Here is a 57,671-nt window from a genome sequence, read left to right as displayed (position 1 = left end):
GCGGTGACTTCGTCGATGGCTTCGTCGCGGGCAACCGCCGGCTCGAGGCTCTCGCGCGGTTTGACTGCCAGGCCGATGTTGCTGGCCCGCGCGCCGATATAGCGGGTGAGCGCCGTGATGGGCACAACCGCCTTGGGCCGCTCACCGCCACTCAGGAAGCTGCTGTTGTCCTTGTACACGCCGATGACTTCGAACGGCACGTTGTTGAGCAGAATCTGCCGGCCGATCGGATCGCCATCGCCAAAGAGGCGCTCCTTCATGAGCGTGGAGATCACCGTGACGCGCGCCGCCGATCGGACTTCGGCCGCCGTGAAGGCCCGCCCGGGATAGACCGCCGGCGCGCTGATCGACGTCCACTCGGCGGAGTATCCCTCGACCGGAGCCTGCGACAGCTCGCGATCGCGGAACTTCACCTTGGCCCCCCAGTCCAACCGCTCGCCCACGGCCTCGACGCTCTGCAACTGCCGCAGCATGTCGATTTCACGCGACCGCAGCGGTGGATTGCGCAACCACGTGCAGGTGCCATCGCTGCCGTCGCAGTTCTCGAAGCTGATAGGATAGCGCGTGACGAAAAACGTGGTGGGGCCGGTACTCGCGAAGTCCTTCGCCACCGACTCGTTGATGCCGTGTACCGCTGCGGATATCGCGACCACGACGAAGACGCCGACGGCGATGCCGAGGATGGTGAGCCCCGCGCGCACCTTGTTGGCGCGGACGGCATCGAGCGCGATGACCACCCCTTCGGCGACCGCCGAGAGTCGTGTACGGAACGCCGACATGCGCTACTCCTGCCGCAGGGCGGTGATGGGATCGAGCCGCGCGGCGCGGCTCGCCGGATACACGCCGGAGATGATGCCGACCCCAGCGCCGAGGGTGACACCCACCAGGATGGACCATGGGGCGACGCTGGCGGGCAACGGGGAGACCGCCGCAATCAGCTTCGCCAAGCCGATCCCGAGCCCCACGCCGACCGCGGAGCCCACCGTGCCCAGCGTGGACGCTTCGATCAGGAACTGGGCCAGGATGTCGCGCCGCTTGGCGCCCAGCGCCTTGCGGATCCCGATCTCACGGGTGCGTTCGGACACCGCCACCAGCATGATGTTCATGATGACGATCGCCCCGACGACGAGGCCGATCGCCGGCAGTGCGATCCCCGCCAGCACGAGGTACTGCTTCATCTTGTTCCAGAACTCCAGCGCCGAATCGGCGGTCTGCAGCGAGAAGTCATCCTTCTGCGCCGGGCGCAGCTTGTGCTGCGCGCGCATCGCCGCCCGCACGATCTCCATCGTTTCCTTCATGGCCGCGTCGCTCGGCGATTGAATGGCGACCGCGTCCACGATGTTGGGCCGCGAGTTCAGCAGCCGGCGAACGGGCGCATGCCAGGGCGCGACAAGGAAATTGTCGAACGACACCCCGAAGGCAGAGCCCTGCGACTCGGCGATCCCGACCACGCGGTAGGGCACCCCGCCCAGCTTCAGTTCGCGATTCAGCGGATCAACGCCGGGAAACAGCCGCTCCGCCGCATCCTGACCGATCACGACCGTCTTCTCGCCGCGTGCCAGCTCCTGCGCCGTGAGCGGCCGGCCACGGGCAATGCCCAGCTTCTTGATCTCGAAATAGTCGCCGTCAACCGCGTAGACCTGCACCGAGCGCGGCTTGCCACTGGTGGGCGTGGTGGCCCGCACGTTGTCCTCGCTGCTCAGATACCAGCGCACGCCATCGGGGAGAACGCGCGTGACGGGCGGGACATCGGTGATGTCGAGGCGCGGGCGCTTGCGGTACTCCTCCCACGTGGCGTCGTCGATATCGCCGATGTTGATGTTCGGCCGGCTGCGCAGCTCGAAGGTGTTGACGGCGATCAGTTTGCCGATGAGGTCGTCCTGCATGTAGCGACCCATCCCTTCGACGATCGACACCACCGAGATGAGAAACATGACCCCGATGCAGACGCCCAGGAGCGTGAACGCGCTCTTGAGCTTCTGCGTGCGGATGGTGCGCAGGGCGAGGATGACGGCTTCGAAAAAGTGCATGGCGACCCTACGCGCCCACGTGCCGATCGTTTCACCCACTGAGATGTCATGAACTGCTCACACAGGGCACACGGGGACTGACGTGCGCACAGGGAGAGCAAAGAAAAGGGTCACGGCTGTTCACCGTGACCCCGTCTGTCCCCATGTACTCTGTGTGAGCTTTTCGGCCGAGAACTTAGTGCGCCGCGTGTGTCAGACCCACACGCTCGATGAACTGCTCGCGCTTTTCGTCACTCGCGATCACGCCGTCACGCAGCACCACCACGCGGCGGGCGTGGGCGGCGATGTCGGGCTCGTGGGTCACCATCACGACCGTCTGGCCCTGCGTGGCGAGCTCCTCGAAGACCTTCATGATTTCTTCCGAGGTCTGCGAGTCGAGGTTACCGGTCGGTTCGTCCGCGAGGAGCATGGACGGCCGGTTCACCAGGGCGCGGGCGATCGCCACGCGCTGACGCTGACCGCCGGAGAGTTCGTTCGGGCGGTGATGCACGCGCTGGCCGAGCTGCACGCGCTCGAGCGCTTCCATCGCCCGTGCCTTGCGCTCTTCGGCCGAGACCCCGGCGTACACGAGCGGCAGTTCGACGTTCTGGAGCGCCGTGGCGCGGGGCAGGAGGTTGAACGTCTGGAAGACGAACCCGATCTCCTTGTTGCGAACACGGGCGAGCTGATCGTCGGACATGGCCGAGACGAGCATGCCGTTGAGCCAGTACTCGCCCTCGTTCGGTGTATCGAGGCAGCCCATGAGATTCATGAGCGTGGACTTGCCCGAGCCCGACGGGCCCATGATGGCGACGTACTCGTTCCGACGGATGGCGAGATCGACCCCCCGCAGGGCGCGGACGATTTCACCGCCCATGTCGTACTGCCGCTTGAGCTGGCGGGTCACGATCACCCAATCCGAAGACGGGGTGGCGCCGTGCGTGGCCGTGACGGCCATGCGCTCGCCGGTGGTGCTCAGGCCGATCTCGTCGGTGGTGCTCACTTCTTCGCTCCCGTGGCCGCCTTCTTCTCCTCGGGCTTGCTGGGCTTGATGAGGGCCCCGTCCTTGAGTTCGCGGATGGCCTGGTACGTGCCCGCCACGATCTGCTCGCCCGCCTTGAGACCGGAAAGTACCTCGAAGTGGCGCTCGCCGGTGATCCCCACCTTTACGGGGCGGAAGGTCACCTTGTTGTCCGTCCCCACGATGAAGACGCCTTCCACATCGCGCTTGCCGACTTCCTTGGCCGGCTGCTTGCCCACCGTGACCGCCGAATCCCCGTTCGGGAGCGACTCGTTCTCGCGCACCGACAAGGCAATGATCGGGATGCTCAGCACGTTCTTGCGCTGCGCGGTGATGATCTTGGCCGTGGCCGAGAAGTCCGGGCGGGTATCCACCGGCGGGTTGAGCAGCTGAACGCGCACTTCGTAGTCGATCGCCTGGTCACCGGTGTTGGTGGCGGCCGCCTTGGCAACGGAGCTGTTCGAGATCTCGACGACCTTGCCGAGGAACGTCGTATCGGGAAAGGCGTCGATCTGGATGACGGCCGAGTCGCCCACGCTGATGCGAGCCACGTCGGTCTCGTCGACCTTCACCTTCGTCTCGAGGATGCTCATGTCGGAGATGGTGAGCAGCGTGGCGGCATCCTTGTTCAGGGTGCCCATGATCGCCGTTTCACCCTCTTCGACATTCAGCCGCGTGACCTTGCCGCTCATCGGCGCCGTGATGGTGGTGCGGCCGAGGTTCTGACGCGCATCGCGCACCGAGGCCACCGACTGCTCCACGGCGTAGTTCGCCGCTTCGGCAAGCGCCTTGTTGACCTCCGTCTGCGTGCGGAGCTGCTCGAGCTGCTCCTCACTGACCATGCCGGGCTGCGTCTGCTTGAGTTGCATCTGCCGCTCGTAGTTGCGCTGGGCCTGGATGAGGTTCGCCTTGGCCTGAGCGGCCTGTGCGCGGGCCGACGCGAGCTGCGCTTCGGCCCGCTGCATGGCCGCGGTCGCGGCCTCGGGGTCGATCTGGAGCAGGAACTGCCCCTTCTTGACCATGTCGCCTTCGCGCACTGCGAGACGCACGATCTTGCCGGTCAGGTCCGACGACACGTTGACCTTGATGCGCGGCTGAATCTGCCCGCTGGCCTGCACGGAGGAGACGAGATCGCGGGCTTCCACGGCCTCCACGCGCACCTCCACGGGCTTCGTGCCCTGCTTCTTGGCGGCCACGACGCCGAGGGCGCCGAGTCCGGCGACGGCGACGATGCCAATGCCCCACTTCACGGAAGTCTTCATGATGGTGCTCGGTTAGCGGAGGGGACGCCCGACGGCGTTTTCGAGCGCGGCAAAGGCGCGCTGGACGTCGTACACGGCGGTGATACGGTCGGTCTCGGCGCGTTCATAGTCACCACGCGCCTGCACGAGATCGACGATGCTGATCGCGCCCACGCGGTAGCGCTCCTGCGCCAGCTGCAGCGCCGTGCGCGCGGTGCGCACGTTCTGCTCCTGGAGGACCACCGTCTGCTGCGCGGTATTGAGGGAGAGGTACGCCGCCGTGACATCGGCGGTGACGCGCAGTTCCTGCGTGCGGAGGTCGTTCTGCACGTTCTTGCGCTGCACGCTCGCCGCTTCGATCTGCTGTTCGCGACGGAACCCGTTGAAGATCGGGAGCGAGAAGCTGGCGTTGAGGCTGTACGGGTTGCGCGTCATGCCGAACGGATACTTGGCCTGCGAGTCCTTGATGGACTGCTCGTTCGCCGCGGTCCAGGCGATCGCGTTGCACGCCGCGAGGTTGTTGGCCAGGTTGAGCGCCGCGCGCACCTCTTCGCCGCGAATGCATGACGCCTTCTGCGCCGCGAGCGAGGCCTGCCCACTCGTGATCAGCTGATTGGTGTTCGTGTAGCGATTGGCAAAGGCCGACAGGCTGGCGCTGAGCGACATCGACGGCAGGTACGCGCGCTTGGCCGAGGAGAGGGACTTGCTCGCGGCCTGCTCGCGCGCCGACAGCGCGGCCAGCTGCGGGTTGGACTTCTTGGCCTGGTCGAGCACCTGCGAGAGATCCACCGTGGGCGTGGCGGGCAGATTCGCGTCGAGCTTGATGTCGAGCACCGGCGCAATGCCGATCTGCTGGAAGAGCCGCACGATTTCGATCTGTGCCTGATTCTTGGCGTTCAGTGACGCCACGCGCTGCTGACCATCGGCCACTTCGGCGCGCTGCACATCGAGCTGCGTGCCGGAGCCCACCTGCAGGCGGGCGCGGGCCAGCTGGAGCTGCGCGGTGGTGGTCGCGAGGAGCGTGTCCTGCAGCGAGGCGCGCGCCTGCGCCTGCAGCGCGGTGAGATACTGCGTGGTCACCGTATTGCGCAGGTTCTGCTCGGCCACCGTGATGTCGGCTTCGGTGGCGTCGCGGCTGGCCTTCACGGCCGCGAGATCCTGCAGGAAGCCCGGCGTGAGGCTCAGCGACACGCTGGCGTTGGCGTCGGTGGAGAGCTGGTCGTTCGTGGACCCGAAGCCCTGACCGGCGAAGAACTGCTGACGGCCTTCACGATAGCCGGCGCCGAACCCCGTGCTGACGGTGGGAATGAGCTGGCCATTCGCGGCGCGCACGTTGGCGGCCGCCGTGCGACGGGCATTGAGTGAGGTCTGAAGCCCCGGGTTGTTGCGCCGGGCCAGCGTAATGGCGTCGGCAAGCGTCAGCACGTTGCCCGCGGCGGGTGCGGCCTGCGCCACCGCCTGGGTGGGGCGCAGGCCCCCGGTCACCGTGGCGAGCGCGAGCGCGAATCCGAGAGCAGTCGCGGAAAGTCTCATGGGACGAAGCGAAAGGAAGAAGAGTCGTTACAGCGGGGCGTACGCGGGCCCCCGCGGAATGGTTTCAGTGCGTCCGGACCGGCACGGTCAACGGGGCACATCATCACGCAGCGCATCGAGGTTGCGCGCGGGAATGCTGAGGCGGAGCAGATGCCCCTCCACATCGGTCCATACCAACCGGACCTCACCATCGTTGGTGACGCAGCGCCACCGCCGGGCGGGGATGCGCACCCCGGCAATGGCGACGATGTCGCCATCGGCTTCGGGCACGATCCGCACCACGCCCTGCGCATTGGCGATCGGGGTGAGGCTGGGGAGGGTCACGCCGGTCGTCGTGGTTGCCGCGGCGCCGCGCACCAGCAGGGCATGCTGCACGATGCCGTCCTCTTCAACGACGACCGCGCCCGGGCGCAGCATGTACTCGCGCGCGGCTTCACCGGTGAGGCTCCGCGCCAACGTTGCAAAGCGCCCGCGCACGCGCTGGCCACCGAGGCGCAGCGTGAGCTCGGCGCCCCGTCGCTCTTCCACGGAGTACCGCACCGGCGTGCCCGCGCTGTCAGCGTCGAGGCGCATCGCGCTCCGCCGGTCGCTGACGGCCGATTCCGCACGGACCTCGAGGGTCGCGCCGTCCGCGGCCGTGACCTGCTGAATCGAAAACTGTTCGCGTCCGGCGCGCTGGCCGTTGAGGGTGATCGTGAAGCTGCCCTCGTCCAAACGGACCGGCGCCTTGGCGGCGGGCGACTGGGCGGCGCCCGGCACGGCGACGAGCGCCAGCCAGGTGGCGGCCCACGTGGCCCGCGCGCGGAGGGCGGCAGGCCATCGGCGGAGCGCCGCGTACGCAGGCACGCAAAAGCGAAGGGCGGGCGACATCCCTGCAAGATAACCGGGACGGGTAAGGACCCGTCGCCTCCCGCCCGGCTTCGGGGTATTGTGGGCCATGGCTTCGCCCACCCCTCCCGGATCCTCCTCCACGACGGCCGATCGCTGGCCGGCGCTCTGGGTCTTGGCGGCGGCGTCGGCGCTCCTGGCCCTGGCGTGGTGGCAGCAGGCGCCGGGGTGGCCCCGGCTCGTGGTCTGCGGCGGGGCCACGCTCGCGGCGGCGGCGCTGTTGCCGGGGGTGCGGCGGCCCCGGGGGCTGGCCATGGTCTCTGTGGTCGCCCTCACGATCGGGGTGCTGGTCGGTGCCGCCGATACGGCCACGCTCTCCTCCATGCGGCGCGACTGGCCACGCTGGTCGGCCACCGAGCGCGAAACGCGGGCCGAGCAGGTCTCGGCCAGCGTGCGGGAGGTGGCGGAAGCGCTCCGGGAGGCGGTCCGCCAGCGCGCTACGGAGGCGAGCTTCGTCGCGGACGTCATGGAGGGGCGCACGCCGGCGATCGCCGCGCCGCTGCCCACCGATGTGGAGTCGGCGCTCTTGGTGTTTCGCGGTGGACGGCTGGTGGCCCGTGCCGGACAGCTGCACACGCCGGTGTCGGCCACCGGAGGCTCCGGCGTCGCCCTGATCGACGGGGTGTTTCACACCTCGGTGATCGCGCGGGCGCTCTCGCCCGATGGGCAGATCGAGATTGTCGCCGCCGCCTTGCTGACGTCGGCGCCACCGGCGGATCGCTTCACGCGCCCGCTGCTGCGCACGCTGCCGGGGCGCATCGACGCCGCGCACACGATCATCGAATCACCTGACAGCACGCGGGTGGAACCCGGTTCGACCGTGATGGTGGTGCAGATCGGGCCCACGCGCCTCGCGCGGGTCCGGGCGACCACATACACCGAAGGCGAGACACGCCTCGCCACCGAGCAGCGGGCGCGCTCACGGACCGCGGTGGCGCTGTTCGTCGCGCTCGTCGCCATGCTGGCGATCGCGTGGCGCCGCCCATCGGGAACGCTCGAGCGCTTTGCCAGTACGAGCCTCGCGCTCGCCACCGTGGCGATGTCGCCGTTGCCCGGACTGTCGAATCTGTCGTCGCTGTTCGATCCGGCGAACTTCTTTGCGCCGATGGGCGGGCCGCTTACGTCCACGGCGGCCGCGCTGCTGCTGTCGGCGTCGCTGGTGCTCGCGGTGCTGCTGTTCGTGCTGCGGGCGACGCGCCAGCGCCCCTCGCGTCGCGTGGCCATTCTGCTGCTGGTGATTGCGGCCGGTGGCGGGCCCTTCCTGCTGCGCGATCTGGCGCGCGGCATCGGGTTGCCGGCCGCGGGTCCGAGCGTGGGGCTCTGGTCGGCGTGGCAGCTGGCGCTCGCCCTCGTCGGTGCGGTGGTGCTGCTGGCCGGCGCCGCGGCGGGGCAGGTGGCGCTCGGGACTCGGCGCGGATTGCCGGCGGTGCTCGCGCCCATGCTGGCGGTGATCGCAGCGATGATGGCCCCGGTCCTCATCGAAGCCTCGGGGTCGTGGCCCGGGTGGTATCCGATTCCGTGGATCTGTGCCATCGCGGCCTTCGCGCTCACCCGACGTGGCCTCGCGCAGGTGGTGGCTGCGGCCGTCGTGGCGGGGAGTGGCGCGGTCACGTTGACGTGGGGCGCCACCGTGCGGGCGCGTGTCGCGCTCGTGGAGCATGATCTGGCACGTCTGTCGGCGGTGGACGAGAACGCGCTGCGGCTGCTCGAACGGTTCGCGATGTCGGTGCGTGACGAACCACTGCGTGGCACCGGCGCCGATGTCCTGCTGCGCCGCTATGCCGGGAGCGAACTCGCGGCCGCGGGATATCCCGCGCGCCTCGCGCGGTGGTTGCCGGCCAACACGGATACCGCTTCCACAGTGCTCGAGTTGGCGCCGGTGAGTGATCCGGCGGGCGCGCAGGCCACGGTGGCCATGCTCGCGCGACTCAGTCGCGCGATCGAGATCCGCACGGTCACCGATGGCCCGACGCGCCTGCTCCTCGCGGGGGTGCCACTCACCGACAGCAGTGTGCTGACGGTGGCGGTGCCGCCACGCACTGCGCTCCTGCCTGCGGATGCCTTTGCGGCGTTCACCGGTGTGACCGGGACGCGCGGCACCGTCGCCCCCTACAAGCTCGAGTTGAGTACGCCGCTAGCCGGCGATGTGCTCACCGGGCGCATCACCTGGCGCCGTCGCGCCGACGCGTTGCACGGCGATGGCGTCGTGGGGCCCAGCACCATCGACACCGGCGAAATGCGACGCGTGCATGTCGAGGTGGATCTGCGCGGGCTCGACGCGTTGCTCCCGCGCGGCGCCCTGCTGGTGATGCTCGATGTGCTCGTGGTGCTCGTGGTGTGGACCGCCACCGCACTCGCCGATGGCGCCCTCGGACGGCTGGTTCGTGTGCGGCGGGCGCGCTGGTCGCGCAGCTATCGTGTTCGACTGTCGGGCGCGCTCCTCACGTTCTTCATCGTCCCCGCTGGCCTGTTCGCCTTGTGGGCGTGGGTGCGTCTGCAGGACGACGATCGGGCAGCGCGCGAACTGCTGGTGCGCGAAACGTTGCGCGTCGCGGCCGCCGAGCAGGAGACTCGCCCGCTTGGCACGCAGCGTTCGAGTACGGGGGCACCGCTCTTTCTGTACAAGCAAGGCCTGCTCGTGACCGCCAGCGACTCGGTGCTCGATGCGCTGGCACCACTGGGCCGCCTGTTGCCGGTGACGCTGACCGAGACCGACTTCACCAGCGACGACCTGTTCACCACGCGGCGCCTGCGGGTCGGCGAGTCCGACGCGCTGATCGGCTATCGCCGCTTCGGTCGCGGGCCGCTGCCCAGCGTCGCCGTCCCCATCACCGCCGCCGCCAACGAAGCGGTGCTGGTGACACCGGCCCGCGGCGGCGAATTCGCGCTCGACGCGCGACGCGAGGATCTGGGCGTGCTCGTCGTCTTTGCCACGATGTTGGGCGCACTGGCAGCGATCTGGTCGAGCGGGCTCGCCGCGCGCTCACTGGCCCAGCCCGTGGGCGCGCTGCGTGAGGCGGCACTCGCCCTCGCCGCGGGTGGCGAGTCGCCTCAGCTTGGCACCGCACCGGCGTCCGAGTTCGCGCCGGTGTACCGCGCCTTCAGCCGCATGGCCGATGATCTCGCCGCAAGTCGGCAGGCGCTCGAGGCGGCGCAGCGACGCACCTCGGCGGTGCTGCAGCATGTGGCCTCGGGTGTGGTGGGGCTCCTGCAGGGCGAATCGGTGAGTCTCGCCAATCCGCGCGCGGATGCGTTGTTGGGCTTCCCGGTGCGCGAGACCACGCTGGCGAGCTGGCCGGCGGCGCATGCAGAACTCGTGCGGCAGGCGCGCGCCTTCCTGGCGGGGACGGCCGACGAAGAGGCGTTCGAACTCCGGCTCGACGGTCGCGAACTGCGCGCGCGACTCACCCGACTGCCGAGTGGTGCGGTGCTCACGCTCGACGATGTGACGAAACTTGCATCGGCGCAGCGCGTGCTCGCCTGGGGCGAAATGGCGCGGCAGGTGGCCCACGAAATCAAGAATCCGCTCACGCCCATTCGCCTCGGCGTGCAGCATTTGCGTCGGGCCTATCGCGATGGTCGGGGCGACTTCGCGGAGATTCTCGAGACGAATGTGGGTCGCGTGCTGCAGGAGATCGATCACCTGGACGAAATCGCGCGGGCCTTCAGTCGCTACGGCACGGCGCCGGCCGAGCGCCTGGCGCCGGTGGCCGTGGACGTCACCGCGGTGGTGCAGGACGTCGTGCAGCTCGAGCGGCTGGGCGATGCCGATCCCAGCGATGCGGCGGTGCAATGGCAGGCCGTGACCCCCGATGCTGCGTGCATCGCGGTGGCGTCACGCGACGAGTTGCGCGAGGTGCTGATCAACCTGCTCGAGAATGCGCGGTTGGCCGGCGCCCGTACGGTGCGGGTGGAGGTGACCGCCGCCGATGGGCAGGTCCGCATCGTGGTCAGCGACGACGGCTGCGGGATTGCCGAGGATGTCCTTCCCCGGATCTTCGAGCCGCATTTTTCGACCCGGACGAGCGGGAGCGGACTCGGACTCGCGATCAGCCGCCGTTTGATCGAAGGGTGGGGCGGTACGATCAGTGTGACGAGTCGCATCGGTGTGGGCACCCGTGTCGAGGTGATCCTGCCGTCGGTGCGGGAAGCATCGGGCGCGCTGCGGCGTTAAACTGGAGGATGCCCCTGATCAGCTCCTCCACCGACCACGAGCCTACCGCCTCGCCGCCGCCCCACTTGGCGTCGTGGTCGCTGCCGCCTGGGTGGTCGTGGGGCGACGAGGCCGTGCAGCGGGAGCATCGCCACTATCAGGAAGTGGTGGACGCCCTGGGACGCTCGCTGTCGCTCGTGAGCGTGCAGAACGAGGCGCACGGTGAGTGGCTGCAGCATGAGGCGCGCGCGCTCGCCCATCGCAACCATCCCTCGATTCCCACCACGTATCACTACTGGGCGTCGTATCAGGAGAGTCGGCGCGGACCGGGCTATCTGCGGCGCTGGATCAGCGGCGAAACCGTCTGGTCGCGCGTGATGCGCCTGGGGCCGGATGGCATTCCGTTCGCGCTCCAGGTGCTGCGCGAAGCGGGGGCCACCTTGGCCTATCTGCATGACACGGGGAGCGCGCACGGCGCGGTGTCGCCCAGTACAGTCTGGCTGACGCCGGGCGGGCGCCTCTGGCTGCTCGGCTGGGAGTGGGTGTTGCCGCGCGAACATCGACCGGCCGGGCTGATCCCCGACGAGGCGTTTACCCCGTGGGCCCCCGAGTGGGCGCCCGGCGAGTGGAAGCCCACGACGGCGTCCGATCAGTGGCAGCTGGCGGCGATGCTCTTCGTCATGCTGACCGGTGAAACCGCGCCGCACGATCACGTGCCGCCGCTGTCCTTGTTGCGCCCCGAGTGCCCGCAGGCGCTCGGGACCGTCATTCAGCGTGCGCTCGACCCCGATCCCGACGCGCGCTATCCGAGCATCGCGGCGATGCTGCGCGAACTTGATCGGAATGTGTCGGTCCGGCCGATGTTCATCGCCCCCGAAGGCGACGAGCTGCCGAGCACATTGGCGTCGGCGGAAGGGCGTCTGCGGTGGGCCACGTCCGACGACTACGAGATTCTCGCCCCGTTGGGGAGCGGGATGTTCGGCAGTGTGTGGCGCGCCCGTGACCTCTCGCTCTCGCGCGAGGTGGCCATCAAGGTGCTGCATCCGCACATCGCGAAGGACGACGTCGCGGTGGCGCGCTTCCGGCGCGAAGCGCGTCTGGCGGCACAGCTTGCGCACGCAGCCATCGTGCCGATCTACGACAGTGACAGCCGTGGCGGCATCGTCTGGTACACGATGGAGCTCGCCGAAGGGGGGTCGGTGGCGCAGTTGGTGTCGCGCTCAGGACCGCGCCCCTTCGAGGAGATCGCGCCGCAGGTCGATGAAGTGCTCGAGGCGCTGCACGCCGCGCACACGAGCGGGATCATTCACCGGGATCTCAAGCCGGAGAACATCCTCATCGATCGCTTCCGGCGGTGGCGCATTGGCGACTTCGGCATCGCCTACGCGTTGGGCGATGAGAAGGCGGGTACCAGTGGGACGCCGAGCTTCGCCGCACCGGAGCAGCTGTTGGGAGAAGCGCAGGGGCCGGCGACCGACTGCTATGCCATCGCGAGCATTGTGTTCTTTGTGCTCACCGGCAAGCCGCCGTTCGGAGATGGCAAGGCGGAGATGATTCTCGCCCAGCAGCTCTCCGACACGCTGCCGGAGCGTCTGCAGGAGCTCGGGTTTGCCGAGGAGCTGGGCTCGTGGTTGGCGCGCGGGCTCGCGCAGCGCGTGGACGATCGCTTCGAGGACGCGCAGGAGATGCGCGCGGCCTGGCGGGAAGTGGTCCGGGCCATGCGGCGGGCGGAAGATCAGCGGCCGTGGTGGCGCCGCCTGCTGGAAGGACCCAGTAGCGACGAAGAAGCGCCGCCACCAGAGTGGTGACGGCGCTCTTCGCGTAGGGCGCTCGAATCGCGCCGCCTACGAGCTGACGTGTAGCCGGAGCGGCGGAACCATCGGCATCGGATCGGCGACCGGCGTACGAACGGGCAGGTTGCGTGCAGCGGCGATCGCGACGGCCGCCACATCGGCCGGCACAGCCACCGGCGCCACGCGCGGCGTGCGACGCGGGCCGCGCGGACGTGCCGCGTGCGTTTCGGTCGTGACGGTTGGCGTTCCATGCAACCGCGTGAGGTGTCGGCGCCGCTTGCGGGCGTACAACAGCTGATCCGCGCGCGCGAGGAGTTCGGTCACGCTCGAGTGATCACTCGGGCGCACGCGGGTGTAGCCAATCGTGAGCTGCAGCGGCGCTGGGAGCTCCCCGCTGCTGTTGGCAACGGCGAGACGCTCCTCGATGCGCTTCTGAATGATGCGCGCGCCGGTGCCGTCGGCGTCGCAGGCGAGAATCGTGAACTCGTCACCGCCAAGTCGGGCCACCACATCGCAGTCACGGACGGTTTCGCGCAGGAGGCGCCCCACGAGAATCAGCGCCTTGTCGCCCACGGCGTGCCCGTGGTCGTCGTTGAGCTGCTTGAAGCCATCCATGTCCGCATACAGCACCACGCAATCGCGACCATTGCGCCGCGCCATGCGCAGCTGCTGATCGGCCAGCGCCATGAACCCGCGGCGGTTGTAGAGCCCCGTCAGATCATCGGTGAGGGACGCGCGGCGCAGCGTCCGCTCTTCGCGTTTGCGCTGGGAGATGTCGCGTACCGTCACCGCGAGGCCGTCACTCATGGGCATTGCCTGGTGCAGGACCCAGCGTGCCGCGAGATGCTGCCGGTGTACGCGCACGTCCTCGACGATCGGGGAACCCGTGGACAGCGCCCACACATAGCGCTCGAACAGCTGTTCGGCGAAGGGGCTCGCCAGATCGCCCCGCAGCGACCGTCCGGTGAGCGTGTCCGCGGACCGCCGCAGCAGCGACGCGCCGATGCCGTTCACGTCCGTAATGCGGAAGTCCGTGATGACCCCGTGTTCGTCGCGCATGGCCTGCAGCACGAAGAGTCCGTCGGCACTGGCATGCATCGCTTCGTGCAGGCGGCGGACCTGTTCCCGGAGCGAGTGATCTTCGCGGCGCTGCCCCTGCAACTGCTGATGGAGCAGCCGCCAGCCGAGGATCGACACGAGCAACGCCACGGCCGAGAGCAGGGGCGCGGCATCCGTGAGACTGGTTCCGGTCATGCCGCTGACCGTGGCCGCGGCAGCACCCGCCGGAGCGATGGCCAACAACGCCCAAATTGCCAGTCGTCGAGAAATGCGGTCGAGCATTCTGAAGCAAGGAATCGAGTCGGGACACGGGCGAAGCCGACATCGGCAGAAGTGTCCCCCTCGGCGAACCCGAGGATACGGGCACGGTCTAATGCAACCGGTATGCCAGAGGTTGCCTCACGATTCCTTGCTTGAAATCACGTTCGTTACAATGAGGCAAAGCCTTTTCTTGTAAAGGCTTATGGAACTTCAAGCAATTCAGCGATGACGCGCGGGCGACACCGCCGGTCCGCTACGCCTTCGTCCCGTTGGGACGAAAGTGCCGGGTGCCTGGCGGTCAAAGTGTGCCGGGCCCCCATGGCTCAGTGATCGCCCAGCAGGGTCTGCGCCTCGAGCGCGGCGAAGCGCGCGTCGGCATCGCGGTCCGGGGCGACCACGGAGACCAGGATCCCGGTGAGGAAGGAGAGCGGGATCGTGACGAGCGCCGGGTTCTTGAGCGGGAAGACGGCCGACGCATGGTGGAGCAGATCCACCTGGACGGCGGGCGAAAGGGCGATCAGCCCCAATGTCGCCGTCGTTCCCACGATCATGCTGGCGGCGGCCCCCGCCGTGCTCGTGCGGCGCCAGAACACGCTCAGCACTAGGGCGGGGAAGTTCGCGCTGGCCGCGATGGCGAAGGCGAGGCCCACCATGAACGCCACGTTCTGCCCCTTGAAGGCCATGCCGAGGGCGATCGCCACCAGGGCGAGCGCGATGGTGGCGAGACGCGCGACGCGAATCTCTTCGCCCGGCTTGGGCTGTCCCTTCCGCACGACACTTGACCAGAGATCGTGGGAGATCGCGGCGGCCCCCGACAGGGCGAGGCCGGCGACGACGGCGAGAATGGTGGCAAAGGCTACGGCCGCGATGAAACCGAGGAAGGCGCGTCCGCCGAGGAGCTCGGCGAGCATCGGGGCGGCCATGTTGCCGCCGGCGTCGATCCCCTTGATCGTGGCTGGGCCAACCAGCACCATGGCGCCGAAGCCCAGGATGAACGTCATCAGGTAGAAGAGGCCGATGAGCCCCGTGGCGATGAACACCGATTTCCGCGCCGTCTGCGCATCGGGCACGGTATAGAAGCGCATCAGAATGTGCGGCAGCCCCGCGGTGCCGAACATGAGCGCCAGTCCCAGCGAGATCGCATCGGCGGGGTTCGAGACGAGCTTGCCGGGTGCGAGCACGCCGGCGCCATTGGCCTTCGCCGCTGCCGCAAAGAGGGCGCTCGGATTGAAGCCGAACTTGGCGAGCACCATCAGCGCGAGCATGGCCGCGCCACCCAGGAGCAGGAACGCCTTCACGATCTGCACCCACGTCGTGGCGAGCATGCCGCCAAAGAGGACGTACGCCATCATCGCCGCGCCCACGATCATCACCGCCGTTTCGTACGGAATGCCGAAGAGCAGGCGAATGAGACTGCCGGCGCCGACCATCTGCGCGATGAGATAGAACGCGATCGTGGCGAGTGTGCCGTACGCGGCGCTGATGCGCACCGGGGTGGGATTGAGCCGCGCGGCCACCACATCGGCAAAGGTATAGCGGCCGAGATTGCGCAGCGGCTCGGCGATGAGGAAGAGCACGACGGGCCAGCCGACGAGCCACCCGGTGGAGTAGATCAGGCCATCGAAGCCGCTGGTAGACACGAGGCCGGCGATTCCGAGGAACGATGCGGCACTCATGTAATCGCCCGCCAGCGCGAAGCCATTCTGGCCGGCCGTCACCGAGCGGCCGGCGGCGTAGAAGTGCTCGGCGGTGCGCGTACGGCGGGCCGCCCAGTAGGTGATGCCCAGCGTGATCGTGATGAAGACCGCGAAGAAGCCGATGGCGACGGGATCCGGTTTCCCGAAGCTCGTCGCCGCGGCAGCGGCTGGCGCCTGCATCATCGGCGGCCTCCGGTATGCTGGTCGCGCAGCGCGGCGAGCGCCGGGTCATAGACCGTGTTCGCCCAGCGCACGTAGACGTACGTGAGGAGCCACGCGGCCACGATCACGCAGGCGCCAAGCACAATGCCGATGCTCAGCCCATCGGTCAGCAGCGCGCCCAGACGCGCCGGGGCGAAGGCAACGAGGGCGATGAACCCGAAGTAGACCAGCACCATGCCGATCGTCAGCAGGATCGCGATCCGCCAGCGCTGGGCGGCCACCTGTCGGGTGGCGCGGAGGGCGTCCGCCGACGGGGCCGGGCGGGACGCATCGGGGGAAGATCCGGAGGGAGGCGTCATGGCGCGCGAAGGTACCGTCGGGCGATCTTACGCGATAGAGCCGGGTACGACCCGGAACCCCTCAGCCCGATTCGCCGTGAGCATCCGCAAGTTCATCGCCGTGTTGGCCCTCGTGAACGCCCTGGTGGCGCTCTATCTCCACCTGTGGAAATTGGGCATGGTGGGCTCGCTGGCGTGTACCGGGAGCGGCGGCTGCGAGTACGTGCAGGGGAGCCGCTTCGGCTGGTTTCTGGGCGTCGATGTCGCGCTGATCGGCACGGTGGGGTACACCCTGCTGTTCGTGGCGGCGATCGTTGGCTCGCTGCCGAGCCTTGAAGACGCGGTGTGGCCGGCGACGCTGCTGCAGCTGCTGGTGTGGCCGGCGGTGCTCTTCACGGTGCGCCTCAAGTACGGCGAGTTCATCGTGCTCAAGAGCTTCTGCCCGTGGTGCGCGATTTCGGCGGTGTCGATTACGACGTGCGCGGTCCTGGTGACGCTCGAGAAGAAGCGGGTGCGAGCGCTAGGGGGCGGTTGATTCGCCGACCATCACGCTCCACAGGCGCTGCAGTTCGTCGCGAATGGGGTAGCCGGGAATCACGCGGACCACGCGTCCGTTGCGATCGACGGCGATGAGCGTGGGCGTGCCGGGAAAGCGGAACGTCAGCAGCACCTCATCATTGCCCGTCGCCGGACCCACGAGCCGCGCGCCGGTGAGATGCTCTTTGGCGAGCATCGGCACCCCTTCGCTCGCCCCTTCCAGGGTGAGCACAGTGAAGCGGGGCAGGGCACGCGTGCCGCTCATCTCGCCGAGGTCCTTGAGGGTGCGCTTGCACCAGCTGCACGTCCGTGAGCTGATCATGAGCACCCCCGGCTGACCGGCGGGAACGAGCGGCACCACCTTGCCGCTCAGGTCCTTCACGCGGGTGGTGCCCAGCGTCTGGCCCAGCCTGGGGGCGGTGGCCGGGGCCGTGTCGGTGCCGGGCACGAGTCCCGCGGAGGCGAGGATGTTGCCCGGCTGGTCGGTGCCGTCGGCGGTGGCCCGTTTGGCCACGAGCACGCCCCCGCCCAGCAGACTCAGGGCGAGCACGAGTGACCCAAAGCTGACGGGAACCGGGGCGGGCGTGGGCATGGTATGTAAACTAGTCCGCTCATGACGCTGCCGCCCCCCACCTCCCGCCCCGTTCGCCTCGGCGATCTCGACGTTGCGGCGCATCTCGCCGATCCGCAGCGGAAGCAGGCGTTCGTGACGCCGATGTTCGACGTCATCGCGCCGCGCTACGACGCGTTCACGCGGCTCTTCTCCTTCGGGATGGACGCCGGGTGGAAGCGCGAAGCGCTCGCGGCCGTGCAGGCCGTGGTGGCGCGCGAGCGTCTCGAGGTGCGCGAGGCGCTCGATCTGGCCAGTGGCACCGGGGATGTGGCCTGCGCCCTGGCGCGCGCGTGGCCGCGGGCGCGGGTGACGGCGCTCGATGCCTCGCCCCGCATGATCGAGGCGGCTCATGGTCGCCTGGCGGGCGTGGATCGCGATGTGGCCGATCGCGTCGCACCGGTGGTGGGCGACATGATGGCGCTCCCGCAGCCCGATGCGTCGATCGATGTCGTGACGGCGAGCTACGGCATTCGCAATGTGCCGAGTGCGGCGCAGAGTGTGCGGGAGATCGCGCGCGTGCTGCGTGCCGGCGGTCTGCTGGCGACCATCGATTTTTATCGCCCCGCCGCACGCTGGTGGCGGACGCTCTTTCTGTGGTACCTGCGCACGGCCGGCAATCTGGTCGGCTGGCTCTGGCACCGTGACCCGGTCGTGTACGGCTACATCGCGCACAGCATCGACGCCTTCATGAGCGACGCCGACTTTGCGCGGCTCCTCGAGCGCGAGGGGTTCGAGGTCGTGAGTGGCCGCCGCTATCTGTTCGGCGGCGTGGTGCGCCACGTGGCGCGGAAGCGATGACGCGACTGCGCTAGCGGTACGAGAACGCGGTCGCGACGAGCCAGTCGCCGTCCACGAACCACTGCGCTTCGACACGCACATCCTGCACGACCGGCTCCGGGAGCAGCAGGGCGACTTCGGCGGTGCCGTTGGCATCCACGATCAGCTCCACTTCGGTGAAGCCGACATAGCGTTCGACGAACGGGTCGATCGCCTTGTAGACCGCTTCCTTCACCGCAAAGTGGACGAGTACGCGTTCGCGCTCCACCAGGGGATCCAGCTGCTCCGCGGTCAGCTCGGCGCGCTCGGTGGTGGTCAGGATGCGCGGCGCGATCGAGGGGCGTTCGAGATCGGCGAGCGATGGCCGCATTTCCAGATCCACGCCCACATGGCGTACGGCCTGATCCTGGCGCGTGACCGCCGCCAGCGCCAACTCGCGCTTATGTGAAATGGAGCCCGTCACGCCCGGCGGAAGCACCGGCGCGCCGCGCGAGTTGCGCATCACGGGCGGAACGGTATCCACGCCCAGCACCGAGGTGAGCGCTTCGCGCATGGCCATGCGCCCACCGACGAAGGTGCCGCGGCGGGCCACCGGCAACAGGTCGGCCATGGTGGCCTCGCGCGCATGCAGCCGCCCGCTATCGATCAACGCGACGCGCTGTTCGCGCCACTCCTCGTCGCTGGTGATCACCGGGCACGGCACGGGGACCAACTGCACATCCGGCCGATGGGCGTGCGCCGGCGTGCCGTGCACACGCGGCAACGCCGTCGCTGCCGCTGGGGACGAGTGACCCGTCGTCGGGCCCGATGGGAATGGCATACCAACAAAAGGTACCCCCCGGGATGCAATTTCGTTGGCGTCTCGGCAGCTTTCCGGAGTGCGCGAATCCGCCATGACCTCCGAATCGACCGACACGCCCCCGGCGTCGACAGGCTCCATTTCCAGAGCGTGGTATGCGGTCGCGATTCTTACGATCGCGAATGTGTCCGGCTTCGTGGATCGCCAGATCCTGAACCTGCTCGTCGAGCCCATCAAGCGCGACCTCCACATCACCGACACGCAGGTGAGCCTCCTGATGGGGCTGAGCTTTGTGGTGTTCTACTCGGTGCTGGGGTTACCGATCGGACGGTGGGTGGATCGCGGACATCGCCCGCGCATCGTGGCGCTGGGCGCCGCCGTGTGGAGCCTCATGACGGCCTTCACCGGAATGGCCTCGAGCTATGCGCAGCTGTTTGCCGCGCGCATCGGCATCGGCGTGGGCGAAGCCACGCTGGGGCCGGCGGCGGTGTCGATCATCGCCGACCGCTTTCCGCGCCGACAGCTCGGTCTCGCGATGAGCACGTACATGATGGGGACGTTCGCTGGCAGCGGCGTGGCGTACGCGTTGGGCGCGTACGTCGTGGGGCGCTTCAGTGGCGAAGGACGCATGACCGTGCCCTTCGTGGGTGACGTCTTCCCGTGGCAGGTGGCCTTCTTCATCATCGGGCTGCCTGGTCTGCTCGTCGCGGCGCTCGCGCTCACCATGGGCGAGCCGAGACCCGTCGCCACGCGAGCCGCCCGCGCGAACGAGCCGGGGGTGTCGAGCGATCTCGTCGCGTACGTGCGGCGCCACGCGCGCACCATCCTCGCGCTGTCGCTGGGCTTTGCCTGCTCGGCCAGCGTGAACTACGGCATGGGCGCGTGGCTGCCCGCATTCTTCCTGCGCGCGCACGGATGGCCGGTGGCCAAGACGGGTGCGCTGATGGGCGTACTGACGGGTATCCTCGGCCCGCTCGGCGTGATCGCCGGTGGTCGCCTCACCGACTACTGGACGCGCAAGGGTCACGTCGATGCCCCCATTCGCGTGGGCATGGTGGGCGCGTTGGGCATGCTGGTGCTCGCCGGAACCTTTCCCCTGCTCAGCGACGCGAATCTCGCCGCGGCACTGCTCCTGCCGGTGAATGTCTTTGCCGCGTTGCCGTGGGGCGCCGCCAACGCGGCCATTGCCGAAGCCATGCCGGCGCGACTGCGCGGGCAGGGGAGCGCCGTGTATCAGCTCGTGGTGAATCTGCTCTCGGGCGCGCTCGGCCCCACCGCGGTGGCGCTGCTTACCGACCATGTCTTCAACGCACCGGATGGCGTGCGGTGGAGCATCTCGGTGAACTCGGTGATCGGCATGACGATCACGCTCGCGCTGCTCGCGTGGGCGCGTCCGGCGTATCGGGCCACGGTGGCGGCGGCGGCGGAGCGGTAGCGCCGGCGCTCGAGGCCCCCTACCGCCGTACCCGATTCATCGCCCGCGTGACCACATTCCCCGCGAGCATCCCCGCGGCGAGCGAGATGCCCACGATCGCCACGCGGAACCCGGTCGCGATGCCGGCTTCGACCTGCTGATCGAGCAGACTGCGCACGCTGCGGAAGCCGATGCTCCCGGGGACCAGAATGAGCAGCCCCGGCACCTGCGTCACCATCGCCACGCGGCGTCGCAGGCGCGCGAGCACGTTGCTGCCGGCGGTCACGACCAGCGCACCGAGAAACGCGCCGAGTTCTTCACCCATGGCGGCGCCGGCGTACTTGGAGGTGAGGTAGGCGACGGCGCAGGCCAGCACGATGAGCGGCGCGTCGCGTGGTGGGCCGTTCAGCAGCACCGTGAACGCGAGCGGCGCCACGATGAGTCCTGCCCACTCGGCCCAGACGGGCAGTTCGGCGCGTGAAAGGAGCCCCGCGAGCTGCGGCAGTGAGTCACTCAATCCAGCGCCGGCCCACGCGCCCGCCTTGGCACCCAACGCGAGCCCGAAACCGAGGCCGAGGAACGTCACGAGCGCGCCGCTGAGTCGGGCCGTGCCCGAGGCGAGATGTCGCGTACTCAGCTCGGTGAGCGCGATGGTGAAGGTGAGGCCCGGAAAGAGCACGACGAGACCGGCGAGCGACGTGGCATAGCCGCTGCGCGTGTGCAGCACCGCGTCGGCGAGAAACGCCACGGCGGTGACGACGAAGGCGGCGAGGGGCTCGGTGACATGGCGTGTGGATTCCCACCGGCCGGCGAGAATGGCAATCGCGCCCGCGAGCAGACCAAGGACCGACGCGGTGGCGACGTCGCCGGTGCGGACCTTGAGAAAGCAGGCGACGGCCGCCGACGAGAGCACAAAGGCCACCACGACGAGCCACGTCGGATACGTGGGGGGCTCGGCGTCGAGCGCATCGATGCGCCGCAGCCCTTCGTCCGGGGTGATCACCCCATCCACGACATCGCGCGTGATCGCGCCCAGCGCGTTGAGTTGCCCGAGATTCGGTTCGCCCGGCTCCACGCGCAGCAGGTGCACCTGCTGCTCTTCGAGCGCGCCGATCCCGACCATGATGCTGGTGGGGGTCGAGAAGAACTCGGCCTGCAGCCCAAGTCGGCGGGCCGCGGTCGAGAGTGCCGCTTCCAGTCGGTGCGCGGGCGTCCCGTGCTGATGCAGCGCGCGCGCGAGCTGCAAAATGAACCGCCGTGCGGATCGCGCCCGGGCGTCATCGGCCCCTGCCGTCATGGCCGGCGTCGCCGCCACGACACGGTGCAGCTCCATGTCGGTGGGCGTCATGCTCAGCAGGTCAGCCGGGGTGCGGCGCGGGGTAGCCATACCGCAGCGTAGGCGAGCCCCGGGGAGGGCGCAACCGTGCGCCATTCGCGGCCCCCGCGCGGGCGTGGCGCTCGTCCCGCCGGGGTAGGGACGCGCTATCTTTCCCGGGTCTTTTCCGCGAGGTCGGCAACCGCTGCCGACCGGCGCGTCCTCAACCTGGTCCGTCCATGCGTCTTGCTCTGCCTTCGATTCGCCGTGCGCTGCCGTTTGTCGGCGCGCTGCTGACCCTGACCGCCTGCCTTGGCTCCGACACCACCGCCGTGCCCAATATCCCCTCCAATCCCGCGGTCGAGACGTATGCGTCGGCCACCGGCGTCGTGATCTCCAACATGACGAAGGTGAACGACAATCTGTTCATTCAGGACCTCACCGTCGGCACCGGCAAGGTGGCCGCGGCGGGCGACACGATCTCGGTGTTCTATACCGGCTGGATTCCCAAGGGCACGGTGTTCGACAGCAACGTCGGCAAGACGGTCCTCAAGTTCCCCCTCGGGGCCGGCTTCGTGATTCCGGGGTGGGATCTCGGCGTCGTGGGCATGCGGGTGGGTGGCAAGCGCAAGCTGGTGATCGGCTCGTCGCTGGCCTACGCGAACCAGTCGCCCGATCCGAGCCGTATTCCGCAGAACTCGACGCTGGTGTTCGACGTCGAACTGACGGCGGCCAAGTAATGCGCGCCCGCGCCGCGCTCCTGCTGCCGCTGGCCTTTCCGGTTGGCTGGCTCTCCACCAGGAGCGCGACGCGCGCCGACCGGCCGGCGCCCCGCGTGGCGCAACCGGCTGACAGTTTTGACGTGGTGATCCGCGGCGGCATGGTGCTCGATGGCACCGGGGCCGCCGCGCGACGTTTGGACGTGGGCATTCGCGGCGATCGCATTGTTGCCCTCGCGGCGTCGGTGCCTACTGGGCGCGCGAAACGCGTCATCGACGCGACCGGGCGCACCGTGACGCCGGGGTTCATCGATCTCCATGCGCATCTGGAGCCGCTCCTGCAGCTGCCGCTTATGGAGAGCGCACTCCGGCAAGGGGTCACACTCGCCCTTGGCGGCCCCGATGGCGGTTCGCCGCTACCGCTCGCGCCGTATCTCGATTCGGTGCGGACCGCGAAGCCCGGCATCAACGTGGCCTACCTCGTGGGGCACAACGATGTCCGGCGCACCGTGATGGGGATGGCCGCGCGCGCACCGCGCGCCGACGAACTGCAGCAGATGCGCCGGCTGGTGGCGGAAGCGATGGGGCAGGGCGCCTTCGGGCTGTCCACCGGTCTGCTCTATCTCCCGGGCACGTACTCCAAGGTCGACGAAGTCATCGCGCTGGCGCAGGTGGCGAGCGACAGTGGCGGCATCTACACGTCGCACCTGCGCAAGGAAGGCATCGGACTGCTGGATGGCGTAGGCGAAGCGCTCGAGATCGGACGCCAGGCACACATCCCGGTGATGCTCACGCATCACAAGGCGGTGGGGCAGCAGATGTGGGGGAAGAGCGTGGTGACGCTCGCCATGGTTGACAGTGCGCGAAAGGCCGGCACGGATGTGATGATCGACCAGTATCCGTACACGGCCACGCACACCGGCATCGGCGTGCTCGTGCCGAGTTGGGCGATGGCCGGTGGTGATGCCGAGTTCCGGGCACGCGTGGCGCGGCCGGCAACGAAAGACAGCATCCTGGCCGGCATCGTGGACAACATTCTGAACGACCGCGGCGGTGGCGATCTGGCGCGCGTGCAGTTCTCGCGCGTGGCGTGGGACAAGAGCCTCGAGGGGAAGACGCTCAAGGACTGGGCGGCACGTCGCGGGCTCACGCCTACGCCGCAGCACGGCGCCGAGCTGGTGCTCGAGGCGATGCTCAAGGGCGGCGGCAATGCGATCTATCACGTTCTCGACGAAAGCGACGTGCGCCGCATCATGGCCTCGCCGTTTACCATGATCGCGAGCGACGGGCGCCTGTCGCAGCCGGGCGACGGGCATCCGCATCCGCGTGCCTATGGCACGTTCCCGCGCGTGCTTGGCGAGTATGTGCGCGTGCAGCACGTGCTGACGCTCCCGGTCGCGGTGCACAAGATGACGCAGATGCCGGCGCAGCGGCTCGGCCTGACCGATCGCGGCGTGCTGCAAGTGGGCGCCTATGCGGATGTGGTGGTGTTCGACCCGGCCACCGTGAAGGACCTGAGCACATTCACCGAACCGCACCAGTATCCACGCGGGATCGAGACGGTGGTGGTGAACGGCGTGGTGGCGGTGGCGGCGTCCAAGCCCACCGGCGTGCGCGCGGGGCGCGTGCTGACGCACACGCCCAAGCGCTGAACCGCACTACCGGATCCGCACCACGTTCGGCTTCACCAGCGGAAACCGCGTCATGACCGCCGGATCGTGCCCCGGCACGATCACGCCGCCGTTCGCGGCGAACGCGTGCATGCGAGCCTGCGCGGCCAGATTGGATGCCTTGTCGAGCGTCTGCGCGATCGGCTGGTGGGTGTCGAGGTTTTCGTAGAGATACGCGTTATCGGATGCGAGCACGACGCGCCCCGTTGGCGTCTCGACGACGGCGTACTGCGACGCAAAGGTATGGCGGCCGCCCGTGTACACGGTGATCCCCGGCGCAAGTGACTGCGCGTCGCCCTGCACCAGCCGCAGTCGCCCCTCCTGTTTGATCTGCCAGAACATGGGCGCGTCCACCGGGTCCAGCATGCGATCGAGCGAGGTGCCACCGTCGCCGACGTGGTGTGTGAACTCCTCCTGCTGCATCCACACGCGCGCCTTCGGAAAGAGATCGAGCCCGTCGGCGTGATCCCAGTGCACGTGCGAGACGATGATGTCGGTCACCTGCTCCGGGCGAATCCCGAGGGCCGCGATGGCGTCCGATGGCTTGACGTAGTCGGCGGGTTTCCAGCGGGTCATGAACTTCTCCCGATAGAACCCGGCGTCGACCATCCACACCTCGCCGTTGGCGCGCGTGATGACCCACACCATCAGGGCGCCGTCGATCCGACGGCTGGTGTCCGCGCCGGCAATCAGCGAGGCGACCGGGAAGGCGGTCAGCGTCCCGTAGCGGACGGCGTAGACGGCGTCGGTCGCGGCGCGCGATGGCGACGGGGACGGCGACGGCGACTGCGCATGCACGGGCGCGGCGAGCAGCAGGCCAGCGAGCAGGCGCGTCGTACGACGGCGAAGGGTGTCGGGCATCGGGACGACCGGGCTGGAGGCGCTCGCGCGGGACGGGGGCGACGTCAATATTGTGCGCGGGTCCGCTTGCGCGCTGGTGCCGAGCGGGCCGGATTCCCGCCTCTCCCCCAGGACACACCATGTCCCGTCTGCTTGCTCACACGGTCCGCCTCGGTGCGGCCGTCGTGCCCCTGCTCTGGTCCGTCGCCGCCGACGCGCAGTCGCGCGGCCTCGATGAATCCGATGTGATGCGTCTCAAGGCTGTGGGGGGCATCGCCATGTCCCCCGACGGCAATCGCGTGCTCTACACGGTGAGCGCGTGGGAACACCCCAACGCCCGCGGCGACACCGCGCTCGGCGATACGCACGAGCGCCGCTCGCATGTGTTCATCGTGCCGTCGGCCGGTGGCGCAGCCCGCCAGCTGACGTTCGGCGAGCGCGGCGAAAGCCAGCCCACCTGGAGCCCCGACGGCAAGACGATCGCCTTCGTGGCCGCGCGCGGTACCGGCACCGGGGAGAATGGCCCGCGCCCGCAGATCTGGCTGCTGCCGGCCGACGGCGGTGAGGCGCGTCAGCTCACGAGCATCAAGGACGGCGTAAGCGGCTATGTGTGGAGCCCCGATGGCAGCAAGCTCGCCATCCTCACCACCGATACGCTCACGCGCGAGCAGGAAGCGAAGGCGCGCCGTCGCGATGACCCGAAGGTGTTCGAGAGCGACTTCCGCCTCGTGCACATCTGGGTCGTGGACGCCACCACGGGCGCGGCGAGCAAGATCACGAGCGGCAACTTCACCGTGAGCGCGCTGCCGAGCTGGTCCCCCGATGGCAAGACGCTGGCGTTCTATGCGGCGCCCACCACGCTCATTCGCGACGAGCGCCACGATGCGTACCTCGTGGAGGTAGCGAGCAAGCAGCTCACGCCGCTCACCACGAACCATGACGTGGAGTCGGCGCCGGCGTTCTCGCCCGACGGCAAGACGCTCGCCTGGACGAGCGTGCCGCACGAGTTCGCGCCGCACAAGGACGGCATCATGGCCCGCACGCTGTGGAACGCGTTCATCGTCACGATGGATGTCGCCACGAAGGCCATGACGAGCCACAAGCAGGCCACGTTCGACGTGAGCGCCGGCGCGGTCCGCTGGTCGCCCAACGGCAAGGAGCTCTGGTTCACCGCCAGCGATCGCGTCTACCAGTCGCTGTACAGCTACGACGTGGCCGCCAAGAAGTACACACAGCGCACGCAGAAGCTGCTCGTGGGCGGCCTCTCGCCCAATGCGGATGGCTCGAAGTTCGCCCTCGCGCTCAACAGCGCCGACTGGCCCACCGAGGTCTACGTGACCGACGCGAGCTTCGCCGCACCCAAGCGACTGACCACGACCAACGCCTGGCTCAGCGACCGCGCCCTTGGTGCATCGCAGGTGGTGAGCTGGAAGAGCTTTGACGGCAAGGACGCCGAGGGGGTGCTGCTGCTGCCGGTGGGCTACAAGGAGGGCGCCAAGGTGCCGCTCATCGTGAGTGCGCATGGCGGCCCGACGGGGGCGCACACCGCGGCCTTCAAGCTCGGCACCGACCCGGGGCAGACCTGGGCCGCCCGCGGCTGGGCGGTGTTCTATCCGAACCCGCGCGGCTCCACCGGCTACGGTGAATGGTGGATGCACGCCAACACCGGCGACTGGGGCGGCGGCGACTACAAGGACATCATGACCGGCGTCGACGCGCTCATCAAGCGCGGTGTCGTGGACTCCACGCGCATGGCGTTCGAAGGGTGGAGCTACGGCGGGTACATGACGAGCTGGGTCGTGTCGCAGACCGGGCGCTTCAAGGCCGCCATGATGGGCGCCGGCCTGCCGAGCCTGCTCTCGATGGCGGGCACCACCGACATTCCCGGCTACATCAACACGTTCTTCGGCGACCCGCAGTACGACGGTTCCATCGTGAACCCGAGCATCAAGAAGTATCTCGAGCGCTCGGGCATCTCCTACAGCGACAAGGTCACGACGCCGCTCCTGATCCTGCACGGCGGCAACGACGAGCGCGTGCCGATCGGGCAGCCGATGGAGTTCTACCGCGCCCTCAAGGACCGCGGCAAGACGGTGGAGCTGGTGTTCTACCCGCGCGAAGGGCACGGCTTCACCGAGTACTACCACCAGCTCGACCGCATGAAGCGCGAGTATGAGTGGATCGCGAAGCACACCCTCGGCACGGGCACCAAGGCGGCGATGCACTGAGCCCCACCGGCGACGCGCGTTGGAATGATCCAACGCGCGTTCGTTCGGTGACACACACGGACACCGGCAGCCCTAGCATGGCTCCATGCTTGCCGCCGTTGCTTCCGCCGCCGTCCTGGGCATCGATGCCGTCGATGTCCTCGTTGAAGTGCATGTAGCCAATGGGCTACCCCAATGGACGCTCGTCGGGCTCGCCGCGACGGCAGTGAAGGAGAGCCGCGACCGCGTGCACGCGGCGCTGGCCAACTCGGGGTTCACCGTGCCGCCCCGACGCGTCACGGTGAATCTCCAGCCCGGAGACCTCCCCAAAACGGGCACCGCCTTCGACCTCCCCATCGCCCTCGCCTTGCTGGCGGCCAGCGGCCAACTCCCCGACGGGAGTCTGGCCAATCTCTGCGCGATCGGTGAGCTCGGGCTCGATGGACAACTCCGGGCCGTTCGCGGGGTGCTCGCTGTCGCGCGTCACATCGCCGCGACCAGCGACGCCCTGCTCATCGTGCCGCCCGACAATCTCGCCGAAGCGCTGCGCGTGCCCCAGGCGCGTGCCATGGCGCCCCGGACCCTCACCGAACTCGTCACCGCGCTGCGCGATGGCACGGCTCGCCCGGATGCCAAGCCGGCGGGACGCGACGCGGTGATTGAAGACGTGCCCGACATGGCCGACATCGTGGGGCAGGAGACCGCCCTCCGCGCGGTGGAAATCGCCGCCGCCGGCGGACACAATCTCCTGCTCGTCGGCCCACCCGGCGCCGGCAAAACCATGCTCGCGCGCCGACTCCCGGGCATCCTGCCACCCCTGCACGAACACGAAGCCCTCGAGGTGCTGGCCATTCACTCGGTCGCCGGCGTACTCGGCGCGGCTCACGCCTCGCTCGCCAGTCTCGCGCGCCCCTTTCGCGCGCCGCATCACTCGATCTCCACCGCGGGACTCATTGGGGGCGGCGGATGGCCGCGCCCCGGCGAAGTGAGCCTCGCCCATCATGGCGTGCTTTTTCTCGACGAACTCTCCCTCTTCCCGCGACACACTCTCGAGGCCCTGCGACAGCCACTCGAAGATGGCCACGTGGTCGTCGCCCGCGCCGCGCGCGCCGTGGGCTTCCCCTCGCGCTTCTCGCTCGTGGCGGCCAGCAATCCGTGTCCCTGCGGTTACGCCGGCTGCGATGACAAACCCTGCCGCTGCTCCCTCACCGACCTCGAACGCCACCGCGCCCGACTCTCGGGGCCGCTCGCCGATCGCATCGATCTCCACGTCCCCGTCCGCCGCGTGCCGCCCGACGCGCTCGCTGAACAGTCGACCGCTCCTCGGTCGGCCATCCTGCGGGGGCGCGTCCTCGCGGCACGATCGCGACAGGCCACGCGATACGCGTCCAGCGGCGGCGCGTCCGCCAGTGCGTTCACCAATGCCACGGCCCCGGTGCGCCTCATCGCCCCCGCGGCCCGCCTCCTCCCGGAAGCGCGCTCCCTCCTCGTGCGGGCAGCCGATCGACTCCTGCTCTCCGCGCGAGCGTATCATCGGGTGCTCCGGGTGGCGCGCACGATTGCCGACCTCGCCGAAGAGGAGAGCGTGGGCCCGCCGCACGTCGCGGAGGCCCTGCGCTATCGACCGATGGACCATCCGGAAGCGGGCGGCGCGGTCCGTGGGGCCCCCGCGAGTGGGTAGGTGAGGGCCGCCGCCCGTGTGACACAAGGCACTGGGATTGTGACGGTGGGTACTTGTGCGATTGCGAACTGGGACGAATTTCGTGGGGGATCTCGCGCCGTTCGTCCCGCCAGCGACCCTCAATCCCTCCCTCATGCGTCGATCCTCATTCCTCTCCGCAGCCGCCCTCCTCGCGCTCGCGGCCTGTTCGTCGCCCGAATCGGTCGCACCCTCGGACCAGAGCGATCGCCCCCTCTTCTCGTCGTCGAAGAACCCGAAGAGCAGCGATCAGGACGACGACGACCAGAACGACAACGACTACATCGTCGTGCTCAAGGACAATGTGCAGGACATCGACGGCGACGCCGATGACGTGGCGAGCCGCAATGGCGGACGGGTGCTCGGCACCTATCGCAGCGCACTCAAGGGCTTCACCGTCCGCCTCAAGTCGGCCGGTGATGCCGATCGCGTGGCCCGCGACCCGCGCGTTGCGTTCGTGGAACACGAGCAGATCTACACGGCGTCGGCGACGCAGACCGGTGCCACGTGGGGGCTTGATCGCGTCGATCAACGTACCCTGCCGCTCAGCACCACGTACAGCTACACCGGCTCCGGCAGCGGTGTCACGGCCTACATCATCGACACCGGCATTCTGACGTCGCACACGCAGTTCGGTGGTCGCGCCATCGCCGGATTCGATGCCGTCACGACCGGTGGCACCGCCACCGACTGTAACGGACATGGGACGCATGTGGCGGGCACGGTCGGTGGCTCCACCTTTGGGGTGGCCAAGAACGTCAGGCTGGTCGCCGTTCGCGTGCTCGATTGCAACGGCTCGGGCACGACGTCGGGCGTGATCGCGGGGATCGACTGGGTCACGGCCAACGCCACCCTGCCGGCGGTTGCCAACATGAGTCTCGGCGGTGGTGCGTCGTCGGCGCTGGACGCCGCCGTGCAGCGCGCCATCACCAAGGGTGTCACCTTCGCGATCGCCGCCGGCAACAGCAATCTGAACGCCTGCAACTTCTCGCCGGCGCGCGTGGCCGCGGCGATCACCGTGGGGGCAACCACGACGACGGACACCCGTGCGTCGTACTCGAACTACGGGAGCTGCGTTGATCTATTTGCGCCGGGCTCAGGGATCACCTCCGCCTGGTATACGAGCACCACGGCCACCAACACGATCAGCGGGACGTCGATGGCTACGCCGCACGTCGCGGGGGTGGCGGCGCTCTATCTCGGCGCAAATCCGGCGGCCTCGCCGGCAACCGTCGTCAGCGCGCTGCGGGCGAACGCTACCAGTGGCGTCGTGCTGAATCGTGGGAGCAATTCGCCGAATCTGCTGCTGTTCTCGAACTACTGAGCAGCTTCAGGCTGGTTAGGAATCGGGGGGCGGCCGCTCAGAGCGGCGGTCCCCCGTTTTCCATCGCCCGGGCCGCGTCTTCCGTTCGGGTCCGCCGCAATTGCATCATCGGCGGCGTCGGTATCCGCTCCCCTTGCTCCAACGCCCGCTCGGCGGCTTCGATGCGATCATTCCGAGCCTGTTCGCGCGGGGGTGCCCAACGGCGCGGAATCGGCTTGCCCCGTTCATACGCCGGCCAGACACGCGTCCAGCTGTGCGTGGTCACCGACGAGAACGGCACGGGGACGTACCGACAGTTCGCGCCGCACGGGATCCGCAAGCCAATCACGCCGGTGCGCGTGTACTCGGCCGTCAACGCCCCTTCGGCGCCCACCGCCAGCGCGAGGGTGCGGGTGCGCGTCAGGCGCCCATCGGTCCCTTCTCGCGGATCGATCGTGCCCGCCGGCATGCGGTCGGGGAGGTCGATCACGACGCGTTCGGCGCTGCAGCGATAGTGCTGTCCGCGGCGGAGCTGCACCGTGTCGCGCCGTTCGCCGCGCGACCACGCAATGAGCCGGAGCGAGCGGTCGGCATTGCCCAACAGCGAGAACGCCTCGATCTGCTGGCGGCTCGTGTCTGGCGGGAGCACCCGTTCCACGACCGCCCAGCGCACGATCGGCTCGATCACGTCGTAGCGCCCGTTGATGATGGCGCAGTGGCCGTGGTAGCCCAGGTCGAGCGGGCCCAGATCGCGCGGGACGAGCTCCTTCCCGCACGCCACGAGCGCGGCGACCGGGAGCGCCCCGACGAGCCAGCGAAGAAGGCGGGGCCGTCCCGCACGGTGCGACGTCATGTCGAAAGGACGCGCAACTCCCACCGCCCATCACGGGTACGACCCGCCGGCGGCTGGCGCCGGCGCGCCAGCAACCGGCCGCTCGGCGCCTGCCGCCCGCCCGGTCGAGTCCATAGCTTCTCCCGCTCACCTCTCTCCCGCATCCCTTGGGCTGTCTGACGCGAATCGGTTGTGCCACGGTGCTCCTGGTCGGCGGAGCCGCCGGCTATTGGCTCTATGGCGATCGCCTGCCGAGTGTGCTCGGTCGCGCGGCGCGTGGCGCGGCGGATAAGGTGACCGATGTGGCGGCGCGCGGCAGCGAGCGGCTCGATAGCCCCGAGGGCGCACGCATCGCGAAGGAAGAGGCGGCCCGGCGCGAGGCCGAGCGTCGGGCGCGAGACGCGGCGCTCGGATGGGTGACCGTGAACACCGACGCGCTGGCGCCGGAGGCGGGGACCACGGTCAGCGCCCTTCGGAAGCGCGGGGGGCCGGCGTATGTGAGCCTGTCGGCCGCGCAGGTCGCAGGGTTGCTGGCGCCGTTGCTGCGTCAGCTCCCGCCCAGCGCGCGCACCGTGGACCTGGCACTGAACCGCGACCTGCTCCTGCTGCGCGCCGATGTGGCGCTGCGCGATTTCGCGGGGGAGGGCGCGTTCGGGTCGGTGATTGGCGCCGCCCTCGACGGGCACGACACCTTGTTCCTGGCCGGGGTCCTGGAGCCCGTGCGCCCCGGCCTGGCGCAGTACCGTGTGCGCGAGCTGCGCATCACCGGGATCGATGTCCCCACGCGGGTGATCCCCGGGCTCGTGAGTGCGTTGCGACGCCGCGCACGCTACAAGGTGCCGCAGTCCGATTCATTGGCCGCCGACGGGTTGCCGGTACCGTTGCCCAGTTATGTGAGTGATGCGCGCGTGGTGAACGGCGCGCTGACGTTGTACCGCGCCGCGGCCGGCGCGACTTCCCGGACCACGCCATGAGCAGACGCATTCTCGTCATCGACGACGAACCCGGTATTCGTCAGGCCCTCGGGCAGCTGCTCGAGTACGAAGGCTTCGAGGTGAAGACCGCGAGCGGCGGCGCCGAGGGGATCGCGACGTACGACACGTTCCGGCCGCAGCTCGTGTTTCTCGATGTGAAGATGGCGGGGCTCGACGGGCTCGAGGTACTCAAGCGCCTCCGGCAGGCCGATCCGAACGCCACTGTCGTGATGATCAGCGGGCACGCCACGATTCAGACGGCGGTCGAGGCGACGCAGCTGGGCGCCTACGACATTCTCGAAAAGCCGCTGGATACCGATCGCGTGCTCGTGCTGCTGCGCAACGCCTTCGCAACGCGGCAACTGAGTGAAGAGAACGCGCGGCTGCGTGAGACGATCGAAAGCCGGTACGAGATCGTGGGTCGCAGCTTCGGCATTCGCGCGTTACTCGATCGCATCGAGAAGGTGGCGGCGACACCGGCGCGGGTGCTCATCACCGGTGAGAACGGCACCGGCAAGGAACTGGTGGCGCGCGCCATTCATCGCGGGTCGCCGCGGGCGAAGAAGCCGTTCGTGGAGGTGAATTGCGCGGCCATCCCCAGTGAGCTCATCGAGAGCGAACTCTTTGGGCACATGAAGGGCTCGTTCACCGGCGCCGTGAGCGATCGCGCCGGCAAGTTCGAACAGGCCGATGGCGGCACGCTCTTTCTCGACGAGATCGGCGACATGTCGTCGAGCGCGCAGGCCAAGGTGCTGCGCGTGCTGCAGGACGGGGTGGTGACGCGCATTGGCGGCAGCAAGCCGGTGCAGGTGGATGTGCGCGTGCTCGCCGCCACGAACAAGGAGCTTGAAGCCGAGATCAAAGAGGGGCGCTTTCGCGAAGACCTCTTCTATCGGCTGAACGTCGTGCCCATCACGGTGCCGCCGCTGCGCGAGCGGCGCGAGGATATCGCGCAGCTGGTCGTGCACTTCCTGCAGCAGTTCGCCGCGCGCGACGGGCTGCCGGCGCGTGGCATTTCCGAAGAGGCGCTCAAGCGACTGAGCGAGCTCGAGTGGCCCGGCAATGTGCGTGAGCTCCGCAACACCGTGGAGCGGCTGGTGATTCTCGCCAATGCGGCCACGATTCAGGCGGCCGATGTCGAGCGGCTGGTGGGGCGGCGGGCCGCCGAGCCCGCGGGGCTGGGGAGCCTGCTCGACTGTGGGACCTTCGAGGAGTTCAAGCAGGCCGCCGAGCGTGCCTTCTTGCTGGCCAAGCTGCGGGCGTTCGACTGGAACGTGTCGGAGACGGCGCGGGCGCTGGACATGCCGCGGTCGAATCTCTACAAGAAGATCGAACGTTATGCTTTGACACGGGAAAGCTCGCCGGCCTGATGCCGGTGCGTCCCCGCCCTCTACACCGCCGATCATGTCCGACCGCAACTGGGAAGCCGAACTCGCCAAGATCGACAAGCAGCTCGCGAGCATTTCCGACGAGCAGCTGATGGCCACGTCGGCGCCGGTGCCGGCGAAGGGCGGGGCGCCCAAGGCGCTGCCGACCGGCAAAGGGGCCGCCGCGATGCCCATGCCGTCGGTGAGCGGGGCGAGCGGGAAGCCCTGGGTCAGCTGGCTCAAGGTGCTGATCGCGGTGGCCGCGGCGGCGGGACTCATGTTCTGGCCGTGGCCCGGCAAGTGCGGGGCGCCGCTGATCGGCTTTACCGCGGCCACGGGCGGGGTGGCGCTGCTGGGCGTCTGGAGCGCGATCGGGACCTGGCGCCATCGGCTGGGGTGGGCGCACCTCGCGTCGCTGCTGGTCACCGTGTGGGGCGTGGTGCTGGGCGCGCGCGAGGTGTTGCCCCGGGTGGGCTACGCCGTGCCGACCGCCGATCGCGGGGCCGGGTGGACGTGCCCCGCCGGGTCCACGGAGGGCGGGGTGACGGCGCCCACACCGGCCGGCGGCGCGCCGGGCGCCCCCGCAGGGTCGCCGTCGCCTAAATTTCCGGGATGACCACGTTCAAGAACTACATCGGCGGCCACTGGGTCGCGCCGACGACCGGGCAGTATTTCGAGAATCGCAATCCCGCCGATCAGCAGGACCTGATCGGCCAGTTTCCGGCCTCCGGCGTAGCCGACATCGAGGCGGCGGTGGCCAGCGCCAAGCGCGGCTTTGCCCTCTGGAAGCGGACGCCCGCGCCGGCGCGCGGTGATGTGCTGCGCCGAGTTGGCGATCTGCTCGCCCTTCGCAAGGAAGAGCTCGCCGACATCATGACGCGCGAGATGGGCAAGCCGCTCGCCGAAACGCGCGGCGATGTGCAGGAAGGGATCGATACCGCCTACTACGCCGCCACCGAGGGACGCCGGCTGTTCGGGCATACGGTGCCCAGTGAGCTGGCGAACAAGTGGGCGATGAGTATGCGCCGCCCGATTGGCATCTGCGGCCTCATCACGCCCTTCAACTTCCCGCTGGCGATTCCGACCTGGAAGGCGTTCCCGGCGCTGCTCTGCGGCAATGCGGTGATCCTCAAGCCGGCCGAAGATGTGCCGCACACCGCCACGGTGCTGGTCGAGATTCTCCTCGAAGCGGGGCTGCCGCCCGAGGTCATCCAGCTGGTGCACGGGCACGGCGAAGTCGTGGGCAAGGCGCTGGTCGAGCATCCGGACGTGCCGGTGATTTCGTTTACCGGCAGCACCGAGACGGGTCGTCTGGTTGGGGAGACGTGCGGACGCATGCACAAGCGCCTCTCGCTCGAGATGGGCGGCAAGAACGCGCAGATCGTGCTCGACGATGCCGACCTCGATCTGGCGCTTGATGGCGTGCTCTGGGGCGCCTTTGGCACCACGGGCCAGCGCTGCACGGCCACGAGCCGCCTGATCCTGCAGGCCGGCATTCACGACGCGTTCGTGGCGCGGCTCGAAGCGCGGGCCCGCACGCTCAGGCTGGGTGATGGTCGCAAGGCCGGCACCGACGTGGGGCCGCTCGTGCACGAAGCGGCGCGCGAGAAGGTCGAGCGCTACATCGAGATCGGCAAGCAGCAGGGCGCCACGCTTGTATGCGGTGGCGCGCGCGCGACCGGGGAGGGGCTCGACCGCGGCTTCTTCTTCCAGCCGACGATCTTCACCGGCGTGACCGCCGGCTCGCGGCTCGATCAGGAAGAGATCTTTGGCCCCGTGCTCTCGGTGATTCGCGTCGAGAGTGTGGACGAAGCCTTCGCCGTGAACAACGGTGTGCGCTACGGGCTCTCCAGCAGCGTCTACACGCGCAACGTGAACGTGGCGTTCCGGGCCATGCAGGAGCTCGACAACGGCATCACCTACGTGAATGCCCCCACCATCGGCGCCGAGGCGCACCTGCCGTTCGGTGGGGTGAAGGAGACCGGCAACGGTCACCGCGAGGGCGGGTGGGAAGTGTACGAGTTCTATTCGGAAACCAAGGTCGGCTACGTCGACTACTCGGGCGCGTTGCAGCGCGCTCAGATTGACAACTACTGAGACATTTTGATGGCGCCGGTCGGTCTGGATCGGCGTGCGGAGGCGCTGCGCGCGGCCAATCGGGCGCGCGGCGCCCGGCGTGCCAGTCGCGCCGGGCAGCGCGGGCGGGCGGGGCGTCGCGAGTGGGTGCGGATCCTCGCCGCCGCGCTCGTGCTGTACGTCCTGCTCCGCACCGTGGCGGTGGAAGCCTATCGGATCCCATCGGCGAGCATGGAGCGCACGCTGCTCGCCGGCGACTTTCTGCTGGTGAACAAGCTGCGCTTTGGGGCGCGCCTCCCTTTCACTGCGACGCGGCTTCCCGGATGGAGCACGCCGCAGCGCGACGATGTGATCGTGTTCACGTGGCCAGTCGATCCCGACAAGCATTTCGTGAAGCGCGTCGTGGGATTGCCGGGCGACACGCTGGCGATGCGTGACGGGCAGTTGGAGCGCAATGGTGCGCGGGTTCGCGAGCCCTGGGTCTTTCGGACCACCGGTCCAGATGCACCGGTGCGCGATTCCTGGGGGCCAATTGTGGTGCCACCGCGACACTTCTTTGTGCTCGGGGACCATCGCGATAATTCGCTCGACAGCCGCTACTGGGGCTTTGTGCCCGAACCGCGCCTCATCGGTGCGCCGTGGCGCCTCTATTTCAGTGTCGAACCTGACTCCACGTCGGCATTTCCCCGATGGGGATCCCGATGGGGATCCCGATGGGGACATGTGCGCTGGGCCCGCATCGGCCGGGCTGTCGAGTAGCACCGCCGACGCACTTCCGCCGGATTAACGGGCGGGACGCGTTGACGAATGAGGGTGGACTAGATCACCCTTCTTGTCGCTGCCGCGGGCGTGTCTTCCCGGACGGAGCCCGACGCGACAGTTTGCAGGTCCCGGTTGTCGATGTTGCGCCGGATCCCGTTGTTTGCAGGTCACCGCGTTTTCCCTCCCCACGCGGTTGCACGACGTCCCTCAGCACACGCCACACCGCCCATGGCTGTCACTCCTCCCAAAAAGAAAGCGTCGTTCGAGGAAGGCTCACTCGATCAATACCTGCGAGACATCAGTGCGTATCCGCTGATCTCGCGCGAGGAAGAAGCCGAATTGGCGCGACGCATTCGCACGGGAGATCAGGACGCGCTCGACAAGCTGGTCCGCTCCAACCTGCGCTTCGTCGTCAGCGTGGCGAAGAAGTACCAGAATCAGGGCGTGTCGCTCTCCGACCTGATCAACGAGGGCAACCTCGGCCTCATCCGTGCGGCCCACAAGTTCGACGAGACGAAGGGCATCAAGTTCATCTCGTACGCCGTGTGGTGGATCCGCCAGGCGATCCTGCAGGCGCTCGCGGAACAGTCGCGCATCGTGCGTGTGCCGCTCAATCGCGCCGGGACGCTGCATCGCATCGGCAAGCGCGCGAACGCGCTGCTGCAGGAACTCGGGCGTGAAGCCACGCACGCCGAGATCGCCGATGGCATGGACATCACCGAAGAAGAAGTCGCCAAGACGATGTCCATCTCGCAGGTGCATCTCTCGCTGGATGCGCCGCTGACGCCGGGTGAAGACAACCGCCTGCTCGACTACCTCCCCGACACCAACCACGCCACGCCCGACGAGCAGACCTTCGAGAAGGCGCTCACCGAGGCGATCGAGGAAAGCCTGGGGAGCCTCAAGGAGCGCGAGTCCAAGATCCTCCGCCTCTACTTCGGCATCGACGGCGCGGAGCCGATGACGCTCGAGGAAATCGGCTCGCTGCTTGGCATCACCCGCGAACGCGTGCGCCAGATCAAGGAGAAGGCGCTGTCGCGCCTCCGGCACGTCTCCCGTTCCAAGGCGCTCGAGAGCTTCCTGGGCTGATTGCCCGCCCACGGTGCCCCCCGGCCCGTCGCCCGCTTCGTCCGGGCGCCGGGCCGTGTAGTTTTCAGGCATGGCCAGCACCTACTCATTCGACGTCACGACCGGCTGCGACCTTCAGGAGGTCGACAACGCCGTCAATCAGGCCTCCAAGGAGGTCGCCCAGCGCTTTGACTTCAAGGGCTCGCACGTGCTCATCGAGTTTGCACGCGCCGAGAACCTGATCAAGCTCGAAGCAGAAGGGGAAATGCGGCATACCGCGCTGATCGACGTGCTCCGCGGCAAGCTCATCAAGCGCGGCATCTCGGTGAAGAATCTCGAATTCACCGATCCGAAGCCCGGCAGCCACGAAATCCTGCGCTCGGAAGTGAAGCTCAAGATGGCCCTCGACAGCGAGACGGCGAAGAAGGTCTCGGCCGCCATTCGCGAGGCCAAACTCAAGAAGGTCACCGCCAATATTCAGGGCGAACAGGTACGGGTGCAGAGCCCCGACAAGGACGCCCTGCAGGACGCCATCGCACTGCTGCGGAAGGGCGACTTCGGCGTCGAGCTGCAATTCGGGAACTACCGGTAAATCGTCATGAGTCTCAAGTTCGGTCTGGTCACCCTCGGATGTGACAAGAACACCGTCGACTCCGAGCGCTACCTGGCCGATCTCGTCGCGCATGGCGCCGAGCCGGTGCAGGATCTGCGCGACGCGGATGTCGTGCTGGTGAACACCTGCGGCTTCATCGATGCGGCCAAGGCCGAGTCGATCGAAGCCATCGTGGACGCCGCGCGCCTCAAGGACGACGGCAAGGTCCAGGCGGTCTTCGCGATCGGCTGCATGGTGGAGCGCCACAAGGACGAGCTGATCGACGCGCTCCCCGAGGTCGATGTCTTCCTCGGCAACAGCGAGACCGATCGCATCGTGCCGGAGCTGGTGGAGCGCGGGTTGCTTGGTGGCTCGCTGGTGGAGCATCCCGGCGTGCGCCTCTTCAGCGGCGACCTCGCGCATGTGCGCTACCTCAAGATCTCCGAGGGATGCGATCACGGCTGTGCCTTCTGCGCCATTCCGCTGATGCGCGGCAAGCACCGCAGCTTCTCGGTGGATGATCTGGTGCGCGAGGCGCAGCTGCTGGAAGTGCAGGGAGCGCGCGAAGTGAACCTCGTGGCCCAGGATCTCGCGCACTACGGGCGTGATCGTCGCGATGGCAACGGGCTCCCCGAGCTCCTCGAGGCGCTGGTGCGCGAAACGAGCATCCCGTGGATCCGCAACATGTATCTCTACAGCACCGGCATCACGCCGCGGCTGCTGGAGGTCATCGCCGCCAATCCGCGCATCGTGCGCTACCTCGATACGCCCATGCAGCATGGCAGTGATGCCGTGCTCGCGCGGATGCGCCGCCCCGAGCGGCAGAAGACGATTCGCGAGCGGCTCGCGCTGTATCGCGACATCGTGCCGGATCTCGCGGTGCGCACGAGCGTCATCGTGGGCTTCCCGGGCGAAACCGAGAGCGACTTCGTGCAGTTGTGCGACTTTCTCGAGGAGCTGCAGTTCGACCGCGTGGGCGTCTTCACGTACTCGCCGCAGGAAGGGACGCGCGCGTTCGCCATGGAAGACGATGTGGCCGACAGCATCAAGCAGGAGCGGAAGGCGCACATCGAGGAGCTGCAGCGCCGTATCACGGCGGAGCGGTACGAGCGATTCCTTGGCCGCGAGGCGCGAGTGCTGCTCGAGCGCGCCGGAGACGCACCAGGCGTGTGGACCGCGCGCGCGCCATGGCAGGCCGATGACATCGACGGGCTGGTGCATGTGCACGTGCCGGCCTCGCTGGCGGCCACGCCGATGGTGCCGGGGGCGTTTCTGGACGTGTCCATCGACGATGTCGTGGACGACTACGACTTCACGGCCACGCTGCGGCAGGTCGCCGACCTGCCCGCCAGCGCGCCGCCACTGCGGGCGGGGCGTTCGTTGCCGCTCGTTTCAGAACTTTCTTCGGTAGGGAGCTACGGTCGATGAGCGATACGATCCCCATGCAGACGAATACGTCGCGCTCGAGCGAGGTCATGGAACGCTCGCGTACGCGCTTTCCGGGCGGGGTAAACTCGCCGGTGCGCGCGTTCCGCGGGGTGGGTGGCGATCCGATCGTGGCCGCGCGCGGCAAGGGCGCGCGCGTGTGGGATGTCGACGGCAACGAGTACATCGACTACGTGCTGTCGTGGGGGCCGCTCGTACTTGGCCACGCGCCGGATGTGGTGCTCGAGGAGGTTGCGCGCGTCATGCAGTTGGGCACGAGCTTTGGGATGCCCACCGAGCGCGAGGTCGAGTTGGCCGATCTCATTGCCGACCGCATGCCGCACCTCGAGATGGTGCGCTTCACGAGCAGCGGCACGGAAGCGGCCATGAGCATTGCGCGGTTGGCGCGCGCCATCACGAAGCGCGAGCACATTCTCAAGTTCGAAGGGTGCTATCACGGGCACGCCGACGCCTTTCTCGTGAAGGCTGGCAGCGGTGTGGCCACGCTCGGGCTCCCCGACTCCCCGGGGGTGCCGGCGGCGCTGGCGAACCTCACCATCACCTGCCCGTACAACGACTTGGAGGCCGTGGCCAGGATCGCGCGTGAGGTGCCGCTCGCGGCCATCATGCTCGAGCCCATTGTGGGGAACAGCGGGTTCATCGAGCCGACGCCGGAGTTCATCCCCGGCCTGCGGAAGATTGCTGACGAAACCGGCGCCTTGCTCGTCTTTGACGAGGTTATGACCGGCTTCCGCATTGCCTACGGCGGCGCTCGCGAGCGCTTCAACGTGACCCCCGATCTCACCGCACTCGGCAAGGTGATCGGGGGCGGCCTGCCCGTGGCCGCGTATGGCGGCAAGCGCGAATACATGGAGCACATCGCGCCCACCGGGCCGGTGTACCAGGCCGGCACGCTCTCCGGCAATCCGCTGGCCATGGCCGGTGGTCTCGCCACGTTGCGCGCGCTCACGCGCGAGGTGCACGACAGCATCACGGCGCAGACGGCCAATCTGGTGCAGGGCTTGCGCGACATCGCGGCGCGTCACGGTGTGCCGCTCACGGCCAGCCACGCCGGCAGCATGTGGGGCTTCTTCTTCCAGCACGGCCCGGTGCGCACCTACGACGACGCCAAGTTGAGCGACGTTGCGCTGTTCAAGCGCTTCTTCCATGCGGCGCGTCGTCGCGGAGTGAACCTCGCACCGAGCGCGTTCGAAGCGGCCTTCATGTCGGCGGCGCATGGCCCGAGTGAAATCGCCGAGACGCTCACGCGCCTCGATGACGCGATGGCCGCGGCCGTAGCGGAGCGCGACTGAGGGTGCACGCCCCATGACGCGCGCCGCGACATCGGCCCCCACGTGGCACCGCCACGTGGCACCGGGGCTGTTCGGCGCGCTCGTGGTGCTGGCCGGGGCCTCGTGGGCCTGCGCGCCGTCGTTGCAGCCGATTGGCGGCACGCCGCCGGCCCCCGCGCCGGTGGTGCGCGGCGAAGCCAACGGGCATCTGGCCCGTGATCGTCAGGTGTTGGTCGCCCTCGAGGGCAAGGCACCCGTCGCGCCGGTGACGGCGACGGGCCGCTGGAAGATCGACGAAGACGGTGGTCGCGCCGGCTTCGTGCGCGGCGCGGGCGGGGAGCGCTGGCGCGTCGAGCAGCGCGGGGCGTCGCTGCGCATCGCCGGTGACGGCGACGATGCCACGCCGTGGCGACCCGGCCCCTTCGTGGCCCGCCCGTCCGATGGGGACAGCTTTCTCCGCTACAACGGCAAGCGGTATCGCGGGGAGCTGGTCTTCACGGCGACGGACAGCGGCATCCTGGTGGTGAATCGGCTGCCGGTGGAATCGTACCTCCGCGGGGTGGTGCCACTCGAGCTGGGGACGCGCAATCCGCTCGATCAGGCGGCGCTCGAGGCGCAGGCCATCGCCGCCCGCAGCTACACGTATATCCGCGTGCCCGCGAGCGAGGCGGTCGTGCCCGCCAGCGGGTGGCACGTCACCGCCAGCGTCACCAGCCAGGTGTACGGTGGGGTGGACGCAGAGCATCCGGTCGTAGATGGCGCGGTGCAGGCCACGGAGGGGCTCGTGCTGCGCTTTGGCGGGCTCCTGGTGGACGCGCCCTACTTCTCGTCGTGTGGCGGCAAGACCGCCGGTCCCAAGGAGGCCTGGCGCGACGCGAAGGAGGAGCCCTACCTCCACCCCGAAGACGACACCGATCCGCGCACGGGCAAGCCGTACTGCGACCTCTCGTCTCGGAACAGCTGGACGCAGGAGTTCGACGCCGGGCTGCTGACCGAGGCAGCGCGGCGTGCCCTACAGGCGAATGGGTCGCGTGATCCGCGCCCGGTCACCGTGACCGGCGTGCGGATCCCCGAGCGGACGCCGAGCGGCCGGGCCGCGGCGCTGGTCATCGCCACCGACCGTGGCGACATCGCCGTGAGTGCCCGCGATATCCGCTACGTGCTCCGGGATGCGCGTGGCGCCATGCTGCCCAGCACGTATTTTTCCGTGGAGCGCGAAACGCGCAGCCGTGGCGCCCTGACGGGGCTCACGCTGCGCGGTGTCGGCAACGGCCACGGAGTGGGGATGTGTCAGTGGGGAGCCATCGGCCGGGCGCGGGCCGGGGCGGATGCCCGCACGATCCTGCGCCATTACTATCCGGGGACCGTCGTCGGCTTCGCCGACTGACCTGTTTTCCCTCGGAGGCGTGAATGAAGGACGACGTGCGCATTGCCGTCGTCGGTATGGGTGCCATCGCCCAGCTGACGCACATCCCCGTCCTCGCGAAGATGCGCGGGGCCAAGCTCGTGGCGCTCTGCGACAACGACGCGGCGAAAGCCCGTGCGTTGGCTGATCGCTTCGGCGTGCCCGACGTCTTTACCGACTTCGAAGAGCTGCTCGACAGCGATGAGCTCGACGCGGTGGTGATCGCCACGCCGAATCACCTGCACGAGCCGCACGTCCTGAGCGCCCTGCGCAAGAAGCTGCACGTGCTCTGCGAGCGGCCGCTGTCGCTGTCGGCGCGCGGCATCGAGCGCTGCCTCGCGGCGTCGGAAAAGTCGGAACGCGTGCTGGCCGTGGGGCACAACCATCGGTTCCGCACCGATGTGCAGGCACTCGGGCAGTTCATCCGCAACGGGGAGCTGGGCCAGGTGACGAGCATCCGCGCCGGCTCGCTGCAGGTCAAGAAGAACGCCGACGGCTGGCGGCTGCGCCGTGCGGAGTCGGGTGGCGGCGTGTTCCTCGAGCACGGCTTCCCGCTCATGGACCTCGCGATGTGGCTCACCGGGGAACCGGAGCCGGTGCGTGTGGTGTCGAGCATGCGGCGCGGGCGCGGGGCGAGCGCTGTGGAAGATGCGATGCAGATCTTCCTCGAGTGCGCGAACGGGCTGATCGTGAACATCGATGTGTCGTCGAGCTACGTGAATGACGAAGACCGCTGGTGGTTCGAGGTGCACGCCACCCGCGGGTCGGCCCGTCTCTCGCCGCTGCGCGTCATCAAGGACCTGAATGGCCGCGCGGTGGATGTGTCCCCCACCGGGGCCGCGTCGCGCGAGAGCGCCTTCCAGCAGAGCTATCGCGCCGAGCTCGCGCACTTCCTGGCGATGATCAACGGCACGGTGCCCTATGAGCTGCCGTCGGAGCAGGTGCAGCTGCAGAAGGTGGTGGAAGCCATCTACAAGGCCGCGGACGACGGGAAAGAGATCCGCTTCTGATGGCCCACTGGCGTGCGGTGGGGGCTACTCTGGCGCGCACGGTCGCGCCACTCGTGTTGCTCGCGAGTGCGTTGGTGGCGCAGGTCCCGGACAACGTGCCGCGCACGCCACGGCCGCCCGCGCCCGGCACGTCGCCCGCGCTGGATAGCGCGCGCGCCGAACGCGGCAAATCGCTCACGTTTGCGATCTATACCTACGGCCCGGGCGACGAGGTGTTCGAGCGCTTCGGGCACATCGCGCTCGCGATGGCTGACGCGTCGACCGGCGAGGATGTGGCGTTCAATTGGGGGATGTTCGACTTCAATCAGCCGAACTTCCTCGGGCGCTTTCTGACGGGCGACACGCGCTATTGGATGGAGGGCTATCGCACCTTCGCCTTCAATGCGGCGTATCAGGGGCAGAATCGCTCCATCCGCAAGCAGGTGCTGTCACTGACGAATACGCAGAAGGGTGCCCTGCAGGAGTTCCTGCTCTGGAACGTGCAGGAAGACAACAAGTACTACCGCTACGACTACTACAACGACAATTGCTCGACCCGCGTGCGCGATGCGATCGACTGGGCGTTGGGTGGCGCGCTCAAGCCGGTACTCGACACGGCGGAGACGCACTACACGTGGCGCGGCGAGACGGCGCGCATCACCGGCGACAACCTCCCGATCTATGCCGGGATCGAAGTGGCCCTCGGCCAGCAGGCCGACCGGCATCTGAGCAAGTGGCAGTCGGACTTTCTGCCGGAGCGGCTCGCCACCGATTTTGCCGGCGTCACCCTGCGCGACGGCACGAAGCTCATTGCGCAGGACACGGTGCTCTTTGCCGCCGCCTCACGTACGCCGCTGCTGCGTGAGCCGCCCCAGTGGCGCTGGCGCGCGCTGATTGCCGGTCTCGTGCTGGCGCTGGCGGTGTTCTTCGCCGAGCGCCGCCTCGGGGCGCGCGGCGTAGTCACCGCGTTCGGGACGCTGTGGTATGTCGTCGGTGGGATCCTCGGCATGGCCCTGTTGCTCGCCGGCACGGTAACCAAGCACGCACCGTATATGGGGAGCAATCTCTCGCTCTTTCAGGTGCAGCCGCTGCTGCTCCTCACGGGGCTGCTCTGGTGGGCGCGTGGGCGATCCTCGCGCGCGGGACGTGCCGCGACATGGCTCGCGATGCTGTCGGCGGTGATCGCGTTCGTTGGCCTGCTCGCGCAGCATCTGCCGATGCTCTTCCATCAGCACAACGACGTCGTCTGGATGTTCATGGCCCCCGTCACCGTCGCGCTGGGATATGCCGCGCTGCCGCCGCGGTCGGGCCCGGGGCGCGTATGAGTCCGCGCGCGCAGGGGCGCGTCGCCATCGGGATCGACGTCGGCGGCACCTTCACCGACCTGGCGGCGCTGCACGAAGACGGCACCATCTCCACGTCCAAGGTGCTCAGTGTGCCCGCCGATCGGGCGCAGGGGGTCATTCAGGCGCTCGAAGTCTCGGGCATCGCCCCGCCCGCGGTGGCGCACATTGCCCATGGCACCACGGTGGTCACCAACCTGCTGCTCGAGCGGCGCGGCGCCCGCGTGGTCGCGTGCGCCACGCAGGGGTTCACCGACGTGCTGGAGCTTCGCCGGCAGGAGCGGGCCGGGCTGTACGATCTCACGCAGCAGCATCCGGCGCCGCTCGTGCCGGCCGATCGCGTGGTGCCGGTCCCCGAGCGCATCGTGCCCGAAGGGGTGCTGCAGGCGCTCACGACCGACGCCGCGCAGGCGGTGGTGGAGGCCGTGCTCGCGATGGAACCGGATACGGTGGCCATCACACTGCTGCATGCGTACGGCGCGCCGGAACATGAGCGGCAGCTCGCCGCCGCACTACGCACCGCCGTTGCCGCGCGTGGGCTCGAGACCGATGTGATCACCTCGCACGAGGTACTCCCCGAGATCCGTGAGTACGAGCGCATGGCGACCACGGTGGCCGAGGCGTATGCCCGCCCCAGTGTACGGCGCTATCTCGCGGGCCTGTCGGGGCGCCTCGCCGAGTCGGGCTATCCGGCGCCGCGCGTCATGACGTCGGCGGGCGGGACGCTTTCGGGTGCGGATGCCGCCACGCACGCCGCGGCGCTCGCGCTCTCCGGTCCCGCCGGGGGGGTGACCGGAGCAGACGCGATTGCCCGCGCGCTCGGCATTCCGCGGGCGCTCACCATCGACATCGGGGGCACCAGTGCCGACGTGGGGCTGATCGACGACGGCGAACCGCTCGTGGAGCGTGGCGGTGGCGTCGCCGGCATTCCCATCGCGCTGCCGCGTGTGCTGGTCGAGGCGGTGGCGGCGGGCGGTGGCAGTCTGGCGTGGCTCGACGATGGTGGCGCCCTGCGCGCTGGCCCGGAGAGCGCCGGCGCGGCACCCGGGCCCGCGGCCTACGGCCGCGGCGGCGTGCAGGCGACCGTGACCGATGCGCACGTCGTGCTCGGCACGATCGCCGCGGGATCGTGGAGTGGGGGAGTGACGATCAGTCGCGAGCTGGCCCGCGAGGCGGTGGCGCGCATCGCCGAGCCGCTTGGCGTGAGCGTGGAGCGCGCCGCCGAGGCGATCATCGCCACGGCCGACGCCACCATGGCGCGCGCGCTGCGACGCGTGAGCGTGGAGCGCGGTATTGATCCTCGCGGCATTCCGCTCATCGCCTTCGGCGGTGGTGGCCCGTTGCACGCCTGCGGGCTCGCGGAACGGCTGGGCATGCGTAGCGTCGTGGTCCCACCGCATGCCGGCGTGCTGAGTGCGCTGGGCCTCGCCCTGGCCCCCGAGCGCCGTGAGCAGTTGCAAAGCTGCGTAACCACGGCCGAGGCCATGAGCGATGAAGCGCTCGCCACGCTCCTCACCGATACCGCCAATGCGTTGGCGCGCGGCGAACCGCAGTTCACGCCACGCTGGTGGCTGCGCGCGCGCTATGTGGGGCAGGGCTATGAGCTGGATGTGCCGGTCACGCCAGGCGAGAAGGTTTCGGACATCGCGGCGCGATTTGTGGCCCGCCACGAGGTGCGCGCCGGCTTCACGCTCGACCGGCCGGTCGAGTTCATCAGCGCGCGCACCACGCTCAGTAGTGATCCGTGGCGTGTGAATCTGGCGCGCCCTGAACGCGGCGGCGAGCTTCCTCTGGATGAAGACGATGGTCGCGCCATGACGCGGACGATTACGGGCAACGCCGTGGTGCGTCTCCCGGATGCGACGATGCGTGTCGCCCACGGCTGGACGGCGCGTGCCTTGCCGATCGGTGGCTGGATGATGGAGCTCGCATGAGTCCTCGCGAACTGTTGTCTCGGATGGGAAGCAGCGCGCCGGTGGGTCGCATTCTGGGGACACCGGTCCCGCTGCTCATGCCCCTCGATGGTCCGACTCACGTACTCGTGCTGGGAGAAGCGCCGGGGCCGCGCGGGGCCGACAAGAGCGGCTTCCCGTTCTTCGGTGATGCGGCCGGTCGACATCTCTACACGGTGTTCGAACGCATTGGCGCGGCCACGCTGCCGGCGGGTGTCGCCAACGTGGAATGGGATGGGGGGAAGCTGACGGCCGAGGGATTCTTCCCTGAAGTGCACGGCGTGGCGCTCACCAACGCGTTCGATCGCTGCCCCACCGACGATGGCGCGAGCTTCCGCGCGCCCGTGCGCACGGAGCTCGAGAGTGCGGCGAACTTCGCGCGAATCATGCGCGACATCACGCAGCTCAGGGCGAACGGGCTCAAGGGCGTGGTCACGCTGGGTCGCGTGGCGACCCGCACCATGGACGTGTTTTTCAAGAAGCATCCGATGCCCGAGTTGGTGCGGCGGTCGCTGCCGCATCCGTCGGCGCAGGGGCTGCTGTCCATGGCGCCCAATCGGGGCAAGGGCGCGAAGATGAGCGATCTGCAGGAGGCATGGATGGTGCGCTGCCAGTTCACGCTCTTTCAGGCGGGGTTTCCGACGCCCCCGGGCGTGAAGTACGCGCCGGAGTCGGCACCGTGAGCGCGCTGCCAACGCCGGCGTTTGATGCGCTGGAACTCAGCGTGTTTTCGCAGGGCGTCGCGATGCTCGCCGAGGAGATGGGCGGGTTGCTCGAGCGCAGCAGTATCTCGCCCAACATCCGCGAGCGGCGTGACGCCAGCTGTGCGATCTTCGACGCCGCCGGGCGGATGGTCGCGCAGGCCGCACACATTCCGGTGCATCTGGGTGCGATGCCGGAGAGCGTCGCCGCGGTGCGGGCCGTTGGGGTGCGTGCGGGCGATGTATTCCTGCTGAACGATCCGTCCGCCGGTGGGTCGCATCTGCCGGACCTCACGATGGTGGAGGTCATCGCGCACCCCGATGACGCCTCGCAGATCATCGGCTACGCCGCGGTTCGCGCGCATCACGCAGATGTGGGAGGCATGAGCCCTGGCTCGATGCCCTTCGGCGCGACGGAGCTCTTTCAGGAAGGGATCATCGTGCCGCCGGTGCGTCTCGAAACAGCGGCCGGTCCGAACGACGATGTGATGCGGCTGGTGCTCGCCAACGTCCGCACGCCCGGAGAGCGCGAAGGGGACCTGCGCGCGCAGCGGGCGGCCTGCGCCTCCGGCGCGCGCGGCTGGCAGCAGCTCTATCGGCGCATGGGCGCCGAGACGCTCGGCGCGGCGGTGGATGCGTTGCTCGACTACACCGAGCGGCGCGTGCGGGCGCGCCTCGCGCTTTTAGAAGGCGCCGAAGGGTCGGCCGCCGACGCGCTGGAAGGTGACGGCGTGGTGGACGCGCCCATCCCAGTGGTGGTGCAGGCACGCATTGCCGACAAGACGCTGCACCTCGATCTCACCGGCACCAGTGGCGCGGTGCGTGGGAACGTGAATGCGCCGCCCGCCGTAGCGCGGGCGGCGGCGGTGTTCGTGTTGCGCGTGCTCTGCGACGACGATGTGCCGGTCAACGACGGAGTCGCGCGCGCGTTGCAGATGATCATCCCCGACGATTGCGTGGCCAATGCCAAGCGGCCGAGTGCCGTGGCGGCGGGCAACGTGGAGCTGTCGAACCGCATCACCGACGTGGTGTTTGCCGCGTTGGCGCAGGCGGCCGCGCGGGCCGGCCACAGCGACCTCGTGATTCCAGCGGCCGGGCAGGGCACCATGAACAACGTCACGCTCGGTGCGCCCGGCTGGAGCTTTTACGAAACGCTCGGTGGCGGCCAGGGCGCGAGCGCGCGCGGGCCCGGCCCGGATGCGGTGCATGTGGGGATGAGCAACACGCGCAACACGCCGGTGGAAAGTTTGGAGCGAGCGTATCCGCTGCGCATCACCGAGTACAGTGTGCGTCGCGGCACCGGTGGCGTCGGTACGCATCGCGGCGGCGATGGCGTGGTGCGCCGCTATCAGGCGCTCGTGCCGTGCACGGCCACGCTGCTCACCGAACGGCGCACGATGGCGCCACCGGGGGCCAACGGTGGCGGTGACGGCGCGCCGGGGCGCAACCTGCTCAATGGGGCGCTGCTGCCCGCGAAGACGCGCCTGCCCATGGCGCCGGGGGATGTGCTGACGATCGAGACGCCGGGCGGCGGCGGGTGGGGCGCGGCGTAGCGCGTGCTGTGCCGCCGCTCAGCGGCGCACAGGCTGGATCGATTCCAGCGAGGTGACCTCGGTAACGACCGGCCCGGGCGGCGTCATGCGCGACGTGCGCAGCAACTCACCGTTCGCCGCGCCGATCCACCAGAGCTCCGGTCGACGTCCTCCATAATTGATCTCGAGCCGGTACGCTGGCACGCGGCCGTCGTTTGTGGGCAACGTATCCAGCGACGCGACGCGCAGTTGAATCGCCCCTGTGCTGCCGTCGCGGTATCGCGTTTGGAGCGACGACAGGACCTCGATCGGCATGCTCCACCCGACCCACAACGGGTAGGTTCGCATGAGCAGCGCCAGATGTGCCTCGGAGAGCACCAGGGTGCCACGGGGGTTGAGCGCCTTAAACCAGTAGAGCGATCGGGGGCCAGGCGAGAACCCGAGCGGCTGCGCCGCGAGTGGCGATGCGTTGAAGAACTGATCCGCGAGCGTATCCGTACCGACCAGCTGCAGCGGAGTGAACCGATAGTAGCGGTTGAACCCTCGCCCATGCAGTCGGCGCTGCACCGGCAGCAGTGTCCGTCGGTCCAGCACGATTGAGTCGATTTCGATCGCCCCCGAACCCGCGTCGTCTGGAATGCGTGTGGTGAGGATCCACCGGGCGGTGCCATTGGTCTCGCTCGAGTCCAAGCGCACCTCGAATCGCGTGTCACTCAGGATCCGTCCGTTGTCGGCCCGTTGAATGCGCCGGTACATGCGAGAGGCGGCGGCGACGCGTGCCAGAGCACTTGGTTCGAGCGGCGCACCCGGTGCGCGGATCCCGTCCCCGCGAGCCGGCGCCTGCGCATGCGCGACGCTTGGCCACGGTTGCAGCAGGCGTGACACCTCACTCGCCGTCGACGGCGCTGCGGCGGCGGGCGGTGCCGCGCTGGCCCCGCGCAGCTCCTCCGTCGGTCCAAATCGCGCCCCATGCGGCCCCAGCACACGCCACGCGCCGAACGCACCGATCGTCAGCACCGCCGCCGAGGCCATGCTGATGAGAAGGCGCCGCTGTCGCGTGCGCTGCGCAAAGACTTCTTCGGCCAGCATCATCCGCTCCACGACCACCCCCAGGTCGCGCGACGCTTCAATGCGCGAGAGGAGCGCGGGCGGCGGCGCAGCCGCCGGTGCGCGGAGCAGGCGTTCGATCTCCGCCAGATCGGGGGGCAAGGCGGTGTCCAACGGGTCGTGTTCACTCATGCGAGCCTCCTACGCTCGCGCGCAGTTGCTTGATGGCCCGGTGCAGGCGCACCTCCGAGGTGCCCACGCTGATGCCGAGCAGCGCCGCAATCTCGGCGTGAGGCAGGTCGAGCATCACGCGCAGCACCAGCACATGCCGCAGCGTTTCCGGCAGCGCGGCGATCGCGTCGTGCGCCGTGCGCAGGGCGATCACATCGCGCACCTCGTCGTCGACCGCGGTCTCGCGCGCGTCGTCGAGCTGGAGCATCCGCCGGTCGCGCCGCCCGCGCATCAGCGCCGCGCGAATGGCGAGCCGCGTGATCCATCCACTGAACTGCCCACGCTCATCGTAGCGCCGCACCAGCTCGGGCAGCTTCACGAAGACATCATGCACGACGTCTTCCGCATCCGCGCGCGAGTTGGTGAAGCGCTCGAGCACCTGCAGCAGCCGTCCGGCATGGGCGTAGTAGCACGCTGCCAATGCGTCCGGTTCGCCCTGGCGCAGGGCCACCAGATCAGGCATCAGCGCCGGCACGGGCCGCGCGCGCTCAGACAGGGAAGGGATGGTCACAGGTCGGCATTGGAGTGCCCTACAATGCACCGCCGCCCGGAAACCTTACACCCCGATTCCCAGCCCCTCCCACGCCGCCAACACCCGGAGCGCCCCGCCGGCCTGCAGCACCTGCTCCCGTGCGGCCTCCACCAGGCGCTCGACCGCCTCGTCATCCCGGTCGGGATGATGGTGGAAGAGCACGAGCGTCCGCGCCTCGCACTCCATCGCAAACCGGACGGCCTCCGCCGACGAGGAATGCCCCCACCCGCGATGCTGCGGCAGTTCGTCGGCCCGATAGGTGGCGTCGTGGATCAGCACGGGGACGCCGCGCAGTGACCGCGCCAGGCTGGTGCGCCACGCGGCCAGCGCCGGGTCGGCCTCGGCGTAGCCGAGCTCATTGTCCGGGGCATAGGCCACGAGCGGTCCCTCGGCATCCTGCACGAGGAAGACTGCCGCTTCGCCCGGGTGGCGCGCAGGATACCGGGTCAGGAAGAGCGCGCCGACGTCGATGCGGTTGCCGTAGGGCCATTCGCAGGTCTCGATCGCGCGCGCGAGCCCTTCGACGTGCGGAAACATGGGTGGCGCCACCAGGCTCGACACGAAGGCTGGGACCGTGTCGTGTTCGCTGTCGCCGCAGCAGATCTGGATGGCACGCGCGCGCCCGAAGAGCGGCCCGAAGTGCGCCAGCCCTTGCACATGATCCAGGTGCCGGTGCGACAGAAACACGTGAATCGCGCGTTGTGATTCGCCATGCTGCATGAGGTACTGCCCCAGCAGGCGAATGCCCGACCCGGCGTCGAGGACGATGATCGGATCGTCGGCGTGTGCGTGGGTCGGGCGGACTTCCACGCACGGCGTGTTGCCACCGTACCGGACCGTCCGCGGCCCCGGCGACGGGCAGGTGCCCCGCGTGCCCCAGAAACGAATGCGGACCCGCGGGGACGTCCCCATAGGCGTCAATCGTGGATCAGAGTTTCGGACGGGCGCGCGCTTCGAGCGCCTGTCGGTTGGTGATCGTCACGACGCGCCGTTGCACCGAGATCAATCCTTTCTCCTGGAACTCCGCCATCGCGCGCGAGACCGTCTCGCGGCTGGCGCCGATCATGTGGGCCATCGTCTGGTGCGTGAGCTGCTTCACCAGCGTGGCCGGTTCACCCGGCGTCGCATGTTCAAGCAGCACCTTGGCCACACGCCCCGGCACATCGAGCAGCACCAGGCTGCCGATGGTGCCGTCGGCCTGCCGCAGGCGGCGCGAGAGCTCCACCATGAGCATCCACGCGACCTGCGGATTCTGCTCCACCTGGCGGCGGAAATCGGCCCGGCGCAGTACCAGCAGGATGGACGGCTGTGTGGCGACCACGTGCGCCGAGCGCGGGCGCCCGTCGATCAGCGCGAGCTCGCCAAAGTGATCACCAACGGTCAGCACGTTGAGAATGACCTCGCGGCCGTCGTCGCCCACGAGTACCACCTTCACCTCACCCGCGCGCACCACGAACAGCGCATCCCCGGCGTCGCCCTCGGTGACGATCATCGAGTTCTTCGCAAAGCGCTGCTCGCGCGTCAGCTCGGCGAAGCCACGCACGGACGGACGGTCCAGTTCCCGGAAGAGCGGGACCGTCTGCAGGAAGTCGGTAATACGGTCGAGCGACACGCTCATCGTCGGAGGCGTGAAGCGGAGAGGGGGCGTGCCGAATGTCACCATGGGTTCCCTCAGGTCGGCGGGAGCCCGGCGTTGGCCGAACACCCAGAAGGTACGGTGGAAGTGCGGGACCAGCGAGCGGCAAAGCCGCCTCCGGCCATCAGCGAACTGGCGTCCCGGTCCCTGTGCTGGTTGGTCTCGGTTATCTTTCGGTGATACCCGCACCAGCCCCACAGGTCCGCGGCCGCGGTCAGTGGTTTCCGACCCGCGCGAATCCTATCGACGCAGGTCACGTGCCCGCAGTGACCAGTATCACCGAAATTCCCCGATGACATGCTGAGCCACCTTCGCGACCGTATGGCCGAGGCGCTGACACGCGCCACCGAAGTGGAGCAGCTGCTGGCCGATCCCGAGACGACGAAGGACGCCCCGCGGCTGGCTGAACTCGGTCGCGAGCACCATCGCCTCGCGCAGGTCGTGGCCAAGGTCCAGCGCCTGCACAAAGCCGAGCAGGAGTTGGCCGATGCGAAAGACCTCGCGAACGGCGATGACCCCGATTTCGCGGCGGAAGCGAAAGCGGAGGTCGAACGACTCGAGGCCGAGTGCGTAACGCTCGAGAAGGAGCTCCTGCCGCTTCTCATTCCGCGCGATCCCCTTGATGATCGCCCGGCCATCGTGGAAATCCGCGCCGGCACCGGTGGCGATGAAGCCGGCCTCTTCGCCGGCGATCTGGCGCGCATGTACTCCCGCTTCATCGAACGCCGCGGCTGGAAGATCGAGCCCATCTCGTATTCCGAAGGCAGCCTGGGCGGCATCAAGGAGTCGGTCTTCAAGGTCACCGGCGACGGCGTCTTTGGCGTGCTGCGCTGGGAATCGGGCGTGCATCGCGTGCAGCGCGTCCCGGCCACCGAAACGCAGGGGCGTATTCACACCTCGGCGGCCACCGTGGCGGTACTCCCGGAGGCGGAAGAGCTCGATCTCAAGATCGAAGACAAGGACCTGCGCATCGATGTCTTCCGCTCGTCGGGCCCCGGCGGCCAGAGCGTGAATACCACCGACTCGGCCGTGCGCATCACGCACATTCCCACCGGCATCGTGGTGTCGCAGCAGGACCAGAAGTCGCAGCTGCAGAACAAGATCAAGGCGATGCAGGTGCTGCGCGCCCGCCTGCTCGACTTGCGACTGGCCGAGCAGGAAGCCGAGCGCTCGCGCATGCGCAAATCGCAGGTCAGCACCGGCGACCGGTCGGCCAAGATCCGCACGTACAACTTCCCGCAGGGGCGCGTGACGGATCATCGCGTCGGCGTGACGTTGTACGACATCGATCGCGTGATGAATGGTGATCTCACCGAATTCCTCGACGCCCTCGCGCTCGCGAACGCCGAAGAGAAACTCAGTGCCTGACGCACCGCTCGGCGTGCTGCCGATGCGGGCGCTGGTGCAGGCCGTGTCGACCACGTTGGCGGCAGCGGAGCGACTGGAGCCCGAGGTGCGCGCCGATGCCCTGCGCGAAGCGCAGCTGCTGGTGGCCGGCGTGCTCGATGTGGCGCCCGGCGACGTGCTCCGCCGGAGTGCGCTCGGGGACCAGCTCACGGCCGACGAGGTTCAGGCGGTGCAGCGGGCTGCCGCACGGCGGGGGCAGGGGGAGCCGCTCGCCTACTGCGTCGGACGGGCGGCCTTCCGCGATCTGGTGCTGGCGGTGGACGCGCGCGTGCTCATTCCGCGACCGGAGACGGAGATCGTGGTGGAGGAGGCGCTGCGGGTCACCGCCGGCACACCGGGCGGCGTGGCCGTAGACATCGGGACCGGGTCCGGGGCGATTGCCCTCGCGCTGGCGACCGAGGGACGCTTTACTCGGGTGATTGCCACCGACGTGTCGCAGGACGCGCTGGCGGTGGCGCAGGCCAACGCGGAGGCCGTGGCGCCGGCGACGCCGGTCGAGTTCCGCGCGGGTGCCGATCTGGCCCCCGTGGCCACCCTGAAACCGGGCGGGGCCGGGGCCCGTGTGATTGTCTCGAACCCGCCATACATTGCCTATACCGAGGCGCCCGCCCTGCCGGCGAGCGTCCGGGCGTGGGAACCGCCGGTGGCGCTGTTCGCCGACCGGGACGGCATGGCGCGTTATGAGGCTCTTCTGGCCGGCGCGCCGGCCGTCCTGGAGCCGGGTGGGTGGCTGGTGCTGGAACTCGACGCCACCCGCGCCGTGCGTACCGCCGATCTGGCGCGCGCACAGGGGTACGACGAGGTGCGACTCGTGCGGGATCTGGCGGGTCGCGACCGGGTGCTGGTCGCCCGGTGGACATCCTGAGCAGTTCCGTCGACGTCGACGATCCCGCAGGGGATCCCTGAGCACGGCCGAGGAGGCCGATATCATGCTGGAAGACAAGGCGAAGGACCTCGGCCGCACGATCGGCCAGAGTGATGAATACAAGGCCGTGAAGCGCTCGAGCGAGGCGCTCAACAACGATCGCGAGGCCACGCAGGTGTTGCGGCAGATGGAAGCCATCCGCACCAGCGCGCAGCAGCTGATCGACCGGGGCGAGGAGCCGACGCCGGAGATGGAGCAGCAGCTTGACGCGCTCCTGCAGCAGGTGCAGGTGAACCCGGCGTATCAGGCCGCGATCTCGGCGCAGGACAACTTCGACAAGCTCATGCTGCGCGTGAACCAGTGGATTGCCGACGGCATCCGCCAGGGCGCGACGAGCCCGATCATTCTCGCCTGATTCACGCGGCATGACGGACACGGTGGGGAGCCCGCGTCGCGGCCTCTTTCTCGCGCTTGAAGGCGGGGAAGGCGTCGGCAAGACGACGCAGTGGGAGAAGCTCACGGCCATGTTGCACGCGCTCGGGCATGAGGTCGTGCCCGTGCGCGAGCCGGGTGGCACGTCGGCGGGCGACGCCATCCGCAAACTGCTGCTCGACCCGCAGTCGCAGCTGGCGCCGGAGGCCGAGGCGCTGCTCTTCGCGGCGTCGCGCGCGCAGCTGGTACGCGAAGTGATCGAGCCGGCGCTGGCGAGCGGTGCGATCGTGCTGGTCGATCGCTTCCTGCTCTCCACGTATGCGTATCAGGGCGCCGGCCGCGGGCTGCCGATCGAGGCGCTGCGTGCGGCGAACGCAGTCGCGACCGGTGGGTTGGCGCCGGATCTCACGCTCTTGCTCTCCGTGCCGCTGGATGTGGCCATGGCCCGCATGCAGGCGCGCGGTGCGGCCGATCGGCTCGAGCGTGAAGACGCCGCCTTTCACACGCGCGTGCGCGACGCCTTCACGGCCGCGCTCGAACCCGCGTGGCAACAACAGCATCCTGAGATTGGCCCGGTGGTCGATGTCAGCGCGCACGTGGACCCCGACGCCGTGACGACGCGGTGCGTGGAGGTCCTGGTCAAGCGCTGGCCGGAACGCTTTGCCCTGGCCGCCACGGCCCTGCTGGACGATCCCTATGCCTGAAGTGCTTCCCGACGCCCCACGTCCGCCGCGCCGTCGCGTGCGGGGCATCGTGGCCGCGGTCGTGTTTGTGGGCCTGCTGTCGCTCGGCGGCTGGTGGGCCGGTCGTGATCTCACGGCGGCGGCCCAGCCGTCGCGTTCGCCCCTGGGTGGCGCGCGCCTGTTCGATCAGGTCGTCGCGGCCGTGTCGCGCAAATACGTCGATTCGATCGGTCCCGACTCGATCTACGCGAAGGCGGTGACCGGCATGCTGCGCGAGCTGCAGGACCCGTACACCACGTTCCTCACCGACGAGCGCATGCGTCGCCTGAACGAGCAGATCAGCGGCACATACGCCGGGATCGGCATTCAGGTGGATATTCGCGACGGCTGGCCGGTCGTGATCGAACCGGTGCTGGGCGGACCGTCCGAGCAGGCCGGGGTCATGGCCGGCGATCGCATCGTGATGGTGGGCAAGGAGAGTACGCGCAATTGGACGCGCGATGAAACCTCGCGCGCGCTGCGTGGCGCGCCCGGCAGCACGGTGACCTTCACCGTGGAGCGCGGCGATCAGCGCCAGACGTTCACGCTCACGCGCGACAAGGTGCATCTGCGCGCGGTGCAGCGCATCGCGCTGCTGCCGAACGGTGTGGGCTACGTGGACGTGAACGTCTTCAGCGCCGAGACGGCCGCGGAAGTGAGCAACGCGGTGGATTCGCTCGTGAAGCTGGGCGCGCGCTCGCTCGCGCTCGATCTGCGTGGCAATCCCGGCGGATTGCTGGAGCAGGGCGTGGGCGTGGCCGAGCTCTTCCTCGATCGCGGGCAGAGCATCGTGCAGCTGCGCGGTCGCCCGGGGTCGGCGCCGCAGGTCTTCACGGATTCCCAGCCGCAGCGCTGGCCCACGCTGCCCCTGGCGGTGCTGGTCGATCGCTCCAGCGCGAGCGCCAGCGAGATCGTGGCCGGTGCGTTGCAGGATCACGACCGCGCGGTGGTGCTGGGTGTCACGAGCTTCGGGAAGGGCAGTGCACAGAACGTGTATCCGCTCACGTCGGGCGGTGGCCTGCGGCTGACCATCGCCCGCTGGTACACGCCGGTGGGGCGCAGCATCAATCGCCCGCCGGCGCACGATCGCGATGAGGAGCCGGACACCGGCAAGCTCACAGTGCCCGACACGATCAAGCCGCGCTTCCGCACCGACAACGGCCGCACGGTCTTTGGCGGCGGCGGGATTACGCCCGATGTGATCGTGGGCGACACCGTCACGCCGGCACCGGTGCAGGCGCTCGCGCGCGCCATGGGCAAGCATGTTGGGGAGTATCGCGACGCGATCTCGACCGAAGCCCAGAAGCTCAAGCGCACGCTCAAGGGGCCCGGCGATCCGGTGACGCCGGCGATGCTCGACGCAGTCTTTGCCGACCTGGTCGCCCGGAAGGTTGCTCCGCCGCGCGCGATTTTCGACGCGGCCACGCCGTGGATCTCGCGCTCGCTCGGTTACGAAATGACGCGCATCGCGTTCGGCGCCGACGCCGAGTTCCTGCGCCGCACGCAGGACGACCTCGCCCTCCAGCGCGCCGTGCAGGTGCTGCAGGGGGCGCGTACCCCTCGCGATGTGTTCGGCGGTCTCGAGCGCCGCACGGTGAGCGTGCCGACGACGCCCTGAGTCCCGCGTTACTGCCCGGGCAACTTGGTGGAGACCTTGGCGCCCTTCGGGACCTTGAAGGAAAACGCGTTCGCCGGCAGCGCGGCGTCGGGCACCCAGGTGGTGAGCGTGATGGTGCGATCGATCCCCTGACCGTCGATCACCTGCACGCGCACCGGCCGCGCGCTCGCGTCATCGAGCCATAGCACGGCCCTGCTGAAGGGCACGGTGTTCGCTGCCTTCGGCACCAGCTGCACCCGCTTCGTGCTCTTGCCATCGATCGTGCTGCTTTCGCCGCCCGAAATGGTGAACGCCTTTTTGGGCGTGTCGAGCAACTGCCCGAGCAGATCGGCGACAATCGCCCCATCCGCATCACTCGGCAGCTTGAGCACCTGACCCGGCGCACTGCTCGGGAGATACACCCACAGATGCTTGCCGTCGTCCACGATCTGATCGCCGGCGGGATCGGTGAAGGTGATGGACACCTTCCCGGGGCGCTGCTGCAGGAAGCGACCGCGCGAGGTGGCCGTCTTGCCAAGCACGGGGTTCGTAATCTTTTGCTCGAAGTTCGCGTCGAGCGTCTTCGTGCTCGCCCACGCCTTCGCGACCCTCTCATACGCGGCGTCGGCACTCTGCGCACGCACAAGCGTCGGTGCGGCGGCGATGGTGAGCGCGGTCACCAGCGTGGCGGGTTTCATGGCATGCATCATGGTTGGTGGTACACCCGACTGGCTCTGGTGCGTTCCCTGAAGGTCGCTGAACTGATCACATCCAAGTTGAAATGAGAAAGGCCTTCCCCCGGCTGGTCGCGGCGTAGCACATCTGAGGTGCTCGCCAAAGAGTG

The 57,671-nt window shown here is 68.8% G+C and carries 49 protein-coding genes (1 of these 49 running past the window's edge); 30 read left to right on the top strand and 19 right to left on the bottom strand.

Going from position 1 to position 57,671, the window contains the following annotated elements; all coding sequences use genetic code 11:
- From K2R93_06280 to K2R93_06255, 6 genes are all read right to left on the bottom strand, one after another.
- A protein-coding gene (locus tag K2R93_06280; protein ID MBY0489430.1) for an ABC transporter permease crosses the window boundary here: on the bottom strand, nt 1-779 show its 5' portion. The gene continues 487 nt to the left of window position 1, outside the view; only the first 779 of its 1,266 coding nucleotides appear in the window; it begins with the start codon at nt 777-779; the stop codon falls past the left edge of the window.
- A 3-nt stretch (nt 780-782) separates the two neighbouring features.
- Complete coding sequence (locus K2R93_06275; GenBank protein MBY0489429.1) at nt 783-2,030, bottom strand: ABC transporter permease; 1,248 nt, start codon at nt 2,028-2,030, stop codon at nt 783-785.
- A 175-nt stretch (nt 2,031-2,205) separates the two neighbouring features.
- Nucleotides 2,206-2,967 carry an ABC transporter ATP-binding protein gene (locus K2R93_06270; protein ID MBY0489428.1) on the bottom strand — a complete coding sequence of 254 codons (762 nt, stop codon included), beginning with the start codon at nt 2,965-2,967 and terminating at the stop codon, nt 2,206-2,208.
- A 41-nt stretch (nt 2,968-3,008) separates the two neighbouring features.
- Nucleotides 3,009-4,292 (bottom strand): efflux RND transporter periplasmic adaptor subunit, encoded by a 1,284-nt coding sequence (locus K2R93_06265; protein MBY0489427.1) that lies wholly within the window; start codon nt 4,290-4,292, stop codon nt 3,009-3,011.
- 12 nt (nt 4,293-4,304) lie between these two features.
- Entirely contained in the window at nt 4,305-5,804 is a 1,500-nt protein-coding gene (locus K2R93_06260; GenBank protein ID MBY0489426.1) for a TolC family protein, read from the bottom strand.
- Between the two features lie 87 nt (nt 5,805-5,891).
- Nucleotides 5,892-6,674 (bottom strand): hypothetical protein, encoded by a 783-nt coding sequence (locus tag K2R93_06255; GenBank protein MBY0489425.1) that lies wholly within the window; start codon nt 6,672-6,674, stop codon nt 5,892-5,894.
- A 67-nt stretch (nt 6,675-6,741) separates the two neighbouring features.
- On the opposite strand from K2R93_06255, the gene K2R93_06250 reads away from it, so the two are divergent.
- The gene (locus tag K2R93_06250; GenBank protein MBY0489424.1) at nt 6,742-10,866 is read left to right on the top strand and encodes a HAMP domain-containing protein; all 4,125 of its coding nucleotides are present in this window, start codon (nt 6,742-6,744) and stop codon (nt 10,864-10,866) included.
- 8 nt (nt 10,867-10,874) lie between these two features.
- A complete protein-coding gene (locus K2R93_06245; GenBank protein MBY0489423.1) occupies nt 10,875-12,653 on the top strand; it encodes a protein kinase in 1,779 nt (592 codons plus the stop codon).
- Nucleotides 12,654-12,689: 36 nt separating this feature from the next.
- Here the strand turns inward: K2R93_06245 and K2R93_06240 are convergent, their stop codons facing one another.
- The 3 genes from K2R93_06240 to K2R93_06230 all read right to left on the bottom strand — a co-directional run bounded on the left by K2R93_06240 (nt 12,690) and on the right by K2R93_06230 (nt 16,176).
- Nucleotides 12,690-13,892 carry a GGDEF domain-containing protein gene (locus K2R93_06240; GenBank protein ID MBY0489422.1) on the bottom strand — a complete coding sequence of 401 codons (1,203 nt, stop codon included), beginning with the start codon at nt 13,890-13,892 and terminating at the stop codon, nt 12,690-12,692.
- Between the two features lie 389 nt (nt 13,893-14,281).
- A complete protein-coding gene (locus tag K2R93_06235) occupies nt 14,282-15,835 on the bottom strand; it encodes a sodium/solute symporter (protein ID MBY0489421.1) in 1,554 nt (517 codons plus the stop codon).
- Entirely contained in the window at nt 15,835-16,176 is a 342-nt protein-coding gene (locus tag K2R93_06230; protein ID MBY0489420.1) for a DUF485 domain-containing protein, read from the bottom strand. Before K2R93_06230 ends, K2R93_06235 begins: the two co-directional genes overlap by 1 nt.
- Before the next feature lie 76 nt (nt 16,177-16,252).
- Here K2R93_06230 and K2R93_06225 point away from each other — a divergent pair, with 76 nt between their 5' ends.
- On the top strand, nt 16,253-16,690 hold the full coding sequence (locus K2R93_06225) for a vitamin K epoxide reductase family protein (GenBank protein ID MBY0489419.1): 438 nt from the start codon (nt 16,253-16,255) through the stop codon (nt 16,688-16,690).
- On the opposite strand, the gene K2R93_06220 is transcribed toward K2R93_06225, so the two are convergent.
- Nucleotides 16,676-17,284 (bottom strand): hypothetical protein, encoded by a 609-nt coding sequence (locus K2R93_06220; protein ID MBY0489418.1) that lies wholly within the window; start codon nt 17,282-17,284, stop codon nt 16,676-16,678. The genes K2R93_06225 and K2R93_06220 overlap by 15 nt on opposite strands.
- A gap of 21 nt (nt 17,285-17,305) precedes the next feature.
- Between K2R93_06220 and K2R93_06215 the strand changes: the two genes are divergently transcribed.
- A complete protein-coding gene (locus K2R93_06215) occupies nt 17,306-18,103 on the top strand; it encodes a ubiquinone/menaquinone biosynthesis methyltransferase (protein MBY0489417.1) in 798 nt (265 codons plus the stop codon).
- 10 nt (nt 18,104-18,113) lie between these two features.
- On the opposite strand, the gene K2R93_06210 is transcribed toward K2R93_06215, so the two are convergent.
- The gene (locus tag K2R93_06210; protein ID MBY0489416.1) at nt 18,114-18,902 is read right to left on the bottom strand and encodes a 4'-phosphopantetheinyl transferase superfamily protein; all 789 of its coding nucleotides are present in this window, start codon (nt 18,900-18,902) and stop codon (nt 18,114-18,116) included.
- 73 nt (nt 18,903-18,975) lie between these two features.
- On the opposite strand from K2R93_06210, the gene K2R93_06205 reads away from it, so the two are divergent.
- Nucleotides 18,976-20,316 carry an MFS transporter gene (locus K2R93_06205; GenBank protein MBY0489415.1) on the top strand — a complete coding sequence of 447 codons (1,341 nt, stop codon included), beginning with the start codon at nt 18,976-18,978 and terminating at the stop codon, nt 20,314-20,316.
- Nucleotides 20,317-20,335: 19 nt separating this feature from the next.
- Here the strand turns inward: K2R93_06205 and K2R93_06200 are convergent, their stop codons facing one another.
- Nucleotides 20,336-21,682, bottom strand: a complete 1,347-nt coding sequence (locus K2R93_06200; GenBank protein MBY0489414.1) for a threonine/serine exporter family protein — start codon at nt 21,680-21,682, stop codon at nt 20,336-20,338.
- A 329-nt stretch (nt 21,683-22,011) separates the two neighbouring features.
- Between K2R93_06200 and K2R93_06195 the strand changes: the two genes are divergently transcribed.
- Together K2R93_06195 and K2R93_06190 are read left to right on the top strand one after the other, a co-directional pair.
- Nucleotides 22,012-22,350: an FKBP-type peptidyl-prolyl cis-trans isomerase gene (locus K2R93_06195; GenBank protein MBY0489413.1), complete on the top strand. Its 339-nt coding sequence runs from the start codon at nt 22,012-22,014 to the stop codon at nt 22,348-22,350.
- On the top strand, nt 22,350-23,981 hold the full coding sequence (locus K2R93_06190; GenBank protein MBY0489412.1) for a D-aminoacylase: 1,632 nt from the start codon (nt 22,350-22,352) through the stop codon (nt 23,979-23,981). The genes K2R93_06195 and K2R93_06190 overlap by 1 nt, the downstream gene beginning before the upstream one ends.
- Before the next feature lie 6 nt (nt 23,982-23,987).
- Here K2R93_06190 and K2R93_06185 read toward each other — a convergent pair whose 3' ends face one another.
- A complete protein-coding gene (locus tag K2R93_06185; protein ID MBY0489411.1) occupies nt 23,988-24,860 on the bottom strand; it encodes an N-acyl homoserine lactonase family protein in 873 nt (290 codons plus the stop codon).
- Between the two features lie 119 nt (nt 24,861-24,979).
- Between K2R93_06185 and K2R93_06180 the strand changes: the two genes are divergently transcribed.
- The 3 genes from K2R93_06180 to K2R93_06170 all read left to right on the top strand — a co-directional run bounded on the left by K2R93_06180 (nt 24,980) and on the right by K2R93_06170 (nt 30,069).
- Nucleotides 24,980-27,067 (top strand): S9 family peptidase, encoded by a 2,088-nt coding sequence (locus K2R93_06180; GenBank protein MBY0489410.1) that lies wholly within the window; start codon nt 24,980-24,982, stop codon nt 27,065-27,067.
- Between the two features lie 85 nt (nt 27,068-27,152).
- Complete coding sequence (locus K2R93_06175) at nt 27,153-28,727, top strand: YifB family Mg chelatase-like AAA ATPase (protein MBY0489409.1); 1,575 nt, start codon at nt 27,153-27,155, stop codon at nt 28,725-28,727.
- Between the two features lie 133 nt (nt 28,728-28,860).
- Entirely contained in the window at nt 28,861-30,069 is a 1,209-nt protein-coding gene (locus K2R93_06170) for a S8 family peptidase (protein ID MBY0489408.1), read from the top strand.
- 37 nt (nt 30,070-30,106) lie between these two features.
- Here the strand turns inward: K2R93_06170 and K2R93_06165 are convergent, their stop codons facing one another.
- Nucleotides 30,107-30,901: a hypothetical protein gene (locus K2R93_06165; GenBank protein MBY0489407.1), complete on the bottom strand. Its 795-nt coding sequence runs from the start codon at nt 30,899-30,901 to the stop codon at nt 30,107-30,109.
- Between the two features lie 179 nt (nt 30,902-31,080).
- On the opposite strand from K2R93_06165, the gene K2R93_06160 reads away from it, so the two are divergent.
- From K2R93_06160 to K2R93_06090, 15 genes are all read left to right on the top strand, one after another.
- Nucleotides 31,081-31,854 (top strand): hypothetical protein, encoded by a 774-nt coding sequence (locus K2R93_06160; GenBank protein ID MBY0489406.1) that lies wholly within the window; start codon nt 31,081-31,083, stop codon nt 31,852-31,854.
- Complete coding sequence (locus K2R93_06155) at nt 31,851-33,224, top strand: sigma-54 dependent transcriptional regulator (GenBank protein ID MBY0489405.1); 1,374 nt, start codon at nt 31,851-31,853, stop codon at nt 33,222-33,224. The genes K2R93_06160 and K2R93_06155 overlap by 4 nt, the downstream gene beginning before the upstream one ends.
- Nucleotides 33,225-33,258: 34 nt before the next feature.
- A complete protein-coding gene (locus K2R93_06150) occupies nt 33,259-33,837 on the top strand; it encodes a hypothetical protein (GenBank protein MBY0489404.1) in 579 nt (192 codons plus the stop codon).
- Nucleotides 33,834-35,318, top strand: coding sequence for an aldehyde dehydrogenase family protein (locus K2R93_06145; GenBank protein MBY0489403.1), 1,485 nt, complete (start codon nt 33,834-33,836; stop codon nt 35,316-35,318). Before K2R93_06150 ends, K2R93_06145 begins: the two co-directional genes overlap by 4 nt.
- A gap of 9 nt (nt 35,319-35,327) precedes the next feature.
- Complete coding sequence (gene lepB, locus K2R93_06140; protein ID MBY0489402.1) at nt 35,328-36,056, top strand: signal peptidase I; 729 nt, start codon at nt 35,328-35,330, stop codon at nt 36,054-36,056.
- A gap of 231 nt (nt 36,057-36,287) precedes the next feature.
- Nucleotides 36,288-37,148 carry an RNA polymerase sigma factor RpoD/SigA gene (locus K2R93_06135; GenBank protein ID MBY0489401.1) on the top strand — a complete coding sequence of 287 codons (861 nt, stop codon included), beginning with the start codon at nt 36,288-36,290 and terminating at the stop codon, nt 37,146-37,148.
- Between the two features lie 70 nt (nt 37,149-37,218).
- Nucleotides 37,219-37,719 (top strand): YajQ family cyclic di-GMP-binding protein, encoded by a 501-nt coding sequence (locus K2R93_06130; protein MBY0489400.1) that lies wholly within the window; start codon nt 37,219-37,221, stop codon nt 37,717-37,719.
- Nucleotides 37,720-37,725: 6 nt separating this feature from the next.
- Entirely contained in the window at nt 37,726-39,147 is a 1,422-nt protein-coding gene (gene rimO, locus K2R93_06125) for a 30S ribosomal protein S12 methylthiotransferase RimO (protein MBY0489399.1), read from the top strand.
- Complete coding sequence (gene hemL / locus K2R93_06120; GenBank protein MBY0489398.1) at nt 39,144-40,457, top strand: glutamate-1-semialdehyde 2,1-aminomutase; 1,314 nt, start codon at nt 39,144-39,146, stop codon at nt 40,455-40,457. Before rimO ends, hemL begins: the two co-directional genes overlap by 4 nt.
- A gap of 13 nt (nt 40,458-40,470) precedes the next feature.
- Nucleotides 40,471-41,823 (top strand): SpoIID/LytB domain-containing protein, encoded by a 1,353-nt coding sequence (locus K2R93_06115; GenBank protein MBY0489397.1) that lies wholly within the window; start codon nt 40,471-40,473, stop codon nt 41,821-41,823.
- Nucleotides 41,824-41,846: 23 nt separating this feature from the next.
- Nucleotides 41,847-42,851 carry a Gfo/Idh/MocA family oxidoreductase gene (locus tag K2R93_06110; GenBank protein ID MBY0489396.1) on the top strand — a complete coding sequence of 335 codons (1,005 nt, stop codon included), beginning with the start codon at nt 41,847-41,849 and terminating at the stop codon, nt 42,849-42,851.
- Nucleotides 42,851-44,155, top strand: coding sequence for a DUF4105 domain-containing protein (locus tag K2R93_06105; GenBank protein MBY0489395.1), 1,305 nt, complete (start codon nt 42,851-42,853; stop codon nt 44,153-44,155). Before K2R93_06110 ends, K2R93_06105 begins: the two co-directional genes overlap by 1 nt.
- On the top strand, nt 44,152-46,107 hold the full coding sequence (locus K2R93_06100; GenBank protein MBY0489394.1) for a hydantoinase/oxoprolinase family protein: 1,956 nt from the start codon (nt 44,152-44,154) through the stop codon (nt 46,105-46,107). The genes K2R93_06105 and K2R93_06100 overlap by 4 nt, the downstream gene beginning before the upstream one ends.
- The gene (locus tag K2R93_06095; GenBank protein MBY0489393.1) at nt 46,104-46,808 is read left to right on the top strand and encodes a hypothetical protein; all 705 of its coding nucleotides are present in this window, start codon (nt 46,104-46,106) and stop codon (nt 46,806-46,808) included. Before K2R93_06100 ends, K2R93_06095 begins: the two co-directional genes overlap by 4 nt.
- Nucleotides 46,721-48,379 carry a hydantoinase B/oxoprolinase family protein gene (locus K2R93_06090; protein MBY0489392.1) on the top strand — a complete coding sequence of 553 codons (1,659 nt, stop codon included), beginning with the start codon at nt 46,721-46,723 and terminating at the stop codon, nt 48,377-48,379. Before K2R93_06095 ends, K2R93_06090 begins: the two co-directional genes overlap by 88 nt.
- A gap of 18 nt (nt 48,380-48,397) precedes the next feature.
- On the opposite strand, the gene K2R93_06085 is transcribed toward K2R93_06090, so the two are convergent.
- From K2R93_06085 to K2R93_06070, 4 genes are read right to left on the bottom strand one after another with little or no spacing between them, the layout of a single operon-like run.
- On the bottom strand, nt 48,398-49,597 hold the full coding sequence (locus K2R93_06085) for a hypothetical protein (GenBank protein MBY0489391.1): 1,200 nt from the start codon (nt 49,595-49,597) through the stop codon (nt 48,398-48,400).
- Entirely contained in the window at nt 49,590-50,147 is a 558-nt protein-coding gene (locus K2R93_06080; GenBank protein MBY0489390.1) for a sigma-70 family RNA polymerase sigma factor, read from the bottom strand. Before K2R93_06080 ends, K2R93_06085 begins: the two co-directional genes overlap by 8 nt.
- Before the next feature lie 45 nt (nt 50,148-50,192).
- Nucleotides 50,193-51,080, bottom strand: coding sequence for a hypothetical protein (locus K2R93_06075; protein MBY0489389.1), 888 nt, complete (start codon nt 51,078-51,080; stop codon nt 50,193-50,195).
- Between the two features lie 16 nt (nt 51,081-51,096).
- Nucleotides 51,097-51,786: a Crp/Fnr family transcriptional regulator gene (locus K2R93_06070; GenBank protein ID MBY0489388.1), complete on the bottom strand. Its 690-nt coding sequence runs from the start codon at nt 51,784-51,786 to the stop codon at nt 51,097-51,099.
- Nucleotides 51,787-52,101: 315 nt separating this feature from the next.
- Between K2R93_06070 and prfA the strand changes: the two genes are divergently transcribed.
- From prfA to K2R93_06045, 5 genes are all read left to right on the top strand, one after another.
- On the top strand, nt 52,102-53,172 hold the full coding sequence (gene prfA / locus K2R93_06065) for a peptide chain release factor 1 (GenBank protein MBY0489387.1): 1,071 nt from the start codon (nt 52,102-52,104) through the stop codon (nt 53,170-53,172).
- Nucleotides 53,165-54,076: a peptide chain release factor N(5)-glutamine methyltransferase gene (gene prmC, locus K2R93_06060; GenBank protein MBY0489386.1), complete on the top strand. Its 912-nt coding sequence runs from the start codon at nt 53,165-53,167 to the stop codon at nt 54,074-54,076. The genes prfA and prmC overlap by 8 nt, the downstream gene beginning before the upstream one ends.
- Before the next feature lie 64 nt (nt 54,077-54,140).
- Complete coding sequence (locus K2R93_06055) at nt 54,141-54,491, top strand: YlbF family regulator (GenBank protein ID MBY0489385.1); 351 nt, start codon at nt 54,141-54,143, stop codon at nt 54,489-54,491.
- Between the two features lie 10 nt (nt 54,492-54,501).
- A complete protein-coding gene (gene tmk, locus K2R93_06050; protein MBY0489384.1) occupies nt 54,502-55,212 on the top strand; it encodes a dTMP kinase in 711 nt (236 codons plus the stop codon).
- Nucleotides 55,205-56,848 (top strand): S41 family peptidase, encoded by a 1,644-nt coding sequence (locus K2R93_06045; GenBank protein ID MBY0489383.1) that lies wholly within the window; start codon nt 55,205-55,207, stop codon nt 56,846-56,848. The genes tmk and K2R93_06045 overlap by 8 nt, the downstream gene beginning before the upstream one ends.
- 8 nt (nt 56,849-56,856) lie before the next feature.
- Here the strand turns inward: K2R93_06045 and K2R93_06040 are convergent, their stop codons facing one another.
- Nucleotides 56,857-57,525, bottom strand: coding sequence for an outer membrane lipoprotein carrier protein LolA (locus K2R93_06040; protein MBY0489382.1), 669 nt, complete (start codon nt 57,523-57,525; stop codon nt 56,857-56,859).
- Nucleotides 57,526-57,671 lie beyond the last annotated feature (146 nt).

It is taken from the genome of Gemmatimonadaceae bacterium (assembly GCA_019752115.1).
GTDB lineage: Bacteria > Gemmatimonadota > Gemmatimonadetes > Gemmatimonadales > Gemmatimonadaceae > Gemmatimonas.
The sequence above is the reverse complement of the archived record's forward strand: the minus strand, read 5'-3'. Positions and strand labels throughout refer to the sequence as shown.

Coding starts and splice junctions, on each gene's coding strand:
- K2R93_06275 (MBY0489429.1), bottom strand. CDS start 2,030: ATGCACTTTTTCGAAGCCGTCATCCTCGCCCTGCGCACCATCCGCACG.
- K2R93_06270 (MBY0489428.1), bottom strand. CDS start 2,967: ATGGCCGTCACGGCCACGCACGGCGCCACCCCGTCTTCGGATTGGGTG.
- K2R93_06265 (MBY0489427.1), bottom strand. CDS start 4,292: ATGAAGACTTCCGTGAAGTGGGGCATTGGCATCGTCGCCGTCGCCGGA.
- K2R93_06260 (MBY0489426.1), bottom strand. CDS start 5,804: ATGAGACTTTCCGCGACTGCTCTCGGATTCGCGCTCGCGCTCGCCACG.
- K2R93_06255 (MBY0489425.1), bottom strand. CDS start 6,674: ATGTCGCCCGCCCTTCGCTTTTGCGTGCCTGCGTACGCGGCGCTCCGC.
- K2R93_06250 (MBY0489424.1), top strand. CDS start 6,742: ATGGCTTCGCCCACCCCTCCCGGATCCTCCTCCACGACGGCCGATCGC.
- K2R93_06245 (MBY0489423.1), top strand. CDS start 10,875: ATGCCCCTGATCAGCTCCTCCACCGACCACGAGCCTACCGCCTCGCCG.
- K2R93_06240 (MBY0489422.1), bottom strand. CDS start 13,892: ATGACCGGAACCAGTCTCACGGATGCCGCGCCCCTGCTCTCGGCCGTG.
- K2R93_06235 (MBY0489421.1), bottom strand. CDS start 15,835: ATGCAGGCGCCAGCCGCTGCCGCGGCGACGAGCTTCGGGAAACCGGAT.
- K2R93_06230 (MBY0489420.1), bottom strand. CDS start 16,176: ATGACGCCTCCCTCCGGATCTTCCCCCGATGCGTCCCGCCCGGCCCCG.
- K2R93_06220 (MBY0489418.1), bottom strand. CDS start 17,284: ATGCCCACGCCCGCCCCGGTTCCCGTCAGCTTTGGGTCACTCGTGCTC.
- K2R93_06215 (MBY0489417.1), top strand. CDS start 17,306: ATGACGCTGCCGCCCCCCACCTCCCGCCCCGTTCGCCTCGGCGATCTC.
- K2R93_06210 (MBY0489416.1), bottom strand. CDS start 18,902: ATGCCATTCCCATCGGGCCCGACGACGGGTCACTCGTCCCCAGCGGCA.
- K2R93_06205 (MBY0489415.1), top strand. CDS start 18,976: ATGACCTCCGAATCGACCGACACGCCCCCGGCGTCGACAGGCTCCATT.
- K2R93_06200 (MBY0489414.1), bottom strand. CDS start 21,682: ATGGCTACCCCGCGCCGCACCCCGGCTGACCTGCTGAGCATGACGCCC.
- K2R93_06195 (MBY0489413.1), top strand. CDS start 22,012: ATGACGAAGGTGAACGACAATCTGTTCATTCAGGACCTCACCGTCGGC.
- K2R93_06190 (MBY0489412.1), top strand. CDS start 22,350: ATGCGCGCCCGCGCCGCGCTCCTGCTGCCGCTGGCCTTTCCGGTTGGC.
- K2R93_06185 (MBY0489411.1), bottom strand. CDS start 24,860: ATGCCCGACACCCTTCGCCGTCGTACGACGCGCCTGCTCGCTGGCCTG.
- K2R93_06180 (MBY0489410.1), top strand. CDS start 24,980: ATGTCCCGTCTGCTTGCTCACACGGTCCGCCTCGGTGCGGCCGTCGTG.
- K2R93_06175 (MBY0489409.1), top strand. CDS start 27,153: ATGCTTGCCGCCGTTGCTTCCGCCGCCGTCCTGGGCATCGATGCCGTC.
- K2R93_06170 (MBY0489408.1), top strand. CDS start 28,861: ATGCGTCGATCCTCATTCCTCTCCGCAGCCGCCCTCCTCGCGCTCGCG.
- K2R93_06165 (MBY0489407.1), bottom strand. CDS start 30,901: ATGACGTCGCACCGTGCGGGACGGCCCCGCCTTCTTCGCTGGCTCGTC.
- K2R93_06155 (MBY0489405.1), top strand. CDS start 31,851: ATGAGCAGACGCATTCTCGTCATCGACGACGAACCCGGTATTCGTCAG.
- K2R93_06150 (MBY0489404.1), top strand. CDS start 33,259: ATGTCCGACCGCAACTGGGAAGCCGAACTCGCCAAGATCGACAAGCAG.
- K2R93_06145 (MBY0489403.1), top strand. CDS start 33,834: ATGACCACGTTCAAGAACTACATCGGCGGCCACTGGGTCGCGCCGACG.
- lepB (MBY0489402.1), top strand. CDS start 35,328: ATGGCGCCGGTCGGTCTGGATCGGCGTGCGGAGGCGCTGCGCGCGGCC.
- K2R93_06135 (MBY0489401.1), top strand. CDS start 36,288: ATGGCTGTCACTCCTCCCAAAAAGAAAGCGTCGTTCGAGGAAGGCTCA.
- K2R93_06130 (MBY0489400.1), top strand. CDS start 37,219: ATGGCCAGCACCTACTCATTCGACGTCACGACCGGCTGCGACCTTCAG.
- rimO (MBY0489399.1), top strand. CDS start 37,726: ATGAGTCTCAAGTTCGGTCTGGTCACCCTCGGATGTGACAAGAACACC.
- hemL (MBY0489398.1), top strand. CDS start 39,144: ATGAGCGATACGATCCCCATGCAGACGAATACGTCGCGCTCGAGCGAG.
- K2R93_06115 (MBY0489397.1), top strand. CDS start 40,471: ATGACGCGCGCCGCGACATCGGCCCCCACGTGGCACCGCCACGTGGCA.
- K2R93_06110 (MBY0489396.1), top strand. CDS start 41,847: ATGAAGGACGACGTGCGCATTGCCGTCGTCGGTATGGGTGCCATCGCC.
- K2R93_06105 (MBY0489395.1), top strand. CDS start 42,851: ATGGCCCACTGGCGTGCGGTGGGGGCTACTCTGGCGCGCACGGTCGCG.
- K2R93_06100 (MBY0489394.1), top strand. CDS start 44,152: ATGAGTCCGCGCGCGCAGGGGCGCGTCGCCATCGGGATCGACGTCGGC.
- K2R93_06095 (MBY0489393.1), top strand. CDS start 46,104: ATGAGTCCTCGCGAACTGTTGTCTCGGATGGGAAGCAGCGCGCCGGTG.
- K2R93_06090 (MBY0489392.1), top strand. CDS start 46,721: ATGGATGGTGCGCTGCCAGTTCACGCTCTTTCAGGCGGGGTTTCCGAC.
- K2R93_06085 (MBY0489391.1), bottom strand. CDS start 49,597: ATGAGTGAACACGACCCGTTGGACACCGCCTTGCCCCCCGATCTGGCG.
- K2R93_06075 (MBY0489389.1), bottom strand. CDS start 51,080: ATGGGGACGTCCCCGCGGGTCCGCATTCGTTTCTGGGGCACGCGGGGC.
- K2R93_06070 (MBY0489388.1), bottom strand. CDS start 51,786: ATGAGCGTGTCGCTCGACCGTATTACCGACTTCCTGCAGACGGTCCCG.
- prfA (MBY0489387.1), top strand. CDS start 52,102: ATGCTGAGCCACCTTCGCGACCGTATGGCCGAGGCGCTGACACGCGCC.
- K2R93_06055 (MBY0489385.1), top strand. CDS start 54,141: ATGCTGGAAGACAAGGCGAAGGACCTCGGCCGCACGATCGGCCAGAGT.
- tmk (MBY0489384.1), top strand. CDS start 54,502: ATGACGGACACGGTGGGGAGCCCGCGTCGCGGCCTCTTTCTCGCGCTT.
- K2R93_06045 (MBY0489383.1), top strand. CDS start 55,205: ATGCCTGAAGTGCTTCCCGACGCCCCACGTCCGCCGCGCCGTCGCGTG.
- K2R93_06040 (MBY0489382.1), bottom strand. CDS start 57,525: ATGAAACCCGCCACGCTGGTGACCGCGCTCACCATCGCCGCCGCACCG.